General features: G+C 74.3%; 58 protein-coding genes, 1 tRNA gene and 1 pseudogene (2 of these 60 cut by a window edge). 33 read left to right on the forward strand and 27 right to left on the reverse strand.

Annotated features, from left to right (window positions below; translation table 11 throughout):
- Both ACFZCF_RS20685 and ACFZCF_RS20690 read left to right on the forward strand, forming a co-directional pair.
- A protein-coding gene (locus tag ACFZCF_RS20685; RefSeq protein ID WP_391287859.1) for an amino acid permease crosses the window boundary here: on the forward strand, positions 1–837 show its 3' portion. 615 nt of this gene lie to the left of the window's left edge; only the last 837 of its 1,452 coding nucleotides appear in the window; the start codon falls outside the window, past its left edge; the stop codon is at positions 835–837.
- 308 nt (positions 838–1,145) lie between these two features.
- Positions 1,146–1,562, forward strand: a complete 417-nt coding sequence (locus ACFZCF_RS20690) for a hypothetical protein (RefSeq protein ID WP_388445527.1) — start codon at positions 1,146–1,148, stop codon at positions 1,560–1,562.
- Positions 1,563–1,569: 7 nt separating this feature from the next.
- Here ACFZCF_RS20690 and ACFZCF_RS20695 read toward each other — a convergent pair whose 3' ends face one another.
- Complete coding sequence (locus ACFZCF_RS20695; protein ID WP_391287861.1) at positions 1,570–2,373, reverse strand: helix-turn-helix domain-containing protein; 804 nt, start codon at positions 2,371–2,373, stop codon at positions 1,570–1,572.
- 102 nt (positions 2,374–2,475) lie between these two features.
- Here ACFZCF_RS20695 and ACFZCF_RS20700 point away from each other — a divergent pair, with 102 nt between their 5' ends.
- Together ACFZCF_RS20700 and ACFZCF_RS20705 are read left to right on the forward strand one after the other, a co-directional pair.
- The gene (locus tag ACFZCF_RS20700; RefSeq protein ID WP_391287863.1) at positions 2,476–2,781 is read left to right on the forward strand and encodes a 4a-hydroxytetrahydrobiopterin dehydratase; all 306 of its coding nucleotides are present in this window, start codon (positions 2,476–2,478) and stop codon (positions 2,779–2,781) included.
- Positions 2,782–2,821: 40 nt separating this feature from the next.
- Positions 2,822–2,959, forward strand: a complete 138-nt coding sequence (locus ACFZCF_RS20705; RefSeq protein WP_391287864.1) for a hypothetical protein — start codon at positions 2,822–2,824, stop codon at positions 2,957–2,959.
- Here the strand turns inward: ACFZCF_RS20705 and ACFZCF_RS20710 are convergent.
- Positions 2,956–4,577: pseudogene (locus ACFZCF_RS20710) on the reverse strand (ABC-F family ATP-binding cassette domain-containing protein). The gene ACFZCF_RS20705 and the pseudogene ACFZCF_RS20710 sit on opposite strands and share 4 nt — an antisense overlap.
- 254 nt (positions 4,578–4,831) lie before the next feature.
- Between ACFZCF_RS20710 and ACFZCF_RS20715 the strand changes: the two are divergent.
- Positions 4,832–5,773, forward strand: a complete 942-nt coding sequence (locus ACFZCF_RS20715; RefSeq protein ID WP_391287866.1) for a methyltransferase — start codon at positions 4,832–4,834, stop codon at positions 5,771–5,773.
- 15 nt (positions 5,774–5,788) lie between these two features.
- On the opposite strand, the gene ACFZCF_RS20720 is transcribed toward ACFZCF_RS20715, so the two are convergent.
- From ACFZCF_RS20720 to ACFZCF_RS20735, 4 genes are all read right to left on the reverse strand, one after another.
- On the reverse strand, positions 5,789–6,280 hold the full coding sequence (locus tag ACFZCF_RS20720) for an RICIN domain-containing protein (RefSeq protein WP_388446315.1): 492 nt from the start codon (positions 6,278–6,280) through the stop codon (positions 5,789–5,791).
- Positions 6,277–7,071: an aldo/keto reductase gene (locus ACFZCF_RS20725; protein WP_391288240.1), complete on the reverse strand. Its 795-nt coding sequence runs from the start codon at positions 7,069–7,071 to the stop codon at positions 6,277–6,279. Before ACFZCF_RS20725 ends, ACFZCF_RS20720 begins: the two co-directional genes overlap by 4 nt.
- A gap of 182 nt (positions 7,072–7,253) precedes the next feature.
- The gene (locus tag ACFZCF_RS20730) at positions 7,254–9,095 is read right to left on the reverse strand and encodes an AMP-binding protein (protein ID WP_391287868.1); all 1,842 of its coding nucleotides are present in this window, start codon (positions 9,093–9,095) and stop codon (positions 7,254–7,256) included.
- Positions 9,096–9,405: 310 nt separating this feature from the next.
- Positions 9,406–10,299 (reverse strand): LysR substrate-binding domain-containing protein, encoded by an 894-nt coding sequence (locus ACFZCF_RS20735; protein ID WP_391287870.1) that lies wholly within the window; start codon positions 10,297–10,299, stop codon positions 9,406–9,408.
- A gap of 115 nt (positions 10,300–10,414) precedes the next feature.
- Between ACFZCF_RS20735 and ACFZCF_RS20740 the strand changes: the two genes are divergently transcribed.
- On the forward strand, positions 10,415–11,443 hold the full coding sequence (locus ACFZCF_RS20740; protein ID WP_391287872.1) for a bile acid:sodium symporter: 1,029 nt from the start codon (positions 10,415–10,417) through the stop codon (positions 11,441–11,443).
- On the opposite strand, the gene fdhD is transcribed toward ACFZCF_RS20740, so the two are convergent.
- Positions 11,433–12,260 carry a formate dehydrogenase accessory sulfurtransferase FdhD gene (gene fdhD, locus ACFZCF_RS20745; protein ID WP_391287874.1) on the reverse strand — a complete coding sequence of 276 codons (828 nt, stop codon included), beginning with the start codon at positions 12,258–12,260 and terminating at the stop codon, positions 11,433–11,435. The two genes, ACFZCF_RS20740 and fdhD, sit on opposite strands and share 11 nt — an antisense overlap.
- A gap of 219 nt (positions 12,261–12,479) precedes the next feature.
- Here fdhD and ACFZCF_RS20750 point away from each other — a divergent pair, with 219 nt between their 5' ends.
- The 5 genes from ACFZCF_RS20750 (at position 12,480) to ACFZCF_RS20770 (ending at position 16,034) form a co-directional block, all read left to right on the forward strand.
- Positions 12,480–13,424, forward strand: a complete 945-nt coding sequence (locus ACFZCF_RS20750) for a beta-ketoacyl-ACP synthase III (protein WP_388445554.1) — start codon at positions 12,480–12,482, stop codon at positions 13,422–13,424.
- A 123-nt stretch (positions 13,425–13,547) separates the two neighbouring features.
- Positions 13,548–14,123: a hypothetical protein gene (locus tag ACFZCF_RS20755; RefSeq protein WP_391287877.1), complete on the forward strand. Its 576-nt coding sequence runs from the start codon at positions 13,548–13,550 to the stop codon at positions 14,121–14,123.
- Positions 14,124–14,205: 82 nt separating this feature from the next.
- Positions 14,206–14,841 (forward strand): class F sortase, encoded by a 636-nt coding sequence (locus tag ACFZCF_RS20760; RefSeq protein ID WP_391287879.1) that lies wholly within the window; start codon positions 14,206–14,208, stop codon positions 14,839–14,841.
- Between the two features lie 303 nt (positions 14,842–15,144).
- A tRNA-Leu gene (locus ACFZCF_RS20765) sits at positions 15,145–15,232 on the forward strand.
- 91 nt (positions 15,233–15,323) lie between these two features.
- A complete protein-coding gene (locus ACFZCF_RS20770; protein WP_391287881.1) occupies positions 15,324–16,034 on the forward strand; it encodes a DUF4352 domain-containing protein in 711 nt (236 codons plus the stop codon).
- 10 nt (positions 16,035–16,044) lie between these two features.
- Here the strand turns inward: ACFZCF_RS20770 and ACFZCF_RS20775 are convergent, their stop codons facing one another.
- From ACFZCF_RS20775 to ACFZCF_RS20785, 3 genes are read right to left on the reverse strand one after another with little or no spacing between them, the layout of a single operon-like run.
- Entirely contained in the window at positions 16,045–16,755 is a 711-nt protein-coding gene (locus ACFZCF_RS20775) for a methyltransferase domain-containing protein (protein WP_391287883.1), read from the reverse strand.
- Between the two features lie 45 nt (positions 16,756–16,800).
- A complete protein-coding gene (locus ACFZCF_RS20780; RefSeq protein ID WP_388445570.1) occupies positions 16,801–17,235 on the reverse strand; it encodes a hypothetical protein in 435 nt (144 codons plus the stop codon).
- Positions 17,229–17,660: an ATP-binding protein gene (locus tag ACFZCF_RS20785; RefSeq protein ID WP_388446321.1), complete on the reverse strand. Its 432-nt coding sequence runs from the start codon at positions 17,658–17,660 to the stop codon at positions 17,229–17,231. The genes ACFZCF_RS20780 and ACFZCF_RS20785 overlap by 7 nt, the downstream gene beginning before the upstream one ends.
- A 263-nt stretch (positions 17,661–17,923) precedes the next feature.
- Between ACFZCF_RS20785 and ACFZCF_RS20790 the strand changes: the two genes are divergently transcribed.
- The 3 genes from ACFZCF_RS20790 (at position 17,924) to ACFZCF_RS20800 (ending at position 19,925) form a co-directional block, all read left to right on the forward strand.
- Positions 17,924–18,799, forward strand: a complete 876-nt coding sequence (locus ACFZCF_RS20790; protein WP_388445573.1) for a helix-turn-helix domain-containing protein — start codon at positions 17,924–17,926, stop codon at positions 18,797–18,799.
- Positions 18,800–19,036 (forward strand): DUF397 domain-containing protein, encoded by a 237-nt coding sequence (locus tag ACFZCF_RS20795; RefSeq protein ID WP_030495614.1) that lies wholly within the window; start codon positions 18,800–18,802, stop codon positions 19,034–19,036.
- Positions 19,037–19,112: 76 nt separating this feature from the next.
- Complete coding sequence (locus ACFZCF_RS20800) at positions 19,113–19,925, forward strand: SAM-dependent methyltransferase (protein ID WP_388445577.1); 813 nt, start codon at positions 19,113–19,115, stop codon at positions 19,923–19,925.
- A gap of 49 nt (positions 19,926–19,974) precedes the next feature.
- Here ACFZCF_RS20800 and ACFZCF_RS20805 read toward each other — a convergent pair whose 3' ends face one another.
- On the reverse strand, positions 19,975–21,318 hold the full coding sequence (locus tag ACFZCF_RS20805; RefSeq protein ID WP_388445580.1) for a 6-phospho-beta-glucosidase: 1,344 nt from the start codon (positions 21,316–21,318) through the stop codon (positions 19,975–19,977).
- Positions 21,319–21,379: 61 nt separating this feature from the next.
- On the opposite strand from ACFZCF_RS20805, the gene ACFZCF_RS20810 reads away from it, so the two are divergent.
- Positions 21,380–21,826: a YchJ family protein gene (locus tag ACFZCF_RS20810; protein ID WP_388445583.1), complete on the forward strand. Its 447-nt coding sequence runs from the start codon at positions 21,380–21,382 to the stop codon at positions 21,824–21,826.
- 21 nt (positions 21,827–21,847) lie between these two features.
- Here ACFZCF_RS20810 and ACFZCF_RS20815 read toward each other — a convergent pair whose 3' ends face one another.
- The 3 genes from ACFZCF_RS20815 to ACFZCF_RS20825 all read right to left on the reverse strand — a co-directional run bounded on the left by ACFZCF_RS20815 (position 21,848) and on the right by ACFZCF_RS20825 (position 25,724).
- Positions 21,848–23,953 carry a DHA2 family efflux MFS transporter permease subunit gene (locus tag ACFZCF_RS20815; protein ID WP_391287886.1) on the reverse strand — a complete coding sequence of 702 codons (2,106 nt, stop codon included), beginning with the start codon at positions 23,951–23,953 and terminating at the stop codon, positions 21,848–21,850.
- Between the two features lie 74 nt (positions 23,954–24,027).
- Positions 24,028–24,276 (reverse strand): hypothetical protein, encoded by a 249-nt coding sequence (locus ACFZCF_RS20820; protein WP_346768364.1) that lies wholly within the window; start codon positions 24,274–24,276, stop codon positions 24,028–24,030.
- Between the two features lie 389 nt (positions 24,277–24,665).
- Positions 24,666–25,724: an ATP-dependent DNA ligase gene (locus tag ACFZCF_RS20825; protein ID WP_388445589.1), complete on the reverse strand. Its 1,059-nt coding sequence runs from the start codon at positions 25,722–25,724 to the stop codon at positions 24,666–24,668.
- Positions 25,725–25,777: 53 nt separating this feature from the next.
- Between ACFZCF_RS20825 and ligD the strand changes: the two genes are divergently transcribed.
- Both ligD and ACFZCF_RS20835 read left to right on the forward strand, forming a co-directional pair.
- The gene (ligD, locus tag ACFZCF_RS20830) at positions 25,778–26,830 is read left to right on the forward strand and encodes a non-homologous end-joining DNA ligase (RefSeq protein ID WP_391287888.1); all 1,053 of its coding nucleotides are present in this window, start codon (positions 25,778–25,780) and stop codon (positions 26,828–26,830) included.
- Positions 26,831–26,875: 45 nt separating this feature from the next.
- Positions 26,876–27,148: a WhiB family transcriptional regulator gene (locus tag ACFZCF_RS20835; protein ID WP_388445595.1), complete on the forward strand. Its 273-nt coding sequence runs from the start codon at positions 26,876–26,878 to the stop codon at positions 27,146–27,148.
- Between the two features lie 25 nt (positions 27,149–27,173).
- On the opposite strand, the gene ACFZCF_RS20840 is transcribed toward ACFZCF_RS20835, so the two are convergent.
- The 3 genes from ACFZCF_RS20840 to ACFZCF_RS20850 form a co-directional block, all read right to left on the reverse strand.
- Positions 27,174–28,148 (reverse strand): acyl-ACP desaturase, encoded by a 975-nt coding sequence (locus ACFZCF_RS20840; protein ID WP_388445598.1) that lies wholly within the window; start codon positions 28,146–28,148, stop codon positions 27,174–27,176.
- A 203-nt stretch (positions 28,149–28,351) separates the two neighbouring features.
- The gene (locus ACFZCF_RS20845; protein WP_388445601.1) at positions 28,352–28,582 is read right to left on the reverse strand and encodes a hypothetical protein; all 231 of its coding nucleotides are present in this window, start codon (positions 28,580–28,582) and stop codon (positions 28,352–28,354) included.
- Positions 28,583–28,593: 11 nt separating this feature from the next.
- Positions 28,594–29,439, reverse strand: a complete 846-nt coding sequence (locus ACFZCF_RS20850) for a Scr1 family TA system antitoxin-like transcriptional regulator (protein ID WP_391287890.1) — start codon at positions 29,437–29,439, stop codon at positions 28,594–28,596.
- Positions 29,440–29,629: 190 nt separating this feature from the next.
- Between ACFZCF_RS20850 and ACFZCF_RS20855 the strand changes: the two genes are divergently transcribed.
- The gene (locus tag ACFZCF_RS20855) at positions 29,630–30,112 is read left to right on the forward strand and encodes an ATP-binding protein (protein WP_391287892.1); all 483 of its coding nucleotides are present in this window, start codon (positions 29,630–29,632) and stop codon (positions 30,110–30,112) included.
- 70 nt (positions 30,113–30,182) lie between these two features.
- Here the strand turns inward: ACFZCF_RS20855 and ACFZCF_RS20860 are convergent, their stop codons facing one another.
- Positions 30,183–31,829 carry an ABC-F family ATP-binding cassette domain-containing protein gene (locus tag ACFZCF_RS20860; RefSeq protein WP_388445610.1) on the reverse strand — a complete coding sequence of 549 codons (1,647 nt, stop codon included), beginning with the start codon at positions 31,827–31,829 and terminating at the stop codon, positions 30,183–30,185.
- Positions 31,830–32,085: 256 nt separating this feature from the next.
- On the reverse strand, positions 32,086–32,502 hold the full coding sequence (locus ACFZCF_RS20865) for an SsgA family sporulation/cell division regulator (protein ID WP_388445613.1): 417 nt from the start codon (positions 32,500–32,502) through the stop codon (positions 32,086–32,088).
- A gap of 505 nt (positions 32,503–33,007) precedes the next feature.
- Between ACFZCF_RS20865 and ACFZCF_RS20870 the strand changes: the two genes are divergently transcribed.
- Positions 33,008–34,084, forward strand: a complete 1,077-nt coding sequence (locus ACFZCF_RS20870; RefSeq protein ID WP_391288243.1) for a WD40/YVTN/BNR-like repeat-containing protein — start codon at positions 33,008–33,010, stop codon at positions 34,082–34,084.
- 9 nt (positions 34,085–34,093) lie between these two features.
- On the opposite strand, the gene ACFZCF_RS20875 is transcribed toward ACFZCF_RS20870, so the two are convergent.
- Positions 34,094–34,393, reverse strand: coding sequence for a YciI family protein (locus ACFZCF_RS20875; protein WP_388445616.1), 300 nt, complete (start codon positions 34,391–34,393; stop codon positions 34,094–34,096).
- A gap of 129 nt (positions 34,394–34,522) precedes the next feature.
- Between ACFZCF_RS20875 and ACFZCF_RS20880 the strand changes: the two genes are divergently transcribed.
- The 4 genes from ACFZCF_RS20880 (at position 34,523) to ACFZCF_RS20895 (ending at position 36,322) form a co-directional block, all read left to right on the forward strand.
- Positions 34,523–35,218, forward strand: a complete 696-nt coding sequence (locus tag ACFZCF_RS20880) for an endonuclease V (protein WP_388445619.1) — start codon at positions 34,523–34,525, stop codon at positions 35,216–35,218.
- Positions 35,219–35,273: 55 nt separating this feature from the next.
- Positions 35,274–35,414, forward strand: a complete 141-nt coding sequence (gene mmpA, locus ACFZCF_RS20885) for a morphogenic membrane protein MmpA (RefSeq protein WP_388445622.1) — start codon at positions 35,274–35,276, stop codon at positions 35,412–35,414.
- On the forward strand, positions 35,411–35,791 hold the full coding sequence (locus ACFZCF_RS20890) for a VOC family protein (protein WP_388445625.1): 381 nt from the start codon (positions 35,411–35,413) through the stop codon (positions 35,789–35,791). Before mmpA ends, ACFZCF_RS20890 begins: the two co-directional genes overlap by 4 nt.
- A gap of 99 nt (positions 35,792–35,890) precedes the next feature.
- A complete protein-coding gene (locus tag ACFZCF_RS20895) occupies positions 35,891–36,322 on the forward strand; it encodes a RidA family protein (protein WP_388445628.1) in 432 nt (143 codons plus the stop codon).
- Between the two features lie 40 nt (positions 36,323–36,362).
- Here the strand turns inward: ACFZCF_RS20895 and ACFZCF_RS20900 are convergent, their stop codons facing one another.
- A complete protein-coding gene (locus ACFZCF_RS20900; RefSeq protein WP_391287897.1) occupies positions 36,363–37,580 on the reverse strand; it encodes a saccharopine dehydrogenase NADP-binding domain-containing protein in 1,218 nt (405 codons plus the stop codon).
- A gap of 164 nt (positions 37,581–37,744) precedes the next feature.
- Here ACFZCF_RS20900 and ACFZCF_RS20905 point away from each other — a divergent pair, with 164 nt between their 5' ends.
- The 4 genes from ACFZCF_RS20905 to ACFZCF_RS20920 all read left to right on the forward strand — a co-directional run bounded on the left by ACFZCF_RS20905 (position 37,745) and on the right by ACFZCF_RS20920 (position 43,535).
- A complete protein-coding gene (locus ACFZCF_RS20905) occupies positions 37,745–38,893 on the forward strand; it encodes a CaiB/BaiF CoA transferase family protein (protein WP_388445634.1) in 1,149 nt (382 codons plus the stop codon).
- A complete protein-coding gene (locus tag ACFZCF_RS20910; RefSeq protein WP_388445636.1) occupies positions 38,890–40,041 on the forward strand; it encodes an acyl-CoA dehydrogenase family protein in 1,152 nt (383 codons plus the stop codon). The genes ACFZCF_RS20905 and ACFZCF_RS20910 overlap by 4 nt, the downstream gene beginning before the upstream one ends.
- A 65-nt stretch (positions 40,042–40,106) precedes the next feature.
- On the forward strand, positions 40,107–41,321 hold the full coding sequence (locus ACFZCF_RS20915; RefSeq protein WP_388445639.1) for an acetyl-CoA C-acetyltransferase: 1,215 nt from the start codon (positions 40,107–40,109) through the stop codon (positions 41,319–41,321).
- Between the two features lie 39 nt (positions 41,322–41,360).
- Positions 41,361–43,535, forward strand: a complete 2,175-nt coding sequence (locus tag ACFZCF_RS20920) for a 3-hydroxyacyl-CoA dehydrogenase NAD-binding domain-containing protein (protein ID WP_388445642.1) — start codon at positions 41,361–41,363, stop codon at positions 43,533–43,535.
- On the opposite strand, the gene ACFZCF_RS20925 is transcribed toward ACFZCF_RS20920, so the two are convergent.
- Genes ACFZCF_RS20925 through ACFZCF_RS20935 form a run of 3 tightly spaced genes read right to left on the reverse strand, consistent with a single transcriptional unit; the run spans position 43,522 to position 45,052 of the window.
- A complete protein-coding gene (locus ACFZCF_RS20925) occupies positions 43,522–44,259 on the reverse strand; it encodes a MerR family transcriptional regulator (protein ID WP_388445647.1) in 738 nt (245 codons plus the stop codon). The genes ACFZCF_RS20920 and ACFZCF_RS20925 overlap by 14 nt on opposite strands.
- A gap of 41 nt (positions 44,260–44,300) precedes the next feature.
- A complete protein-coding gene (locus ACFZCF_RS20930) occupies positions 44,301–44,843 on the reverse strand; it encodes a Clp protease N-terminal domain-containing protein (RefSeq protein ID WP_391287901.1) in 543 nt (180 codons plus the stop codon).
- Positions 44,843–45,052: a helix-turn-helix domain-containing protein gene (locus tag ACFZCF_RS20935; RefSeq protein ID WP_043228359.1), complete on the reverse strand. Its 210-nt coding sequence runs from the start codon at positions 45,050–45,052 to the stop codon at positions 44,843–44,845. The genes ACFZCF_RS20930 and ACFZCF_RS20935 overlap by 1 nt, the downstream gene beginning before the upstream one ends.
- Positions 45,053–45,209: 157 nt before the next feature.
- On the opposite strand from ACFZCF_RS20935, the gene ACFZCF_RS20940 reads away from it, so the two are divergent.
- Positions 45,210–45,731 (forward strand): hypothetical protein, encoded by a 522-nt coding sequence (locus ACFZCF_RS20940; protein WP_391287902.1) that lies wholly within the window; start codon positions 45,210–45,212, stop codon positions 45,729–45,731.
- Positions 45,732–45,740: 9 nt separating this feature from the next.
- On the opposite strand, the gene sph is transcribed toward ACFZCF_RS20940, so the two are convergent.
- A complete protein-coding gene (sph, locus tag ACFZCF_RS20945; protein WP_391287904.1) occupies positions 45,741–46,727 on the reverse strand; it encodes a sphingomyelin phosphodiesterase in 987 nt (328 codons plus the stop codon).
- A 172-nt stretch (positions 46,728–46,899) separates the two neighbouring features.
- Between sph and ACFZCF_RS20950 the strand changes: the two genes are divergently transcribed.
- Both ACFZCF_RS20950 and ACFZCF_RS20955 read left to right on the forward strand, forming a co-directional pair.
- Positions 46,900–47,391: a hypothetical protein gene (locus tag ACFZCF_RS20950; RefSeq protein WP_169089842.1), complete on the forward strand. Its 492-nt coding sequence runs from the start codon at positions 46,900–46,902 to the stop codon at positions 47,389–47,391.
- 497 nt (positions 47,392–47,888) lie between these two features.
- Positions 47,889–48,725 carry an oxygenase MpaB family protein gene (locus ACFZCF_RS20955; RefSeq protein WP_388445661.1) on the forward strand — a complete coding sequence of 279 codons (837 nt, stop codon included), beginning with the start codon at positions 47,889–47,891 and terminating at the stop codon, positions 48,723–48,725.
- A gap of 32 nt (positions 48,726–48,757) precedes the next feature.
- Here the strand turns inward: ACFZCF_RS20955 and ACFZCF_RS20960 are convergent, their stop codons facing one another.
- The gene (locus ACFZCF_RS20960) at positions 48,758–50,260 is read right to left on the reverse strand and encodes a M1 family aminopeptidase (protein ID WP_391287906.1); all 1,503 of its coding nucleotides are present in this window, start codon (positions 50,258–50,260) and stop codon (positions 48,758–48,760) included.
- Positions 50,261–50,472: 212 nt separating this feature from the next.
- On the opposite strand from ACFZCF_RS20960, the gene ACFZCF_RS20965 reads away from it, so the two are divergent.
- Both ACFZCF_RS20965 and ACFZCF_RS20970 read left to right on the forward strand, forming a co-directional pair.
- The gene (locus ACFZCF_RS20965; RefSeq protein ID WP_391287908.1) at positions 50,473–51,801 is read left to right on the forward strand and encodes a M14 family zinc carboxypeptidase; all 1,329 of its coding nucleotides are present in this window, start codon (positions 50,473–50,475) and stop codon (positions 51,799–51,801) included.
- A gap of 116 nt (positions 51,802–51,917) precedes the next feature.
- Positions 51,918–52,223, forward strand: coding sequence for a hypothetical protein (locus ACFZCF_RS20970; RefSeq protein WP_382807692.1), 306 nt, complete (start codon positions 51,918–51,920; stop codon positions 52,221–52,223).
- A 49-nt stretch (positions 52,224–52,272) separates the two neighbouring features.
- Here the strand turns inward: ACFZCF_RS20970 and ACFZCF_RS20975 are convergent, their stop codons facing one another.
- Positions 52,273–53,262, reverse strand: a complete 990-nt coding sequence (locus tag ACFZCF_RS20975; RefSeq protein WP_391287909.1) for an FAD-dependent oxidoreductase — start codon at positions 53,260–53,262, stop codon at positions 52,273–52,275.
- 52 nt (positions 53,263–53,314) lie between these two features.
- On the opposite strand from ACFZCF_RS20975, the gene ACFZCF_RS20980 reads away from it, so the two are divergent.
- A protein-coding gene (locus ACFZCF_RS20980; RefSeq protein ID WP_388445674.1) for an ABC-F family ATP-binding cassette domain-containing protein crosses the window boundary here: on the forward strand, positions 53,315–53,754 show its 5' end (the start). The gene runs 1,198 nt beyond the window's last position; 440 of the gene's 1,638 nt are visible here — the first part of the coding sequence; its start codon is at positions 53,315–53,317; the stop codon falls past the right edge of the window.

A 53,754-nucleotide genomic window follows, 5' to 3' on the forward strand; every position in this document is an offset into this window, starting at 1 on the left:
AGCGCCAACCTCGGCCCCTTCCGGGCCGGTGACGACAGCGCGCTCGGCGCGGTCTCCGCCTCCGCGGCGATCCTGCTCTTCAGCTACCTCGGCGTCGAGTCCGCCACCGTCAGCGCCGGCGAGGTCCGCGACCCGCGCCGCAACGTCGGCCGCGCCACCGTCCTCGGCACCCTCGCCGCCGCCGCGCTCTACCTGCTCACCATGGTCTCCGTCTTCGGCACCGTCCCGCACGACGCGCTCGTCTCCTCCAGCGCCCCCTTCGCCGACTCCGTCAACCTGATGTTCGGCGGCACCTGGGGCGGCGCCGCCGTCGCCTGCATGGCCCTGGTCTCCATGGTCGGCGCCCTCAACGGCTGGACCCTGCTCAGTGCCCAGACCCCGTACGCCGCCGCCCGCGACGGCCTCTTCCCGCGGGTCTTCACCGTGAAGCGGCGCGGGGTGCCGACCGTCGGCGTCCTCGTCACCGTCGTCCTCGCCTCCCTCCTGACCGTGTACAACTACACGGCCGGCCCGAGCGGCGTCTTCGAGATGCTGGTCCTCGTCACCACCTTCACCGCGACCGTGCCCTACCTGCTCTCCGCCGCCGCCCAGATCCACTTCCTGCTCTCGGGCCGCGCCGACCGTGTCCACCGGCCCCGGCTGATCCGCGACCTGGTCCTCGCCCTCGCCGCCTTCGGCTTCTCCCTCTGGCTCGTCGCCGGCTCCGGCTACGCCGCCGTCTACCAGGGCGTCCTCTTCCTCTTCGCCGGCGTCCTCGTCCACGCCTGGATGGCGGGCCGCCGCCGGGCGGCGGCCGCCGGTGCGGCCGAGGCGGTGAATCCGGCCCCCGAGGCGTAGCCCAGGAGGGCGGATCTCCCGCCCGCCCGGAACGCACCCGGCCCGCACCCGCGTCCGCACCGGGACCGCCCCGCCCGCTGACCCCCGACGGTCCGGGGCGCGACCGGATCCCGGGGCGGCGGGGGACCGTTCCGACGTGGCGCCCCCGCCGCCCCCGGAGGGCTCCGGTCGCCCGGCATGACCTCTCGGGTAATCGACCCGCACCGGCCCCCGGCGGCAAGCTCGGAAGCACCGGAACCCGGGCGGCGCACTCCGCCCGGGCGCCGGGTCCACGCGTCCGAACGACCCCCTCTGGAGGGTGATCCGCCATGTCCCAGACCCTGCTCGCCGGTCTCGCCCGCACCACCCGGCCGACCACCGCGCTCCGCCGCTTCCTCGCCCTCGACGCCGTCGTCACCGGCGCCAACGGCCTCGCCTACGCCGTCGCCTCCGGCCCGCTCGGCGAACTCCTCGGCGTGGACGCCGGCCTGCTCCTCGGACTCGGCCTCTTCCTCACCGCGTTCGCCGCCGGCGTCGCCTGGCTCGCGAGCCGCCCGCAGCCCCCGGCCGCCGCCGTGAAGCTCGTCGTCGACGCCAACCTGCTCTGGGCCGCCCTCAGCCTCGTCGCCCTCGTCGCGTGGCTGGAGCCCACCACCGCCGGACTCGTCTGGACCCCGATGCAGGCCGGCACCGTCGCCGGCTTCGCCCTCCTCCAGTGGGCCGCGCTGCGCGCCGCCACCGACTGAAGAGCCGTCAGAAGTCCAGGGACTTCAGGTACTCGACCGTCGCCGGGTCCGCCGGGAGCAGCGTCTCGATGGCCAGCTCGGCGACGGTCACGTCCATCGGCGTGTTGAAGGTCGAGATGGACGACACGAACGACAGCACCCGCCCGTCGTGCTCGATCCGCAGCGGCAGCGCGAAGTACGGGTACGGTTCCGGGTCCGGCACGTCCTCCGGCCGCGGCTCCGGCAGCGGATACGCCCTCACCTCCTCGTACACCGCGCGCAGCGCGTCCGAGCGGGCGAAGGCGATCTGACGCTCCATCTGGGCCAGCAGATGGGCCCGCCACTCCCGCAGGTTGTGGATCCGGGGCGCCAGCCCCTCCGGGTGCAGGGTGATCCGCATGACGTTCATCGGAGGCGTCAGCAGATGCTCCGGCAGCCCGCCGAGCATCAGCCCGATCGCCCGGTTGGCCGCCACCACCGTGTACGCCCCGTCCACCACGAGCGCCGGATACGGCTCGTACCCCTGGAGCAGCCGCGCGATCCCGTCCCGCAGCGTCTCCAGCTCCGGCGCGTCCAGCGGCGACTCCGCGTACCGCGGCGCGTAACCCGCCGCGAGGAGCAGTGCGTTGCGGTCCCGCACCGGCACGTCCAGGTGCTCCGCGAGCCGCAGGATCATCGCCTCGCTCGGCCGTGAACGGCCCGTCTCGACGAAGGAGATGTGCCGGGCCGAGGAGTCCGCGCGCAGCGCCAGCTCCAGCTGGCTGAGCCGCCTCCGCTCGCGCCAGCCGCGCAGCAGCGGCCCGACGCCCGTGTCGCTCACCACTGTCGTCATGCCCAGACGGTATCCCAGAGGGGCGACCCGGGTACGTACGCCTGGGAAGCGCCCGCACCACGAACCCCGCCCCGCGCACCACCGACCGGAGGGAGCACCCCTGTGCCCACGCAGCCGCTGTCGCAGAAGGAGATCGAGGACCGCCTGCGGGAGCTGCCCGGCTGGTCCGTCGAGGACACCCGCCTGGTCCGCTCCTACCGGCTCCCCGATCACTTCGCGGCCACCGCCCTCGTCGTCCACGTCGCCCAGGTCCAGCAGGAGCTGAACCACCACGCGGAGCTGACGCTCGGCTACGACACGGTCGCCGTCGCCGTCCACACCCACTCGGCGGGCGGCGCCCTCACGGAGAAGGACTTCGCGCTCGCCGAGCGCGTCGCGGCCATCGCCCCCGGCCACCAGGCCGACTGACGCGGCGTCAGCCGCCCGGCCGGACCGTAGGATCGCCGTCATGGCGGACTCCCTGACGACCGCCCTGGCGGCGCTCCCGGACCGGACCCGCCCCCGCCCGGCCCCGGAGTACCGCCTGACCTCCTACGTCGCGCCCGCCCGGTACCGCGACCGGCGCGCCGAGGAGGACACGGTCTAGACCGCCACCCGGCCCCCGGCCAGCTCCAGCAGGCGGCCGCCGAAGCGGTCCCGGAACTCGCGGTCGTGCGAGACCGCGACGACCGTGCCGGGAAGGCGGCCACCGCCTCCTCCAGCTCCTCCACCAGCGCGGGCGCCAGATGGTTGGTGGGCTCGTCCAGGATCAGCAGGTCCGCGGGGCGGGAGACGAGAAGCGCCAGTTCGAGGCGCCGACGCTGACCCGCGGAGAGCGCGGCCACGGGGACGGCGAGGTCCTCCTCGCGCAGCAGCCCGAGGGCCAGCAGTTCCGGGGCGTGCTCCTCGGGCGGCCCGGGCCTGCCCTCCGCCCAGACCGCGAGGGCGGTCCGGCGGGTGGGGGAGTGCGGCAGCTCCTGCGCGAGGTACCCGACCCGGCCGGTGCGGCGCACCACCCCCTCCTCCGGGGCGAGTTCGCCGGCGAGCAGCCGCAACAGGGTGGTCTTCCCGGCCCCGTTGGGTCCGGAGACCAGGACCCGCTCGCCGGCCCCGATCCGCACCCCGTCCACGGCGAGCCGCTCGCCCACCCGGACCCCTTCGCACTCCACCAGCACGTCGGCGAGCGCCCCGTCCCCGGTGAACCGCCCGCCGAAACGCAGCGGTTCGGGCGGCGCGGCCACCGGCTCCCGCAGCAGTTCCTCCAGGCGGCGGCGGGCCGTCCGCACCTGCCCGGAGAGCTTGTTCTCGCTGGAGCGGCGGTGCTTGCCGAAGCCCTGGCGCGGGTCCTTCCCGGAGACCGCCAGCCGCTGCCCGGCCGCCGCCACCAACTCCTCCGTGCGGGCCACCTCCTCCCGCCACTCCTGGTGCTCCTGCGCCAGCCGGCGCCGCTCGGCCGCCTTCGCGGTCCGGTATCCGGCCCAGCCGTCCCCGTACCGCAGCACGGTCCGCCGGTCCCGGTCGACCTCCAGGACGGTGGTGGCGAAACCGGTGAGGAAGGAGCGGTCGTGGGTGACGACCAGCGCGGTGCCCCGGTGCGCGGCGAGCCGCCCGCGCAGCCAGTCGACGGCGTCGAGGTCGAGGTGGTTCGTCGGCTCGTCGAGCAGCAGCAGCTCGGCGCCGGAGGAGAGCACACAGGCAAGGGCCAGCCGGGCCTGTTCACCGCCGGACAGCCCCGCCAGCCGCCGGTCGGCGGTGACGTGGCCGAGGCCGAGGGCCTGGAGCGAGGCGGCGACCTCGGCGTCGGCGCGGTAGCCGCCGCGCTCCTCGAAACGTTCGAGGAGTTCCCCGTACGCGGCGAGCTCCTCGGCGCCCGCCTCCCCGAGCCGCTCCTCGGCGGCCCGCAACGCCGCCTCCATCGAGCGGAGTTCGCGCAGGGCGAGGTCGACGACGTCCCGGACGGTGTCGTCGGGGCCGACGGGGTACGTCTCCGGCAGGGTCTGGGCGAGCCGGGCGACGGACCCCGGGAAGTGGACGAGGACCTCGCCCTCGTCGGGGGCCAGACCGCCGTCGAGGAGCCGGAGCAGGGTGGACTTGCCGGAGCCGTTCTCGCCGACGACGACCGCCTTCTCGCCGGGGCGGACGGTGAACGAGACCTGGTCGAGCACACGCCGGTCGCCGAAGGCGACGCCGACGTGGCGGAGGGTGAGTTGAGCGCGCTCGCGCATGGGTGTTCCTCTGGGTTCGTGGAATCAGGGCACACGAAACCGGCCCCGGGCCGCGACGGCGGCCGTGCCGGCACCCGGGATCAGACGAAGAAGTAGGAGGAGAACGCACCCATGCGACGAGGCTAACAGCCGCTCCCGTCCCGTCGCCGCCCCTTTTTCCCGGGCCGCCCGCCGTCGTCCGCCGGAGCGCGACACGTTTGCCGTAACGGCAAGTTTTCTCGCACTTCCGGGCGTCCCGGCGCACCCTGGTGCCCATGACCCAGCATCGTGAGAACCACACCTCGCACGGCGACCACGGCAGCCACGGCGACCACTCCCACACCCCTGCGCACGCCCACTCCCACGGGCACGACACCGGACTCGACTGGGGCCGGCTCGCGCCGCTCCTGGAGGCGCAGGCCGAGGTGGCGGGCGGCGCCTACCGCGAGGCGGCCGCCTGGCTCGGCACCCTCGTCCCGCCGAGCGGCGTCCGCCGGCTCCTCGACGTCGGCAGCGGCCCCGGCGTCATCACCACCGTGCTCGCGGAGGCGTTCCCGTACGCGGAGGCCGTCGCCGTCGACGGCACCCCGGAGCTCCTGGAGCGGGCCCGCGCCCGCGCGGAGGCGCAGGGCCTCGGCGCGCGCGTCAGCACCCTGCGGGCCGAGCTCCCGGAGGAGACCGGCAGCCTCGGCGAGGCGGACCTGCTGTGGGCGGGGAACTCCCTGCACCACATCGGCGACCAGCGCGCCGCCCTCGCCGACTTCGCGAAGCTGATCCGGCCGGGCGGCCTGATCGCCCTCGTCGAGGGCGGGCTCACCCCTCGCCACCTGCCCCGCGACATCGGCATCGGCCGCCCCGGCCTGGAGGCCCGCTTCGACGCCGAGCACGCCGACTGGTTCGCCCGGATGCGCGCCGAGCTTCCCGGCTCGACGCGCGAACCGGACGACTGGCGCGCCCTGTTCGCCGCCGCGGGCCTCACCCCGGCCGGCACCCGCACCTTCCTGGTGGACGTGCCCGCGCCCGTCCCGCAGGTCGTGCGCGAGCTCGCCGTCCACCACTTCGGGCGGCTCCGCGAGGGCTTCGGCGAGCACCTGGGCGCCGAGGACCGGGCGACCCTCGACCGGCTCCTCGACCCGGCCGACGAGCAGTCCCTGCACCACCGCACGGACCTGTTCCACCTGACGGCGCACACGGTCCACACCGCCCGCAAGGGCTGAGCGCCCGCCGCCCGTTCAGGAGGACACCGGCTCCAACCGCCACCACTGGAACGGCGAGTCGGTGTCCTCCCCCTGGCGTATGTCGGCGCCCTCGGCCGTCGAGCCGTCGGCCACTTCGAGGAGCAGTCCGCTGATGAAGCTCACCAGCGTGACCGTCCCCGGCGACTCCACGTCCCGCTCGATGATCCACTCCTGGGCGCCGAAGTTGTTCGCCCGCCACTGCTGGATGAGCGCACCCGGCTCCGTGGAGGCGTTCACGACGTCGAGCCGCTTCCCGCTGGCCGCGTTGACCAGGTGGTAGAGCCCGCCGCCGTTCGGCACCGCGGACACCTGCCACCGCTGCCCCGGCGCGTCCGTCTCGGCGCCCTGCTGAACCTTCGCACCGCCGCGCCGCGAACCCGCGTACACCTCCAGGACCAGGCCGCTGCCCACGTTCCGCAGCCGGTACAGCCCGTCCTGGACGGGGGCGGTGCCCCCGTCGACCCTCCCCTGCACCACGGGCCTCAGGCGCCCGCGTTGAACTCGGCCGGGTTCGGCCCGAGGCGTCGGCCCTCGTCCAGCGCGGCGATCGCCGCCAGGTCCTCCGCGTCCAGCTCGAAGTCGAAGACGTCGATGTTCTCCCGGATCCGGGACGGGGTCACCGACTTCGGGATGACCACGTTGCCCGTCTGGAGGTGCCAGCGGAGCACCACCTGCGCGGGCGTCCGCTCGTGCTTGCGGGCGACGGCGACGATCGCGGGCACCTCCAGCAGGCCGCGGCCCGAGCCCAGCGGCGACCACGCCTCCGTCGCGATGCCCAGCTCCGCGTGGAGCGCGCGGGACTCGGCCTGCGCCAGCTGCGGGTGCAGCTCGATCTGGTTCACCGCCGGCACCACACCGGTCTCGGCCGTCAGCCGCTCCAGGTGCTCGGGCAGGAAGTTGGAGACGCCGATCGCCTTGGCGCGGCCCTCGCCGAGGATCTTCTCCAGGGCCCGGTAGCTGTCGACGTACGCGTCCTTCGCCGGCGTCGGCCAGTGGATCAGGTACAGGTCGACCTCGTCGAGGCCGAGCCGCTCCAGGGAGGCGTCGAAGGCCCGCAGGGCGGAGTCGTACCCCTGGTCGCCGTTCCACAGCTTGGTGGTGACGAAGAGCTCCTCGCGAGGGAGGCCGGAGGCGGCCAGGGCCTTGCCGGTGCCCCGCTCGTTCTCGTAGATCGCCGCCGTGTCGATGGACCGGTAGCCGGCTTCGAGGGCGGTGGCCACCGCCTTCTCCGCCTCGTCGTCCGGGACCTGCCAGACGCCGAAGCCGAGCTGCGGCATCGCCACGCCGTTGTTCAGGGTGACCGAGGGGACCTTGCTGTCCGTGCTCACGTGGGAGGGATCCTTACGTCGTCGTGCTCGTCTCGTGCGCGGGCGGGCGCGCGAGCGACCGCCCCTCGACTCCAACGATCACGCGCCCGGCATCATTCCGGCCACCGCGCCACGGCCGTACGGCTGTTCCGTCAGCCGTACAGCGCCTCGACCTCCGCCGCGTACGCCCGCTCGATCGCCTTCCGCTTCAGCTTCAGCGACGGGGTGAGCAGCCCGTGCTCCTCGCTGAAGGGCTGGGCGAGGATGCGGAAGGTGCGGATCGACTCGGCCTGCGACACCAGCGTGTTGGCGGCCACCACCCCGCGCCGGATCTCCGTCTCCAGGTCCGGGTCGCGGACCAGCTCGGCGGGGGAGAGCGGCGCCCGGCCCTGGACGGCCAGCCAGTGCTCCACCGCCTCCCGGTCGAGGGTGACGAGGGCCGCGATGTACGGGCGGTCGTTGCCGACCACCAGGCACTGGGCGATCAGCGGGTGCGCCCGCACCCGCTCCTCCAGACCGGACGGCGCCACGCTCTTGCCGCCGGAGGTCACCAGGATGTCCTTCTTCCGCCCGGTGATCGTCAGATAGCCCTCGGCGTCCAGCGCCCCCAGGTCACCGGTGGCGAGCCAGCCGTCGTTCAGGACGGCCGAGGTGGCGGCCGGGTCGCCGAGGTAGCCGGCGAAGACCTGGCCGCCGTGGATCCACACCTCGCCGTCCTCCGCGATGTGCACCGTCGTGCCCGGCACCGGCCGGCCCACCGTGCCGTACCGGACCCGGCCCGGCGGGTTCGCGGTGGCCGCCGCCGTCGTCTCCGTCAGGCCGTACCCCTCGAAGACGGTCACGCCCGCGCCCGCGAAGAAGAGCCCGGTCCGCCGGTCCATGGCCGAACCGCCCGACATCGCGTACCGGATCCGTCCGCCGAACGTCTCGCGGACCCTGCCGTACACCGTCTTGTCGAAGAACTGGTGCTGCATCCGCAGCGCCGCCGACGGGCCGGGGCCCAGACCGAAGGCCTTCTGCTCCAGCGCCTCGGCGTACTTCACGGCCACCTCCACCGCCTTGTCGAAGACGCCGGCCCGGCCGTCCGCCTCCGCCCTGCGGCGCGCCGCGTCGAAGATCTTCTCGAAGACGTACGGCACGGCGAGGACGAAGCTCGGCCGGAAGGACGCCAGGTCGGGCAGGAGCGCCGCGGCGGTCATCGACGGCTGGTGTCCCAGCTTCACCCCGCCGCGCACGGCCGCGACCTCCACCATCCGCCCGAAGACGTGGGCGAGCGGCAGGAAGAGCAGCGTGGAGGCCTGGTCGCCGGGGCGCGAGCGGAAGACCGGCTCCCAGCCGGCGAGCAGGGCGTCGGTCTCCACCATGAAGTGGCCGTGGTGGAGCACGCAGCCCTTGGGGCGGCCGGTGGTGCCCGAGGTGTAGATGACCGTCGCCACCGACTCGGGGGTCACCGCCCGCCGGTGCCGGTGCACGACGTCCTCGTCGATGGCCGCCCCGGCGGCGGTCAGCTCGGCCACCGCGCCGGGACCGGCGTCCTCGCCGGGGTCGAGCTGCCAGAGCCGCTGGAGCCGGGGCAGCCGGTCCACCACCGACCCGATGGTCATGGCGTGGTCCTCGTGCTCGACCACGCAGGCGGTGACCTCGGCGTCGTACAGCATCCAGTGGACCTGGTCGGCGGAGGAGGTCGGGTAGACCGGGACGGGCTGGGCGCCGAGCGTCCACAGGGCGAAGTCGAAGAGCGTCCACTCGTAGCGGGTACGGGACATGATCGCGACCCGGTCGCCGAACCGCACCCCGTGCGCGACGAGCCCCTTCGCCAGGGCGAGCACCTCGTCCCGGAAGCGGGCGCAGCTGACGTCCTCCCACTCCCCGTCCGGCGTCCGGCGTCCGAAGGCGATCGCGTCGGGGGTGGTGTCGGCGCGGGTGAAGACGGCGTCCGCGAGCCCGCCGGCGAGCGGGGCCGCCTCGACGGGCGGCACGGTGAACTCACGCACGGACCTGCTCCTCCCTCGGCGGCTCGGTGGCTGAAAGGGGCCGCCGCGTCGGCTGCGGCGCCGTGACCGTACCCCACCCGGACGGCCCGCGGCAGGACCTTCACCAAGCCGCGACATTCACCGTTCGTACAGGTCAGGACGGGTGGGTCGGCAAGTGCCCGATGCGGGACCCCGGTTGCGTACCGTCCGGTAGGTCCGGCCGTCCCGCACTCTCCACGGAATCGCTACGCCCCCGCACGCCCCCGCGACCGGCCGGTATCCGACGAAGCGGACGCCCCGCTGCCCCGGCCAGGGGGCCTGACGCGGGCGGTCACACGGCGGGCGGGCGCCGCCCGTCGGGGCGCCGGAGGCCGTCGCCGCCCTCCAGGATCGCCTCCGCCAGCGCGTCCGCGGCCTCCTGCGTCGCCCCGCCGCGCCGCCCGTGCCGCAGCACGAAGTCCACCCCGCCCAACTCCGGCAGCCCCGCCCGGGCCGGTACGGGGGCCAGCCCCGGCGGCACCAGACCGCGCGTGTGGGCCATCACGCCGAGCCCCGCGCGGGCCGCCGCCACGTTGGCGCTCAGACTCGAACTCGTACACGCGATCCGCCAGGCCCGGCCCTCCGCCTCCAGCGCGGCCAGCGCCCGCGCGCGGGTGATGCCGGGCGGCGGGTAGACGATCAGCGGCACCGGCCGCTCCGGGTCGAGCCGCAGCCCCGGCGCCCCGACCCACACCAGGACGTCGCTCCACACCAGGACCCCGCCGTCGCCGTCCGCGCCCGCGCCGCGCTTGGCCAGGACCAGGTCGAGCCGGCCCGCCGCGAGCCGCGCCTCCAGGGTCCCCGAGAGCTCCACGGTCAGCTCCAGGTCCACCTCGGGGTGCGCCCGCCGGAAGGACTCCAGGATCTCCGGCAACCGGGTCGCCACGAAGTCCTCCGACGCCCCGAAACGGAGCCGCCCGCGCAGCCGCGTGCCCGCGAAGAAGGCCGCCGCCCGCTCGTGCGCCCGCAGGATCGCCCGGGCGAACCCCAGCATCGCCTCCCCGTCCCCGGTCAGCTCGACGCTGTGCGTGTCCCGCGTGAACAGCGGCCGCCCGACCGCCTCCTCCAGGCGGCGCACGTGCTGGCTGACGGTCGACTGCCGCACCCCGAGCCGCCGGGCGGCCCCGGTGAAGGAGAGCGTCTGCGCCACGGCGAGGAAGGTGCGCAGCTGGGCGGGCTCGTACACGGGACGAGGCTATCGCGATCCGTGATGACAGTCAGTGCACCGTACGGGATTCCCGATGACCCCGCCGTGGACCAGGATGGACACCGAACCACCCGCTGAGAACCACCGTGGAGCCATGACCCGCCGTCGCGCCTTCCCGCCCCCCTGGCTGCCGGTCGACGGCTACCTCCTCACGCTGCTCGGCACCGTCGGCCTCGCCGTCCTGCTGCCCGCGTCGGGGACGGGCGCCACCGTCGCCGAGACCGCCGCCACGGCCGTCGTCGCCGTCCTCTTCTTCCTCTACGGGGCCCGGCTCTCCACCCGCGAGACCCTCGACGGCCTCCGCCACTGGCGGCTCCACCTCACGGTCCTCGGCTGCACCTTCCTCGTCTTCCCGCTGCTCGGCCTCGCCGCGCGCGCCCTCGTGCCCACCGTCCTCACCCCCGAGCTGTACACCGGCTTCCTCTTCCTCTGCCTGGTGCCGTCGACGATCCAGTCCTCGATCGCCTTCACGTCGATCGCCCGCGGCAACGTCCCCGCCGCGATCTGCGCGGGCTCCTTCTCCTCGCTCGCCGGGATCGCGCTGACCCCGCTGCTCGCCGCGGCGCTGCTCGGCGGTGGCACGGGGGGCCTCTCGGCCGACTCCGTCCTCCGGATCGCCCTCCAGCTCCTGGCACCCTTCCTCCTCGGCCAGCTCCTCCGGCCGCGCCTCGGCGGCTTCCTGCTCCGCCACGAGCGGGTGCTGGGACGCGTGGACCGGGGCTCGATCCTGCTGGTCGTCTACACGGCCTTCAGCCAGGGCGTGGTCGCGGGCGCCTGGCACCTGGTGACCCCCGGCCGGCTCGCCCTCCTCCTCGCGGCGCAGGCCGTCCTGCTGGCGGTGATGCTGACGCTGACCTGGTACGGGGCGGGCCGCCTCGGCTTCGACCGGGCCGACCGGATCGCGATCCAGTTCGCCGGTTCCAAGAAGAGCCTCGCCGCGGGGCTGCCCATGGCGAGCGTCCTCTTCGGCCCGCACGCCTCGCTCGCCGTCCTGCCCCTCATGCTCTACCACCAGCTCCAGCTCATGGCCTGCGCCCCGCTGGCCCGACACCGGGCCCACGCCCCGGCCCCGGGCCCCCGCCCCGCCGCGGGCGGCGCCCGGCGCGGGGGCGTCAGAGGATGACGCGGTCGGGGTGGGTGTAGAGGTTCATGTCCGGGCCGCGGAGGAAGCCGACGAGCGTCAGGCCCGCCTCCGCCGCCAGATCGACCGCCAGGGACGACGGCGCGGAGACCGCCGCCAGCACCGGGATCCCCGCCATCACCGCCTTCTGCGCGAGTTCGAAGGACGCCCGGCCGGAGACCAGCAGGACCGCGCGGTCCAGCGGCAGCAGGTCCTCCCGCAGCGCGCGCCCGACGAGCTTGTCGACCGCGTTGTGCCGGCCCACGTCCTCCCGGACGTCGAGCAGCTCGCCGTCCTCCGTGAAGAGCGCCGCCGCGTGCAGCCCGCCCGTGGTGTCGAAGACCTTCTGCGCCGCCCGCAGCCGGTCCGGCAGCGCGGACAGGAGCGCGGGGGAGACCCGTACCGGCGGGTTGTCGGCGATCGGGAAGCGGGCCGTCGTCCGCACCGCGTCCAGGCTCGCCTTGCCGCACAGCCCGCACGACGAGGTCGTGTAGACGTTCCGCTCCAGGGTGATGTCGGGGACGGGGACCCCGGGCGCCAGCCCCACGTCCACCACGTTGTACGAGTTGGTGCCGTCCTCCTTCGCCCCCGCGCAGTACACGATGGACCGCACGTCCGCGGCGGAGGCCAGCACGCCCTCGCTCACCAGGAACCCCGCCGCGAGCGCGAAGTCGTCGCCCGGCGTCCGCATGGTGATCGCGAGCGGCTTGCCGTTCAGCCGGATCTCCAGCGGCTCCTCCGCCACCAGCGTGTCCGGCCGCGTGCTCACCGCGCCGCCCCGGATGCGTGTGACCCGCCGTCGCTCGGTGACCCGTCCCATCGCCGCCGCCTTCGATTCTTCCGGTGTTCCTGCCCCTGACCGTGCCATTCTGCGCCACCCCCGTCCGACCCGCCGGATCCGGTGCGCCGCCTGACCCCTTGTCACGGTCGGCCAAGCGACCCGGGGGAATCTTGGTGGTTTACGTCACCTGTTACCCATGAGTCGCTGGCAAGACTGGGTGGTTCCTGCCGCTGAACGAACCATCGAGGGGGTCCCGGGATGACGGGCACTCGCATCTCCGCGCTCGGGCACTACCAGCCCGCCAAGGTGTTGACCAACCACGACCTGGCCGAGCTGGTCGACACGAGCGACGAGTGGATCCTCAGCAGGGTCGGCATCCGCACGCGGCACGTCGCCGGGCCCGAGGAGCCGGTCGACGAGCTCGCCGCGCACGCCGCGGGCAAGGCGCTCGCCGCCGCGGGACTCGCCCCCGGCGACATCGACTACGTCATCGTGGCCACCTCCACCGCGATCGACCGCTCGCCCAACACGGCCGCCCGGGTCGCCGCACGCCTCGGCATGGCCTCGCCCGCCACCCTCGACCTGAACGTGGTCTGCGCCGGCTTCACCCACGCGCTCGCCACCGCCGACCACGCGGTCCGCGCCGGCGCCGCCCGCCGCGCCCTGGTCATCGGCGCCGACAAGATGACCGGCGTCACCGACTGGTCCGACCGCACCACCTGCGTCCTCACCGGCGACGGCGCCGGCGCCGTCATCGTGGAGGCGACGGAGACGGACACCGGCGCCATCGGTCCGGTCCTGTGGGGCTCGGTCCCGGAGATGGGCAACGCGGTCCGCATCGAGGGCACCCCGCCGCGCTTCGCCCAGGAGGGCCAGAGCGTCTACCGCTGGGCCACGCAGAAGCTCCCGGCCCTCGCCCGCGAGGTCTGCACCCGGTCGGGGATCGCCCCGGAGGACCTCGCCGGCGTCGTCCTGCACCAGGCGAACCTCCGGATCATCGAGCCCCTCGCCGCCAAGATCGGCGCGGTCAACGCGGTCGTCGCCCGGGACGTCGTCGACTCCGGCAACACCTCCGCCGCCTCCGTGCCGCTCGCCCTCGCCAAGCTCGTCGAGCGCGGCGAGCTCCCGTCCGGCGCCCCCGTCCTCCTCTTCGGCTTCGGCGGCAACCTCTCCTACGCCGGCCAGGTCGTCCGGCTGCCCTGAACGACCCCGTCCCGCCCCGTTCGGCGGAGCGCGAGGGGGAGCCCGGTGGCGGCGCCACCGGGGCGCGCCTAGCTTCGATCGCGGTGGGGGTGCCCGTGCCCCCGCCGCGAACCGGAGGACCGCATGCGCGCGATACGTACCGCTTCCGCCGCCCTGCTGGCCGCCGCGGCCCTGGCGCTGCCCGCCGCCCCGCCGGCCGCCGCCGACGACGGGACCGGAACCGACGCCGGGGCCGACCTCGACCCCGGTGCCGGCGGTGGTGCGGACATCACCTCCTTCGGCTTCTCCGTCACGCCCCGCACCGTCGCCCCCGGCGGCACGGTCACCCTGACCGCGGACGGCTGCGAGGTGCCCTCCGTGACGGTCACGTCCGGCGTCTTCGACACGGTGACCCTCACCGAGGGCCGCCCCGGCAGGGCGACCGTCGACCTCGACGCCAAGGCCGGCGCCCAGTACGAGATCGCCTTCGACTGCAAGGGCGAGCGCGGCACCACCACCCTGACCGTGGCCCACGCGCCCGCCCCGCCGCCCGAGCCGGTCACCCCGGCGCACCCGACGCCCCCGCACAAGGGCGTGAAGGCGGGCTTCGGCGGCGCCACCGGTTCCGACGCGCTGGGCGCCGCCGAACTCGCCGCCGGCGCCGTCCTCATCGCCGCCGCGGCCGGCTCCGCCCTCGTCCTCGCCCGCCGGCGCCCCTGAGACGGCCCCTCCGTCCCGGTGTGACGAGGTCCGGGACGGAGGGGCGACCAGCACACCCGTCCGAGGAGAGGAGCCCGCCGCGGTGGACAGCGCGTACGGCCGGCGCGGCGCCTGGGGCCTCGTCGCGATCCTCCTCCTCGTCGGCGTCCACCTCGTCCGCGGCGGCGCCCAGCAGCTCACCGCCCCCGGCCCGCCCCGCCCCCGCGCGGCGGACGCCCCGGCCTCCGCCACACCCCCGCCCCCTCCCCGCGCCGGCCTCCCGGCCTCGGCCCCGCTCGCCGTCACGATCCCCGCGATCGGCGTCGACGCCCCCCTCACCCGCGTCGGCGTGGACGCGGCCGGCTGGCTGGAGGCCCCGCCGCCGGACCACCCCGACCGGGCCGGCTGGTACGCGGGCTCCGTCACCCCCGGCGAACCCGGCACCGCCGTGGTCACCGGGCACGTCGACACCCCCGCCGGCCCCGCGGTCTTCCACGCCCTCGGCGCCCTCACCCGGGGCCGCACCGTGGAGGTCCACCGCGCCGACGGCCGCACGGCCGTCTTCACCGTCCACGCCGTGGAACTCCTCCCGAAGGACGACTTCCCGGCCGACCGCGTCTACGCCGCCACCCGCGCCCCCGAACTCCGCCTGATCACCTGCGGAGGGCCCTACAGCCGCGCCACCGGCTACGCCGGCAACGTCGTCGTCTCCGCCCGCCTCACCGGTCTGCGCGCATGACCTGACGTATTCCGGACACGGACTGGCCTGGACCAAGCCCTCGGAGCCATCGTGGTCCTCGGAGCGGGCGTCGGGGGGCGCCCGGCTCCCGGCCGCCAAGGCGGCATCCTCCAGGGGATGGGCGGTCCCCGTGCGTCCGGTCGCGACCCGAGGTCCACCGGCGCACGGGACCCCCCCCACCGGCCTCCCCCCACCGTCCGCCCCCGCGACTGACCACGGAAAACGCCGGTGAAAGCCCCCGCGAACCCCTGGTAGAGTTATCCATGTCGCCGCGGGGAACACCCACGGAACGACACACACCCTGTCCGGGTGGCGGAATGGCAGACGCGCTAGCTTGAGGTGCTAGTGCCCTTTATCGGGCGTGGGGGTTCAAGTCCCCCCTCGGACACCACACGGAAGCGCCGGTCGATCTCATCGACCGGCGCTTTCCGCATGCCGCGCCTACTCTGAGGAAAACCCCTCGGGGACGGCGGAGGCGTGCCATGAGCGACGCGAACGGTTCCGGTCCCGGTCGGCGCTCCCCGGGCGGCGGCCCTCCCGACGGCCCCCCGCCCGGCCCGCTGAGCGGACCCGCCCCCACGCCGCCGCGCCGCCGCACCTGGCTGCTCGGCCTGGCCGGAGCGCTGGTCCTCGCCGTCGGCGTCGCCGGTCTCCTCGTCGGCACGGGCGCGTTCGAGGACGACGGGGGAGGGGGCGGCGCGGCTCCGGCGTCACCGTCGGCACGGACCGCCTCCGCCACGGCCCCGCCCTCGCAGTCCCCGGCCCGGGAGGCCACCACGCCGCCGCCGGAGAGCGCGGGTCTCCTGTCGTTCGGCCGGACCCACCGGTTCGCGGGCGGGGTCGAGGTGACGGTGTCGCCGCCCGAGCGGTTCGCCCCCGCGCAGTCGTCGGCCGGGCACAAGGACGGGAACATCGCCGTGAAGGTCGACGTGACCGTCCGCAACGGCTCGGACGAGCGGCTCGAACTCGTGACGGTGGTGGTGCGGGGCCGGGACGGCGACGGCCGGGAGACCGCTCAGGTCTTCGACCCGGAGCAGGTGGTCATGCCCCTGGACGGAGACCTCCTCCCGGGACGCAGGACCGTCGCCGCGTACGGGTTCGACCTCCCGCCCGGCGCGGGGAACAGCCTGGAGGTGGGGGTGAGCGTCGGCTCCGACGGCGACGCCGTCCACTGGGACGGCGAGCTTCCCTGAGCCCCCGCCGTCACCCCTTCCGCGCCACCACAAGCCGGCAGTTCGGGCTGCCGTCCGGGCGGGTGCCGAAGGCGGGCAGGGGCTGGTGGGTGACCTGGAAGCCGGTCTCCTCCAGGTGGGCGCGGACGTCCGGGAGCCGGAAGGTGCGGTAGTACATGACGAACGGCGGGCGCCACACCGCGTTGCGGACCCGCATCGCCGTGTCGAAGGCCCAGAGGGCCCAGTAGGCCCGGGAGCCGACCGGGGGCGGGGCCGGGAGGGGGAAGGCGAGGGTGCCGCCTGGGCGGAGGGCGGCGTGGACGCCGGCGAAGAGGGTGCGCTGCTCGTCCGGGAGGAAGTGGCCGAAGGCGCCGAAGCTGACCGCCAGGTCGAAGGCGGCGGTGAAGGGCAGGGCCAGGGCGTCGGCGCGCACCAGGGTCGCGGTGGGGTGCCGACGGCGCGCCTCGGCCAGCATGTTCGTGCTGAAGTCGACGCCCGTGACGCGCCCCGCGCAGACCGAGCGCAGGACGGGGAGGCCGGCGCCGGTGCCGCAGCAGAGGTCCAGGCCCGTGTCGAAGGGGCCGAGTTCCTCCAGGGCGCGGGCCACCGCCGTGAGGATCCGGTCCGGGGTGCGGAAGGGCGTCGCCTCGAACTTCGGCGCCAGCAGGTCGTAGCCGTGCTCGACGGAGGAGAGGGCCTGGACGGTCAGTTCGCGGAGGGTCGGGCCCTGCGGGGTGAACATGGTGCCGACTCTATGCGGCGGCGGGCCGGCGGGGGGCCCGGGGCGTCACAGGGCGGTGTGCACCTGGGGGGCCGGCCAGGCCGGGGCGATGCCGGTGAGCTGGCAGGTCAGCAGGTAGAGCGGGATCGGCGGGGTGTACGGCGAGGTGCCGTCCGGGTGGTGGATGAGGCGCGGTCCGCGGTCGGGGATCTCGGCGCCCCGGGCGTAGCAGGCGGGCAGGGGCCAGGAGAGGTCGAGGTCGGAGCCGGCCGGTACCAGCCACCACCACCAGTCGCTGTCGGCGTACACGCAGCCCTTGGCGGGGAGCCGGGAGAGGATCTTGAAGCCGAAGCGGGCGGGGACGCCTACGGCGTCGCAGCCGAGTCCGGTGCTCAGGCCGGTGGGCACGGCGAGGCGGGTGGCGGGGACGGCGGGGCGGAGGCCGTTCTCCGGGGAGCGGCGGGCGCGGGGGGCGAGGAGGCCGGCCATAGACTTCAGCATGGGTCCCCCAGGGAGTGCGGGAGTTCCGCCCAGACGATCTGGGCCGTGCCGTGGCCGGTGCGCTCGGCGCCCCAGGACTCGCAGAGCGCGTCGACGATGAGGAGTCCGCGGCCGCGTTCGTCCGCGCCGCAGTCGCGTATCCGGGGGCCGGCGGGGCCGCCCTCGTCGCGCACGGCGATGCGGACGCTTTCGGTGTTCTGGCGGAGTTCGCAGACGATGCGGCTGCTGGCGGTGTGCAGCACCGCGTTGGTGACCAGCTCGGAGACGACCAGGGCGGCCGTGTCGCGTATCTCGGCGCCGCGGCCCCAGAGCAGCAGCCGTTCCTCGGTGAGGTGGCGGGCGCGGCTCACGGACTCGGTGCGGGCGGGCAGCTCGAAGGCGAAGCGGTGGGCGGGATCGTGGCGGGTCTTGGGGCGCTGGGCCATGACTCTGGGGCTCATGAGACCTGAGGGCTGCGCGTTACCAGAAGCCACGACCGGTTCCTCACAACAGTGGGCAGGGCTGCCGTACGTCGCTGTCGCCGGGGCCGAGGAGGCGCCGGCGGCAGTCCGTACTGGTTCACCGGAACACTGTCCTCCTGACTCGGACACTTGGCAAGTGGCACTCTGAAAAATGCAGAGTGCCTTGTTCTCTCTGGCCGAGCTTCGTGGCACACTCGTCGAAAACAGCGCGTCGGGGAGGTCTGGGAGTGAGCGAGCCGCGGTCCGCCCCCACGGTGGGACAGGTCGTACTCGGTCGGCGTCTGCAGGACCTGCGCGAGCGCGCCGGTCTCAAGCGGGAGGAGGCCGCCAAGGTCCTCCACGTCGCCCCGGCCACCATCCGCCGCATGGAGACCGCGGAGGTCGCGCTGAAGATCCCGTACGTCCAGCTGCTGCTGGCCGCGTACGGCATCGACGGCCCCGAGGCGGAGGCCTTCGTCGCCCTCGCCGAGGAGGCCAACCTCCCCGGCTGGTGGCAGCGGTTCCACGACGTGCTGCCCGGCTGGTTCTCCATGTACGTCAGCCTGGAGGGGGCCGCGAGCCTCATCCGCGCCTATGAGCCCCAGTTCGTCCCCGGTCTGCTCCAGACCGAGGGGTACGCCCGCGCCATTCTGCGCAGCGGAGCGGTCGGCGGCGGCGGAGACGCCGCGCGCGAGGAGGACATCGATCGGCATGTAGCCCTGCGGATGGAGCGCCAGTCCCTGCTGACCAGGGAGGACGCCCCGAAGTTCTGGGTGATCATGGACGAGACGGTGTTCCGCCGGCCGGTCGGCGACGGGCCCGAGGTGATGCGCGACCAGCTCGACCGGCTGCTCGAAGCGTCCGAGCTGCCGAACGTCACCCTGCAGATCGCGGAGTTCGCGTCCGGCCACCACCCCGGCACGTACGGTCCCTTCGTCCTCTTCCGCTTCGCCATGCCCGAACTCCCGGACATGGTCTACAGCGAGTACCTGACCGGCGCGGTCTACCTCGACGCGCGCCCCGAGGTGGCGTCCCACCTGGAGGTCATGGACCGTATGGCGGCGCAGGCCGCGACTGCACAACGCACGAAGGAGATCCTCCGGGATCTCCGCAAGGAGCTGTGAATGGATCGCATATACAACGGCATGCCCGCCGCGGAGCTCGGTGCCGAGGGATGGCACAAGCCCTGGAGCGGCGGGAACGGGGGCAACTGCGTGGAGGCCATGAAGCTGGCCGACGGCAGGGTCGCCGTGCGACAGTCCGCAGACCCTGAAGGCCCCGCCCTCATCTACACCCACGGAGAGATCGCCGCGTTCATCGCGGGGGCCAAATCCGGCCAGGCTGACTTCCTGCTCACCTGACCCTTCCGCCACGCCCCTACCGTCACGTAACTCTTGGGGCAGCGCCACCCGTTCGTCCCCACGAGGAGAGCCGACGATGACCCAGGACCCCGCATCCCGCGAGATTCGGATCGACACCAGCAAGCCGCACCCCGCGCGGATGTACGACTGGTTCCTGGGCGGCAAGGACAACTACCCCGTCGACGAGGAGATGGCCCGCCAGCTCCTCACCGTCGACGCCCGCGGCCGGGACATGGCCCGGGTCAACCGCGCCTTCATGCACCGCGCCATCCGCTGGCTCAGCGCCCACGGCGTGCGCCAGTACCTGGACGTCGGCACCGGGATCCCCACCGAGCCCAACCTGCACCAGATCGCGCAAAGGGCCGCGGCGGAGTCCCGGATCGTCTACTGCGACAACGACCCCATCGTGCTCGCGCACGCGGCCGCCCTGCTGCGCTCGACCCCGCAGGGGGCCACCGAGTACATCCAGGCGGACGCCCGGGACCCGGAGACCATCCTCGAAAGGGCCGGAAAGGTCCTTGACTTCGACAAGCCGATCGCACTGTCGATGCTGGCGCTGCTCCACTTCCTCGGCGACGAGGACGGTGCCCAGGACATCGTCGCCAAGCTCGTCGACCAGCTCGCCCCCGGCTCCTACCTGGTCCTCTCGCATGTCACCGGGGACTTCGACCCCGAGGGCGCGGCGAAGGCCGTCGGCATGTACAAGGCCCGCGGCCTGACCCTGCGCCCCCGGTCCCGCGACGAGCTCGCCGCCTTCTTCGACGGCCTGGAGTTCGTCGAGCCCGGAGTGTCGCTCACCGCCGAGTGGCACCCCGAGCTGGGCGAGCCGGTGCCGGTCCAGGGCGACGACCCGATCCCCGGCTGGGCCGCGGTGGCCCGCAAGCCCTGACCCGTACGACCGCGCCGGGTCCCGGAAGGACTCCCCGGGTCCCGCGCGGTCACGCCCGCAGGTACGCCAGCCCCGGGTGCGCCGCCGCGTACCCGTCGAGCAGCCGGCGGGCCACACCCACCGAGTCCACCAGCGGGTGCAGCGCGAAGGCCTTCACCGCGGTCGCCCGCGAGCCGCTCTCCGCCGCCGCGAGCACCTCCCGCTCCACCGCCTTCACCGCCGTCACCAGACCCATGGCGTGGTACGGGAGCGGGTCCACCGCCACCGGACGGGCGCCGTTCGCGTCCACCGCGCACGGCACCTCGACCACCGCGTCCGCGTCGAGCCCCGGCAGCGTGGTGCCGTTGCGCACGTTCAGGATCAGGGTGGCCCGCTCGCCGCGCGCGATCGCCCGCATCAGCGCGAGCGCCACCCTCTCGTAGCCGCCCGGCTCCAGGTCCTCCGCCGCCCGGTCCCCGGCCCCGGCCGCCTCCCGGTTGTGCGCCATGTAGGTCGCCTCCCGGTCGGCCAGCGTGCGGCGCCAGGCGTCCAGGGCCCGCACCTCCGGCCGGACGGCCTCCGCGTAGAACCCGGCCTGCTGGTCCAGGAGATACGCGCCCCGGGTCTTCTCCGCGCCCCGGTACGACGCGACCGCCTCCCGGTTGAAGTAGTAGTAGTGCAGGTACTCGTTGGGCACCGCGCCGAGCGAGCGCAGCCACTCGGCGCCGAAGAGCCGCCCCTCCTCGAAGGAGCCGAGCAGCGCCTCGTCCGCGAGGAGCCGGGGCAGCTCGTCCCGCCCGTCGACCCGCAGCCCGCGCAGCCAGCCCAGGTGGTTGAGGCCCGCGTAGTCGATCCACACCCGGTCCGGGTCCGCGCCGAGGACCCGCGCCACCCGGCGGCCGAGCCCCACGGGGGAGTCGCAGATGCCGACGACCCGGTCGCCCAGGACCCGGGACATCGCCTCGGTCACCATCCCCGCCGGGTTGGTGAAGTTGATGACCCAGGCCTCCGGGGCGAGCGCGGCGACCCGCCGGGCGACGGCGACCGCGACCGGCACGGTCCGCAGGCCGTACGCGATCCCGCCCGCGCCCACCGTCTCCTGGCCGAGCACCCCCTCGGCCAGCGCCACCCGCTCGTCGGCCGCCCGGCCCTCCAGACCGCCGACCCGGATCGCGGAGAAGACGAAGTCCGCCCCGCGCAGCGCCTCGTCGAGGTCGGTGGTGGCCGTCACGGCCGGCGCGTCCGGCACCCCCTCGGCCTGCTCGGCGAGCACCCGCGCGATGGCCCTCAGCCGGTTCCCGTCGAGATCGTGCAGGGTGACGTGGGTGATCCGCCCCTCGGCGCGGTCGCCGAGCAGCGCGCCGTACACCAGCGGCACCCGGAAACCGCCGCCTCCGAGAATGGTCAGTCGCATGGGCCGTACGCTACTCGGCCGGGCCCGCGGGACCGCCCCGCTCCTGGGGGAGAATGACCGCATGTCCCGACGCAAGACCGGCCCCCGCCGTACGCCCCCGCCCGCCCCGGCGGTCACCCCCGACACGCCCTGCCCCTGCGGCCTCGACGCCGCGTACGGCGCCTGCTGCGGACGCTTCCACGCCGGTACGGGAGCCACCGCGCCCACCGCCGAACTGCTGATGCGCTCCCGCTACAGCGCCTTCGTCGTCGGCGACGCGGCCTATCTGCTGCGCACCTGGGCCCCCGGGACCCGTCCCGGCACCCTCGACCTCGACCCCGGCATGCGGTGGACCGGCCTGGAGATCCTCGACACCACCGACGGCACCGCCTTCCACCAGCGCGGCACGGTCACCTTCACCGCCCGGTACGTGCACGGCGGCGAGCCCGGAGCCCTCACCGAGCGCAGCCGCTTCACCCGCCACGACGGCGCCTGGGTCTACGTCGACGGCGACTTCCCGGAGCACTGACCGGCCGTTCTCCGCGTGGTGTCACCGTCCTGAGGCGACCGCCGCGACGCGGCCGTCCGCGCGGCCGGCCGGGATGCCGGTGGAGAGGTCCTCCGCGACGGCCTTCTTCGCGATGGCGTCGACCGCCGCGCGGAGTTCGGGCCCGCTGGGCCGGCCGCGCTCCCGTTCCAGCCGGGCGGCGAGCCAGTCGCCCCAGGCGCGGGTGATGACCTCGGCCTCGCGTGCGCCGGCCGGCGTGTGCGAGAGGAGGTTGCCGTCCCGGGTGAGGAAGCCCTCGTCGACCATCCGGTCGAAGGCGGGGAGGAGGACCTCCGGTGGCAGGCGGCGGCTCGCCGCGATCAGACCGAGGCTCGCGTGCCCCACGGTCCGGGTGTACAGCTCCACCTGCATCACCGCCCAGGCGCCGGCGGTGTCCAGGCGGGTGTCGGAGTCGGCGACGATCCGGCGGGCGGTGTCCATGTCCATCCGGCGCAGCAGCCGTCCCACGGAGACTTCGAGGAGCTTCGCCGAGTCGCCGCTGACCGTGGGGGAGGCGAAGCCCTCGCCCATGTCGGGGGCGGCCTCCCGGACCGAGTCGCGGAGCGTGACCTGCTTGAGGAAGAGGGCGACGACGAAGCCGACGACGGCCACCGGCACCGTCCACAGGAAGACCGTGTGCAGGGTGTCGGCGTAGGCCTGGACGATCGGCGCGGCGACCCCGTCCGGCAGTCCGTGCAGCCCCTGCGGGCTCTGCGCGGCGCCCGGCACCGACGCAGGGTCGAGGCCGGCCGCCCCGGCGAGCGCGGACGCCTCGGCGACCCCGTCGGTGAGGCGGGGCTTGAGGGCGTTGGTGTAGATCGTGCCGAAGACGGCGGTGCCGAAGGAGCTGCCCAGGGTGCGGAAGAAGGTGACGCCCGAGGTGGCGGTGCCGAGGTCGGCGTAGTCGACGGTGTTCTGCACGGCGATCGTCAGGACCTGCATGCACAGGCCGATGCCGACGCCGAGCACGAACATGTACAGCGACTCCAGCCAGGTGCCGGTGTTCTGGTCCATCAGCGACATGAGGAACAGTCCGGCGCCCATCACCGCGCACCCGATGACGGGGAAGATCCGGTAGTGCCCGGTCTTGCTGACGACGTTGCCGCTGTAGACCGAGGCGATCAGCAGGCCGACGACCATCGGCAGGGTCCGGATGCCGGAGACCGTCGCCGAGTCGCCGTCCACGTACTGGAGGTAGGTCGGCAGGAAGGTCATCGCGCCGAGCATCGCGAAGCCGACGACGAAGCTCAGGACCGAGCAGACGGTGAAGACCGGGTTGCGGAACAGCCGCATGGGCAGCATGGGTTCGGCGGCCCGCAGCTCCACCAGGCAGAACAGGGCGAGGGCGATCAGGCCGCCGGCGAAGAGGCCGATGATGACGCCGGAGCCCCACGCGTACTCGTTGCCGCCCCAACTGGTCGCCAGGATCAGGGCGCTGGAGCCGATCGCGACCAGCGCGATGCCCAGGTAGTCGATGACCGGCCGGCTCGCCGAGCGCACGGAGGGGATGGTCCGGGCGGCGGCGATGACGACGAGGATCGCGATCGGGACGTTGACGTAGAACGCCCAGCGCCAGCTGGCGTGGTCGGTGAACAGGCCGCCGAGCAGCGGCCCGACGACCGTGGAGACGCCGAACACCGCGCCGATCGCGCCCTGGTACTTGCCGCGCTCGCGCAGCGGGATGACATCGGCGATCAGCGCCATCGAGGTGACCATCAGGCCGCCGGCGCCGATGCCCTGGAGGCCGCGCCAGACGATCAGCAGCGTCATGTCGGGGGCGAGGCCGCAGAGGAACGAGCCGGTGATGAAGACGACCGCGGAGATCTGGAAGATCAGCTTGCGGCCGAAGAGGTCGCCGAACTTGCCGACCAGGACCGTCGCCACGGTCTCCGCGAGGAGGTAGGAGGTGACCACCCACGACATGTGGGCGGCGCCCCCGAGGTCCGCGACGATCGTGGGCAGGGCGGTGCCCACGATGGTCTGGTCGAGTGCCGCGAGCAGCACGCCGAGCATGATCGTGCCGAAGACGATGTTGCGGCGGCGGCCGTCGAGCACGGGCGGTGCGGGCGCGGCCGGGGCGGCGGGTGCTGCGTCGCTGGTCGTGGTCACCTTCGCAGCGTCACATCGCGCCGCCTCGGCTGCTCGTGGGGTGCGCCCGGACGGGCGACACCCTCAGGCGGTCCTCAGGGCCGTACCGGCAGCGTCGGGTGGTGCTTGGCCAGGATCTTGTTGGCCCGGGCGAGCGCGGCGAGGGCGTGCTCGCGGTCGGCCAGGTCCTCCGCGCAGAGCGGGCCGCGGAAGCGGTAGACCTCGCGCGCCGCGCAGTCCGCCTCGATCTCCGCCTGGAGGACGTGCGCGGGCAGACAGGCGCCGATGAGGGCGGCCACGCGGTCGGGGATCGGGACGGGGACCAGGGGGGAGGGCGAGGCGATCACGGATCAGTCCTAGCGGTTCGTGGGGGCGGACGGGAAGGGCTCTCACCTCCATACGTACCGGATGGCGGGAGCGGTTCCGGTACGCCGCCGGTGCCGGGGTGCGCCGGGGGCGCCCGTCCCGCCCGGGGTGCGCGGGCGCACCGGGCGGGGACCCGGTGACGCCGGTGATCGATCGTTCCGGCGTTCCCGCAGGTACGGGGCGCGTCGCCGGAGGCTCCTTGCGCACGGACCCTGCGGAAAGCGCGTGCGAAGGGGCGGCGCAGGGCCCCTGGGCGGGGCAGGCAAGACCCGCGACGGCACTATCGGTGTGAAGGAAATCACGTGGCGCGCAGACGCCAGGAACGGGAAGATCGTCGGCTCGCCCGGTCGATCCGCCTGCCGGAGCGTCAGCCCAGTACGTCCGACAGGTCGTACGAGACGGGTTCGTCGAGCTGCGCGTAGCCGCAGGACTCGGGGGTGCGGTCCGGGCGCCACCGCTTGAACTGCGCGGTGTGCCGGAAGCGGTCGCCCTCCATGTGGTCGTAGCCGACCTCGCAGACCCGCTCCGGCCGCAGGGCCACCCACGACAGGTCCTTCTTGCCGGACCAGCGGCTCGGCGCGCCCGGCAGCCGGGCCCCCTCGTGCGCGGCCTCCTCGGCCCAGGCGGCCCACGGGTGCCCGTCGGGCGGGTCCATCCGCAGCGGCTCCAGCTCCTGGACGAGCTCGGCCCGGCGCTTCGCGGTGAAGGCGGCGCAGACGCCGACGTGCTGGAGGGCGCCCCGGTCGTCGTGGAGGCCGAGGAGGAGCGAGCCGACGACGGGGCCGCTCTTGTGGAAGCGGTAGCCGGCCACGACGACGTCGGCGGTCCGCTCGTGCTTGATCTTGTACATCAGCCGGGCGTCGGGCCGGTAGGGCAGGTCGAGCGGTTTGGCGATCACCCCGTCGAGCCCGGCCCCCTCGTACTGCTCGAACCAGTGCGCGGCCAGCTCCGGGTCCCGGGTGGCGGGGGCGAGGTGGAGCGGGGCGGTGGCGCCGGCGAGCACCCGCTCCAGGGTCGCGCGGCGCTCGGCGAGCGGGGTGCCGAGGAGCGCCTCGTCGCCGAGGGCGAGCAGGTCGAAGGCGACGAAGCGGGCGGGGGTGGTCGCGGCGAGCATCCGGACCCGGGAGTCCGCGGGGTGGATCCGTTCGGAGAGCCGGTCGAAGTCGAGCCGCCCGTCGTGCTCGACGACGATCTCGCCGTCCACGACGCAGCGCTCGGGCAGCCGCTCCGGCAGTGCCTCGACGAGTTCGGGGAAGTAGCGGGTGAGGGGCTTGCCGGTACGGCTGCCGATGACGAGCTCGGGGCCGTCGCGGTGGACGATGGCCCGGAAGCCGTCCCACTTGGCCTCGTACTGCATCCCGGGCGGGATCTTCTTCACGGACTTGGCGAGCATCGGCTTCACGGGCGGCATCACCGGCAGATCCATGGATCAGATTGTCCGGTATGCGGCAGATGTCTGCGAGCCCTAGGGTGGCGCTCATGGCAGGCAAGACGGCAGCGGTGGAGGTGGAGGCGGGCGGGCGCACCGTTCGCGTCTCCAACCCGGACAAGGTCTACTTCCCGGAGCCCGGCTACACCAAGCTGGACCTGGTGCACTACTACCTCGCGGTCGGCGAGGGCATCACGCGCGCCCTGCGGGACCGGCCCACCACCCTGGAGCGCTACCCCGACGGGGTGACGGGGGAGTCCTTCTTCCAGAAGCGGGCGCCGAAGTACCTGCCCGACTGGATCCCCACCGCGCACATCACCTTCCCCAGCGGCCGCTCCGCCGACGAACTGTGCCCGACCGAGCCGGCCGCCGTGCTGTGGGCGGCCAACCTCGGGGCCGTCACCTTCCACCCCTGGCCGGTGCGGCGCGGCGACACCGACCGCCCCGACGAGCTCCGCCTCGACCTCGACCCGCAGCCGGGCACCGACTACGCCGACGCCGTCCGCGCCGCCCACGAGCTGCGCGCCGTCCTCGACGAGTACGGACTCCGCGGCTGGCCCAAGACCTCGGGCGGGCGCGGCCTGCACGTCTTCGTCCCCATCCGCCCCGACTGGACCTTCGTCCAGGTGCGGCGGGCCGCCATCGCCGTGGGGCGGGAGCTGGAGCGGCGGATGCCGGACCGGGTCACCATGAAGTGGTGGAAGGAGGAGCGCGGCGAGCGGATCTTCGTCGACTACAACCAGACCGCCCGCGACCGCACGATCGCCTCCGCCTACTCGGTCCGCCCGAAGCCGCACGCCCCCGTCTCCGCACCGCTGCGCTGGGAGGAGGTCGACGACGCGGTGCCGGAGGACTTCGACATCCGCACCATGCAGGGCCGGTACGCCGAGCTGGGCGACGTGCACGCCGACATGGACGACGAGCGCTTCGACCTGGAGCCGCTGCTCGAACTGGCCCGGCGCGACGAGGCCGAGCACGACCTGGGGGACCTGCCCTATCCGCCGGAGTACCCGAAGATGCCCGGCGAGCCGAAGCGGGTCCAGCCGAGCCGGGCGAGGAAGCCGGACGGGAGCGGTTCCGAAGCGCCCGACGCGCCGCATTGATCGGACGTTGACGGTGTGTTTAGCGGCCGGCGTCAGGGTGGAGCCATGCAGACCGACACCGCAGTCCTGACCCTCCCGGCCACCCGCCCCGCCGCCGACCTCGCCTGGCGCGAGGACGCGCTGTGCGCCCAGGCCGGGCCCGAGTTCTTCTTCCCCGCCCCCGGCTCCTCGACCCGCGAGGCCAAGCAGCTCTGCGGAGCCTGCGAGGGGCGCGTGGCCTGCCTGGAGTACGCCCTCGCGCACGACGAGCGGTTCGGCGTGTGGGGCGGGCTCTCCGAGAAGGAGCGGCTCAGGCTGCGCCGCACGCAGCGCTCCTGAACCGCTCCCGGGGGCGCGGCGGCGCTCAGCCCGCGGCGCGGGCGGCCATCCGGGCCTTGCGGGCGGCCAGCTTCTCGTCGAACTTCGCGGCCTCCGCGTCGAGCCCGTTCATGTAGAGGCCCAGCTCCTCCTGGGCGCGCAGCCCCTCGGGGCCGAGGCCGTCGATGTCCAGCACCTTCAGGTGGCGGATCACCGGCTCCAGGACGTCGTCGTGGTGGATGCGCATGTTGTAGATCTCGCCGATCGCCATCTGCGCGGCGGCCCGCTCGAAGCCCGGGATGCCGTGGCCGGGCATCCGGAAGCCGACCACCACGTCCCGCACCGCCTGCATGGCGAGGTCGGGGGCGATCTCCAGCGCGGCCTTCAGGAGGTTGCGGTAGAAGACCATGTGGAGGTTCTCGTCCAGCGCGATGCGGGCGAGCATCCGGTCGCAGACGGGGTCGCCGGACTGGTGGCCGGTGTTGCGGTGCGAGATGCGGGTGGCGAGCTCCTGGAAGGAGACGTACGCCACCGAGTGCAGCATCGAGTGGCGGTTGTCCGACTCGAAGCCCTCGCTCATGTGCGCCATCCGGAACTGCTCCAGCTTGTCCGGGTCGACGGCGCGGGAGGCGAGGAGGTAGTCGCGCATGACGATGCCGTGCCGGCCCTCCTCCGCGGTCCAGCGGTGCACCCAGGTGCCCCAGGCGCCGTCGCGGCCGAAGAGGCTGGCGATCTCGTGGTGGTAGCTGGGGAGGTTGTCCTCGGTCAGGAGGTTGACCACGAGGGCGGTCTTCCCTATCTCCGTGACCTTCGACTGGGACGGGTCCCAGGCCTCGCCGTCCTCGAAGAGGCCGGGGAAGTTCCGGCCGTCCGACCACGGCACGTACTCGTGCGGCATCCAGTCCTTGGCGACCTTGAGGTGCCGGTTGAGCTCCTGCTCCACGACCTCTTCCAGCGCGTACAGCAAGCGGGCGTCGGTCCACCCCGTCGAGCTGCCGAGGGAGGGAGAGGTGAGCGTCACGGGTACTCCTGGGGGACGGAGAGGGCAAACGGAACTACCTACGGCTTCGTAGGTTACGAGACCGTAGGTTAAGGCTCCGTAAGGGGCCGTCCAAGCCCCCCTCGGACGTTGTCCGGTTACGTTCCGTTATGTGCGCAGCTCGGGCCGGGTGAAGAGACGCAGGTCACCTCGGGGCGGTCACCCGGGAACAACTGATCGGCTACTCAGAGCAGATGATCGGCGGCCCCGGACTTCACCGCCGAGATCAGCGCGCGCAGCGCCTCCACCGAGTCGCTGACGTACTCGCCCGGGGCGAGGGTCGAGCCGATGTAGGCACGGCCGGCGTCGTCGAGGCCGAAGCGGAAGCAGTTCGCCCCCTCGCTGCAGAAGGCGTCCCCCCAGGCGATCCGGGCGGCGGCCGGGGAGGCGGCGGGGGCGGTGTCGGTGACGTTCACGGCGGGGTCCTTCACAGGTCCTGGGCTATCGAGCGGACGAATGCGCGGGAGTCGGCGGCGGACAGGGAGAGTCCGCGCAGCCGCTCCAGCAGCCCCTGGTACCGGCGCAGCCTCATGTCGGCGTCGAGCAGCAGCGGGCCGTGCGAGGAGTCGAGCTGCACGGTGTCGAGCTGCGGCACCGGCGCGGACACATAGGTGAACGACTGTCCGGCCCCGGGGAAACCCCCGGCCGCGAAGGGGATGACCCGCACGGTCACGGTGGCCCTCTCGGACTGCTCCAGGATGTGCTCCAGCTGCGCGCGGGCCACCTTCGGGCCGCCGAACCGCATGCGCAGCGCCGCCTCGTGGATCACCGCCTCGTACGGCACCGGCCGGTCCAGGACCTCCTGGCGGCGCAGGCGCAGGGCGAGCCGGGCCTCCAGGTCGGGCTCCGGCAGCGGCGGGACGGCGGTGTCGAAGACCGCCCGCGCCTGCTCCTCGGTCTGCAGCAGGCCCGGTACGTGGGTGGTCACGGCCGTCGCCAACGCGGCCGCGTGGTGCTCCAGTTCGGCGATGTCGAGCAGGGCGGGCGGCAGGAGTCCGCGGTGCTCCTCCCACCAACCGCGGTCCCGCTCCCGCGCCATGGCGGCGAGCAGGTCGACCAGGCCCGCGTCGGGGCAGCCGTAGTTGAACGCCAGGGTCCGCACCCGCTCGGGGCTGAGGCCGAAGCGGCCGGACTCGATGTGGGGGATGCGGGTGCGGTCGACGCCCAGGAGGGCGGCGGCCTGCTGGGCCGACATCCCCGACTGTTCGCGCAGCTTGCGCAGTTCGGCCCCGAGCCGCTGCTGGCGCGCGGTGGGGCTGGTCCTGGGTGGCACGTCGTTCTCCCTCGTCCTGCGGTGCGGCCCCCTGCCGCCCCCGGTCGCGCGGCGCCGCACGTCCTCCGGCCGGAAACGGCGCCACCGCCCGCAAGTAGTAGCACCGTGCTCCGCTTCTGCGCTACGGTCGGTAGCGCAAGTCTCACACGGTGCGACCATGGCCGTGTGCGGAGCCCCCCGTACAGGAAATGTGAGCCATCCGATGAAGGGCGCCCTGCGTTGCCTTCCGGCCGCCGCCGCCACCGCGGCGGCCGTGCCCATACCCCCCGCCACGGAGAACCTCAGCTACTCGCTGCTGCTCCCCGGTGGCGCCTACTGCGCGGGCCTCGCCCGCCAGGCCGTCGACGGCCTCCTCACCCGCCACGGCCTCGCCGACCTCCGCGACACCGCCCGCCTCGCCGTCTCCGAGCTCGTCGGCGCCGCCTACCGGTTCACCCCCGACCGGGAGATGGCGCTGCGGGTCCGCTGGCAGTACGACGCCCTGCGGATCGTCCTCTACGACCAGCATCCGGCCCACCCGCGGCCGGACGAGGCCGAACGCTGCCGCGAACGCCGCAGCCGCAGCATGTGGCTGCTGGCCGCGGCGGTCGGCGAACAGGGCGGCGACTGGGGCCTGGCACCCGCCCTCACCGCGGAGGGCGGGACCAAGTCGTGGGCCTTACTGCACCGTTGACCTCACCGCATCGGTGACGTCACCACCCGGGTGACCCCACCGCACCGCTGACCGCAGCGCAGCGTCGACCTCACCGCGCCGTCGACGCCGACAGCGCCCGAAGCTCCTCCGCCGACGTCGGCCGCAGACGGCCGTCGAGGAGCACCCGGCGCGTGAGCCCCAGCGACTCCAGGAACGCCAGGTCGTGACTGGCCACGACCAGAGCCCCCTCGTACGCGTGGAGGGCGGCCGTCAGCTTCCGCACCGACGCCAGGTCCAGATTGTTCGTCGGCTCGTCGAGCAGCAGCAGCTGCGGAGCCGGCTCCGCGAGCAGCAGCGCCGCCAGCGTGGCCCTGAACCGCTCGCCGCCCGACAGGGTGCCGACGCGCTGATCCGCCCGGGAGCCCCGGAACAGGAACCGCGCGAGCCGCGCCCTGATCGCGTTCCCCGACGCCGCCGGCGCGAACCGGGCGACGTTCTCCACGATGCTCAGCCCGTCGTCGAGGACATCGAGCCGCTGCGGCAGGAAACGGATCGGCACCAGCCGCTCCACCTCGCCCGACACCGGCTCCAGCTCACCCGCGACCGTCCGCAGCAGCGTCGTCTTCCCGGCACCGTTGCGGCCCACGAGCGCGACCCGCTCCGGTCCCCTGAGCTCGAAACCGCCCTCGACCCGGGCGCCGTACCGCAGTTCCAGCTCCGTCAGCCGCAGCACCTCGCGCCCCGGCGGCACCTGGGTGTGCGGCAGCTCGACGCGGATCTCGTCCTCGTCCCGCACCGCCTCCACCGCCACGTCGAGCCGCTCGCGCGCCTCGGCCAGCCGGTCCGCGTGCAGAGCGCGGTGCTTGCCCGCCGACACCTGGGCCTGGCCCCGCCGGGTGTGCGCCACCACCTTCGGCACGGCCTTGTTCTCGAAGCTCTTCTGCGCGTACCGCCTGCGGCGCGCCAGCTTCATCCCCGCCTCGGACAGTTCCCGCCGTTGCCGCTGCACGTCCGCCTCGGCGACCCGCACCATGCGCTCCGCCGCCTCCTGTTCGGCGGCGAGCGCCTCCTCGTACGCCGAGTAGGGGCCGCCGTACCAGCTCACCGTGCCGTCGTGGAGGTCGGCGATCCGGTCGACCCGCTCCAGGAGCTCCCGGTCGTGGCTCACCACCACCATCACCCCGGACCAGCCCTCCACCGCCTCGTACAGGCGCGAACGGGCCTGCAGGTCAAGGTTGTTGGTTGGTTCGTCGAGCAGCAGCACGTCCGGCCGGGCGAGCAGCAGCGCGGCGAGCCGCAGCAGCACGGACTCTCCGCCGGACACCTCGCCGACGGTGCGGTCCAGGCCGATCGCGCCGAGCCCGAGCTGGTCCAGGGTGGCGCGGGCCCGCTCCTCCACGTCCCAGTCGTCGCCGATCACGGCGAAGTGCTCCTCCGCGGCGTCCCCGGCCTCGACGGCGTGCAGCGCCGCCCGCTTCCGGTCGATGCCGAGGATCGCGTCCACCCGCCGGCCGGTGTCCAGGACCAGGTTCTGCGGCAGGTGGCCGATCTCCCCGGACGCGGTGACGGAACCGCCGGTGGGGACGAGCCGCCCGGAGAGCAGCCCGAGCAGGGTGGACTTCCCCGAACCGTTGGCGCCCACCAGTCCGGTGCGGCCGGGTCCGACCGTCAACCTGAGGTCGTCGAAGACCTCGGTGCCGTCGGGCCAGGAGAAGGAGAGCGAGGTGGCGGAGAGGAAGACAGGCTGAGATGACATGAAGGCCTCCGGTGCGTGCCGCGAGCACGGGTGTGAGCGTGGGCGTGGTGCGACGCGTGAGACACCGGGGCGCGGGCAGCGTGGGGAACGGCTCGTCCACCGAGGTCGAGAACGGCGCGCGGGGCACGGGGCCGGGCGCGGCACGGTGTCTCGGGACCTCAGATGAACAACGTTCCTTCTCCGATCGGGAGGCGATGCGACCCGTCGACCGTAGAAGCCGGTCGGAGGAGGAGGCAACCGGATTACCGGAGCCGGACTACGGCAGCCCGCCCAGGAGCTCGGCCAGGTCCCGGTCCCAGTCCAGGTACTGGTGCTCGCGTCCGGCCGGCACCAGGTGCTGCGAGCGCTCGAGGAAGCGGCGCAGCTCGGAGGTGCGCACATGGACCATGGCCACGCCCTCCGGGGCGTGGAACTCGACCACCGTGCGGTCGTAGCCGTACGGGCGCAGCCGCACGTCGCCGTCGCCGGCGGGCCGCTCGACCCCCTGGGCCAGCAGGTCCCGGGCGAAGGCCCACGACACCTCGACGCCCTCCAGGGTCGCCGGCGGCGGGAAGGCCATGCTGACCGCGTACGGGTCCTCCTGGTCGTAGCGGAGGGTGGCGGGGACGGTCTCCATCCGGGGAGCGGAAGCGACCAGACGGGCCTGGACGGGCTGCTCGATCACGGCGGACACGGCGGACTCCTCTCGCGCGGCTTGTGATCCTGTGCGTCTCCCCGACACCAGGGCACCTGACACCCATGAAGACGACAGGAACCGGCCGAACGTGCACCGGTGACCCACGTGAGGTACGTCACCGGGGGAGGCGGGAGGGGGGGAGACGGGGGAGCGTGCCGGGCGACGGGCGGGCTCAGCGGTGCCCGGCCACTTCGCCGTCCGACTCCGCGCGCGGCCCCGACCGGTCGCCGTACGGCGGGCTCGCCGAGACCCCGTCCCGTGGCCGTACGGCGCTCGCCGAGGCCCCGTCCGCTCGCCGTACGGCCGGCTCGCCGAGGCCCGCGGCCGCGGGGCGTCACCCGAGTCTCGTGCCGTGTCCTCGGCCCCCGGCCCGGCCCGGGAACGTCCGGCGGGCCCCGCGCCCCGGCGCCGGCCGGGAGGCACTCTGGACGGGCCCGGGCCGCCGCCGCTAGCTTCCGGCGCCATGACACCTGTGCGAAAGATGCGAACGGCGCGACGCACGATGACGGCGGGACTGGTGGGGGCGGCGCTGGCGCTCGCCCTCGCCGCCCCCGCGCGGGCCGGGGAGACCCCAGCGGCCCCCGCGACCGCCGTGTCCGGGGCGGGCTGGCAGCTCACCCCGACCGGCACCGACGCCCGCTTCCGGGGCCTGGCCGCGGTGGACCGCCGCACCGCCTGGGCCGCCGGCTCCCGGGGCACCGTCCTGCGCACCACCGACGCCGGCCGTGGCTGGCGCGACGTCTCGCCGCCCGCCGCCGAGGGCCTGGAGCTCCGTGACGTCGAGGCCCTCGACGTCCGCCGGGCCGTCGTCCTCGCCATCGGCGAGGGCGAGGCCTCCCGGCTGCTGCGGACCGAGGACGGCGGCGCCACCTGGACCGAGGCCTTCCGCAACGCCGACCCGCGCGCCTTCTACGACTGCGTGACCTTCCTCGACCGCCGCCACGGCCTCGCACTGAGCGACCCCGTCGACGGCAGGTTCCGCGTCCTCGCCACCCGCGACGGCGGCCGCAGCTGGGAGGTCCTGCCGGACGCCGGGATGCCCGCCGCGCTGCCCGGCGAGGCGGGCTTCGCCGCGAGCGGGCAGTGCCTGGTCACCGCCCCCGGCGGCGGGAAGGACGTCTGGTTCGCGACCGGCGGCGGCGCCACCGCCCGGATCTTCCACTCCGCCGACCGGGGCCGCACCTGGACCGTCACCGACAGCACGGTCCCGGCCGGAGACCCGGCCCGGGGCGTCTTCGCGCTCGCCTTCCGGGACCGCGGTCACGGGATCGCCGTCGGCGGCGACTACCGGGCGGGACAGCCCTCGCCGCGGGCCGCCGCCGTCACCGCCGACGGCGGACGCACCTGGACCCCGGCCGGGACGCCGCCGCCCGCGTACCGCTCCGGCGTCGCCTGGCTGCCGCACTCCCGCACGGCCGCCCTGGCCGTCGGTCCCACCGGCACCGACCTCACCCGGGACGGCGGCCGGACCTGGCGGACCGTCGACACCGGCTCGTACGACACCGTGGACTGCGCCCCGGACGGCGGCTGCTGGGCCTCCGGCGAGAAGGGCCGGATCGCCCGGCTCGCCCGCGGCTGAGGGACGGGGTCAGGCCGGCGGCCGCTCGCGGTAGTCGGCCAGGCCCTCGACCGTCTTCGACGCGTAGAACTCGGTGATCCGGTAGGCGCATACGCCCTCGGCGCTGAAGGGGTCGGCCGCCGCGATCCGCTCGATCGCGGCCCGGTCGACCCCGGCCGCGAGGATCACCCCGCCGTCGCGCGGGTTCTTCCGCCCGGAGGCGAGGAACACCCCGGCGGCGTACTGCTCGTCCAGCCAGGCGATGTGCGCGTCCATGAGGGCGTCCGCCCGCTCGACGGGCGCGGTGTAGGTCAATTCCAGTACGAACATGCGCGCAAGGCTACCGGCGGTGCCCGGCCGGGCCGTTCGCTCCCCGAGGGCCGCCCGGACACGTACGGGCGCGTCGATCGAGGTCACGGCGGGCACCGTGCCCGGGGCCGTCGCCGTAGGGTGGCCCGCATGGGGATCATCGGGGTTCCGGCGGGGTGGCCCGCCGACGAGGCGGCGGCGCTGGACGTCCAGCGCGCGCTGCGCGGACGGCTCGTGCTCGACGAGGAGGGGCCGGCCGTGGGGGAGGGGCACGTCACCGGGCTCGACGTGGCCTACGACGACGAGCGGGACCTGGTGGCCGCGGCCGCCGTGGTTCTGGACGCCGGAACGCTGGAGGTGGTCGAGCGGGCCACCGCCGTCGCCCGGGTCTCCTTTCCTTACGTACCGGGGCTGTTGGCCTTCCGCGAGATCCCCGCCGTGCTCGCCGCCCTGGAGGCGCTCGGCGCCGACCCGGGGCTGCTGGTGTGCGACGGGTACGGGCTCGCCCATCCGCGCCGCTTCGGCCTCGCCGCCCACCTCGGGGTGCTCACCGGACGCGCCTCGATCGGCGTCGCCAAGAACCCCTTCACCTTCTCGTACGGGCAACCGGGGCCCGAGCGCGGCGACTTCGCGCCGCTGCTCGCCGAGGAGGAGGAAGTGGGCAGGGCGTTGCGCACCCGGCGCGGGGTCAAGCCCGTCTTCGTCTCCGTCGGCCACCGGATCTCCCTCGACAACGCCTGCGCGCACACCCTCGCGCTCTCCCCGCGCTACCGGCTCCCCGAGACCACCCGGCACGCCGACGCGCTCTGCCGGCGCGCGCTCGCGGAGGCACGGGCGGCTGAGTAGCGGCTGAGTACCCGTACGGATGCCCGCTGTCAGACCCCCACGGCACAGTGGCCCCATGACAACCCCCGTCACCACGGGCGCCGGCCGTCGCTCCGGCGGCCGCGCGCTGCCCGCCGCCCTCGCCGTCGCGGCGCTCTCCGCCCTCGCCTGGACCTGCGCCATCCTGTACGTGCTCGCCGACTGGACCCTCGGATGAACGGGCGGCTGCGGTGCGTCGTGCTCGACTGCCCCGACGCCTTCGGACTCGCCGGGTTCTACCGGGAGTTGCTCGGCGGCGAGGTCGAGTCGCCCGACCCGGCGCTCGCGGTCGGCGCCGGCTCCGCGGTGCTGCGCGACGCGCACGGACCGGTCCTCGCGTTCCAGGACGTCGCCGACCACCGGCCGCCCGTCTGGGGCGCCCCCGAGCAGCAGTTCCTGCTCGACATCCGGGTCCCGGACCCGGCCGCGGCCCACGAGAAGGTCCTCGCGCTCGGAGCCGTGCTCCTCGGTGACGCGGGCGAGGCCGCGGGCGCGCCGCTGTGGCGGGTCTACGCCGATCCGGCCGGGCATCCCTTCCGGCTCATGGGGGCCTGAGGCGGCTCGTCGGCCTCTGTCCGACGGCTCGTGGGCGGGCCCCGGAAGGCCGTCTCCCGGCGGCGCTTCGAGCGGGCGCGGGATGGGCAGGATGCGCGGATGGACCTGCACGCCACCTCACGACGACTCGTCTCCTCCGGCTCCCCGCTCGAACCGGAGATCGGCTTCTCCCGCGCGGTACGGCTCGGCCCGTACGTCTCCGTCGCCGGTACGGCCCCGATCGCGCCGGACGGCACCACCACCGCGCCCGGAGACGTCTACGCCCAGACCGTCCGCTGCCTCGACATCGCCGAGGCCGCCCTGCGCGAGGCGGGCGCCGGGCTCGCGGACGTCGTCCGCACCCGCGTCATGCTCACCGACGCCACCGCCTGGCGCGAGGCGGCCCGGGCCCACGGGGAGCGCTTCGCCGGCGTCCGTCCCGCCTGCACCTTCGTGGAGGTGTCCCGCTTCATCGACCCGGCGTGGCTGGTCGAGATCGAGATCGACGCGGTGGTGGCCGAGACCGGCGCCGCCGACATGATCGGCTGGTGAGGCGCGCCCGGGCGGCCACGTCCGGCGGCGCCCGCCGCCGTCACTCCGCGTGCGCCACCCGGAAGCGCAGTCCCGCCGCCCGCAGCCGGTCGGTCAGGGCGTCGCCCATCGCCACCGCCGTCGTGACCTGGCCCGCCGTCTCCGGCAGCGGGTCCAGGGCGAGGCAGAGGGCGGCCTCGGCGAGCATCTTCGCCGTCTCGTCGTAACCGGGATCGCCGCCCGACACCTCCGTGAAGACCCGCCGTCCGCCGCCCTCGCCGACGAACCGGACCGTGAACCAGCTGCGGGCGCGCCGCTCGGCCGAGGGCCCGGAGCCGGCGGCGTAACGGTCCATCAGCCACCGTCGCAGCGGGGGGACCTGGGCCGTCGCGAGGGTCGCGGCGAGCGCCGCCGTGCCGCCGAGGGCCATCGGCAGCGTCCTCACCGAGGCGTAGTGGCGGTAGCGGAAGTCCGGGCCGTACCGTTCGAGCGCGGCGGCCGAGCGGGCCACGATCCGGGGGTCCAGGGTGGGCAGCGGCAGCGCCCAAGTGCCGGTCTCGGTGCTGAACCGGGGGCCGCCCAGCGGCGCGCGGGCCCGTCGGCCCACCGACCGGGGCGCGTGCAGGCGGCGCTCGCGGGCCGCTCGCAGCGTCTGCGGGCCGCGCCCGAAGGCGGTCAGCGCGGAGGCGAAGGTGCCGCCGGAGAAGACGGCGCCGGCCCGGACGAAGCCGTCGATGCGCAGCGGCACGCCCTCGGGCAGCTGCCGGACGGTGAAGAGCACGCCGAGGTCGTGCGGGACGGAGTCGAAGCCGCAGGCGTGCACGATCCGGGCGCCGGTCTCCCGGGCGCGGGCGTCGTGGCGGACGTACACGCGGTCGACGAACTCGGGCTCGCCGGTCAGGTCGAGGTAGTCGGTGCCGGCCTCGGCGCAGGCGGCGACCAGGCCCTCGCCGTACCAGACGTACGGGCCGACGGTGGAGGCCACCACCCGCGCCGACCCGGCCAGCGCCCGCAGCGAGGCGGGGTCGCCGGAGTCGGCGGTCAGCAGCGGCAGTGCGGCGAGGTGCGGGCGTCCGGCGGCCAGCCGGCCCCGCAGCGCCGCCAGCTTCGCGGGCGAGCGGCCGGCCAGGGCCCAGCGACAGCCGTCGGGGGCGTGCTCGGCCAGGTACTCCGCGGTGAGCTCGCCCACGAACCCGGTCGCCCCGTAGAGCACCACGTCGTACGGCCGCTCCGCCGTCGCCCGCCCGGACTCCCGTCCCGCGCCCGCCCCTGTGTCCATCGAGCCCCACTCCGTCCCTCGGCGATGTCGTCGGCGGAGGATAGCGGACCCGGCCGCCCCGCCGAATTTCCAAGCGCTTGCTCGGCCGGGGGGCTTGTGCCGAGTGGAACACGTTCCTAGCATCTCCGGTGTTACATCATTGGTGTCACACCTCTGGGGGCTCGATGAAGACCACGCGGACCGAGCGCACCGGCCCGCTCGCCGGTGTCCGGATCGTGGAGCTCGCCGGCATCGGCCCCGGCCCCTTCGCCGCCATGCTCCTCGCCGACCTCGGCGCCGACGTCGTCCGCGTCGACCGCCCCGGCGGCGCGGGCCTCGGCGTCGACCCCGCCAAGGACCTCACCAACCGCAACAAGCGCTCGGTCCTCGTCGACCTCAAGGCCCCGGACGGCCCCGCGACCGTGCTCGACCTCGTCGAGCGCGCCGACGTCCTCATCGAGGGGTACCGGCCGGGCGTCGCCGAGCGCCTCGGCGTCGGCCCGGAGGAGTGCCTCGCCCGCAACCCCCGGCTCGTCTACGGCCGGATGACCGGCTGGGGCCAGGACGGCCCGCTCGCGCCCACCGCCGGACACGACATCGGCTACATCGCGGTCACCGGCGCCCTCGGCCTCGTCGGCCCCGACCCGGACGGCCCGCCGAGCATCCCGGCCAACCTCCTCGGCGACTACGCGGGCGGTTCGCTCTACCTCGTCGTCGGCGTCCTCGCCGCCCTCCAGCACGCGCGGGCGCACGGGGAGGGCCAGGTCGTCGACGCCGCCATCGTGGACGGCACCGCCCACCTCACCACCATGATCCACGCCATGCTCCTGGCCGGCGGCTGGCAGGACCGGCGCGGGGTGAACCTCCTCGACGGCGGCTGCCCCTTCTACGGGGTGTACGCCACCTCCGACGGCGGCCACATGGCCGTCGGCGCCCTGGAGGAGCGCTTCTACGACGAGTTCGCCCGGCTCCTCGACCTGCCGGAGGCCACGGCCCTCCGGCGCGACCTCGCCCGCTGGCCCGAGCTGCGCGAGGCCGTCGCGGCCCGCTTCCGGAGCCGTACCCGCGCCGAGTGGACCGAGGTCTTCGAGGGCACCGACGCCTGCGTCGCCCCCGTCCTCTCGCTCCGCGAGGCCCCCGGCCACCCGCACCTCGCGGCCCGCGCCACCTTCGCCGAGCACGGCGGACTCGTCCAGCCGGCGCCCGCGCCCCGCTTCTCCGCCACCCCCGGCACCCTCCGTACCGGCCCCGCCCTGCCCGGCGCCGACACCGCCGAGGTCGCCCGCGACTGGGCCGTCCCCGCCCTGCACACCCAGGAGTCGAAGACCGCATGAAGCGCACGCTCTACACCGAGGACCACGAAGCCTTCCGAGCGGTCGTCCGCACCTTCCTGGAGAAGGAGGTGCTCCCCCACTACGAGCAGTGGGAGAAGGACGGCATCGTCTCCCGCGAGGCCTGGCGCGCCGCCGGCCGCCAGGGCCTCCTCGGCCTGGCCGTCGAGGAGGAGTACGGCGGCGGGGGGAACCCCGACTTCCGGTACGCCTCCGTCCTCGCAGAGGAGTTCACCAGGGCGGCCGCCCCCGGCCTCGCCATCGGCCTCCACAACGACATCATCGGCCCCTACCTCACCAAGCTCGCCACCGACGAGCAGAAGCGGCGCTGGCTGCCCGGCTTCTGCTCCGGCGAGATCGTCACCGCCATCGCGATGACCGAGCCCGGCGCCGGCTCCGACCTCCAGGGCATCCGCACCACCGCCGTGGACCACGGCGACCACTGGATCCTCAACGGCTCCAAGACCTTCATCTCCAACGGCATCCTCGCCGACCTGGTGATCGTCGTCGCGAAGACCACCCCCGAGGGCGGCGCGCACGGCCTCTCCCTCCTCGTCGTCGAACGCGGCATGGAGGGCTTCGAGCGCGGACGCAACCTCGACAAGATCGGCCAGAAGTCCCAGGACACCGCCGAGCTCTTCTTCGAGGACGTCCGCGTCCCCAAGGAGAACCTCCTCGGGGAGCTCGACGGGGCCTTCGTCCACCTCATGACCAACCTGGCGCAGGAGCGCCTGGCCATCGCCGTCGCGGGCATCGCCGGCGCCGAGCACCTCCTGGAGCTCACCACCCGGTACGTCAAGGAGCGCGAGGCCTTCGGCAGGCCGCTCGCCAAGCTCCAGCACGTGCGGTTCGAGATCGCGGAGATGGCCACCGAGTGCGCCGTGACCCGGGCGTTCGTGGACCGGTGCATCGCCGAGCACGCCGATCGGACCGGCCTCGGCCTCGATCCCGTCAACGCCTCCATGGCCAAGTGGTGGGCGACCGAACTCCAGAAGCGGGTCGCCGACCGCTGCCTGCAACTGCACGGCGGATACGGCTACATGAGCGAATTCCCGGTGGCCCGCGCCTTCACCGACGGCCGCATCCAGACCATCTACGGCGGCACGACGGAGATCATGAAGGAGATCATCGGCCGCTCCCTCCTCGGCTGACCTCCGACCCCGGCCGGCCTCCGACCCCCCCGCTTGTCGAAAACCCTCATCGCGAAAGGCTTCCCGTGAGCACCGAAGCGTACGTGTACGACGCGATCCGCACCCCGCGCGGACGCGGCAAGGCCAACGGCTCCCTGCACGGCACCAAGCCCATCGACCTCGTCACCGGCCTGATCCGCGAGATCCAGCGCCGCAACCCGAGCCTGGACCCGGCCGCCATCGACGACATCGTCCTCGGCGTCGTCGGCCCGGTCGGCGACCAGGGCTCCGACATCGCCCGCATCGCCGGCATCGCCGCCGGTCTCCCCGACACCGTCGCCGGCGTCCAGGAGAACCGCTTCTGCGCCTCCGGCCTCGAAGCGGTCAACATGGCCGCGATGAAGGTCCGCTCCGGCTGGGAGGACCTGGTCCTCGCCGGCGGCGTCGAGTCGATGTCCCGGGTGCCGATGGCCTCCGACGGCGGCGCCTGGTTCGCCGACCCCATGACCAACCTGGAGACGAACTTCGTCCCCCAGGGCATCGGCGCCGACCTCATCGCCACCATCGAGGGCTTCACCCGGCGCGACGTCGACGAGTACGCCGCCCTCTCCCAGGAGCGCGCCGCCACGGCCTGGAAGGAGGGCCGCTTCGCCCGCTCCGTGGTGCCGGTCGTCGACCGGGCCGGGCTCACCGTCCTCGACCACGACGAGTTCATGCGCCCCGGCACCACCGCCGACTCCCTCGCCAAGCTGAAGCCGTCCTTCAAGGACATCGGCGAGCTCGGCGGCTTCGACGCGGTCGCGCTGCAGAAGTACCACTGGGTCGAGGAGATCGACCACGTCCACCACGCGGGCAACTCCTCCGGCATCGTCGACGGCGCCTCCCTCCTCGCCGTCGGCTCCAAGGAGGTCGGCGAGCGGTACGGGCTCACGCCGCGCGCCCGGATCGTCGCGGCGGCCGTCTCCGGCTCCGAGCCCACCATCATGCTCACCGGCCCCGCCCCGGCCGCCCGCAAGGCGCTCGCCAAGGCCGGCCTCACCATCGACGACATCGACCTCATCGAGATCAACGAGGCCTTCGCCGCGGTCGTCCTGCGCTTCGTCAAGGACATGGGCGTCTCCCTGGACAAGGTCAACGTCAACGGCGGCGCCATCGCGCTCGGCCACCCGCTCGGCGCCACCGGCGGCATCATCCTCGGCACCCTCGTCGACGAGCTGGAGCGCCAGGACAAGCGCTACGGCCTCGCCACCCTCTGCGTCGGCGGCGGCATGGGCATCGCCACCATCGTCGAGCGCGTCTGACCTCCCCGTCCGCACCCCACTACCGGAGAAGCATCAGTCATGAGCGAGAGCACCACCATCCGCTGGGAGCAGGACCACACGGGGATCGTCACCCTCGTCCTCGACGACCCGAACCAGTCCGCCAACACCATGAACCAGGCGTTCCGCACGTCGATCATGGCCGTCGCCGACCGCCTGGAGGCCGAGAAGGACTCCATCCGCGGCGTCATCTACACCTCCGCGAAGAAGACCTTCTTCGCCGGCGGCGACCTCAAGGACATGATCCAGGCGGGCCCCGAGCACGCCCGGTCCATCTTCGACGCCGCGATGGACATGAAGCGCGCCCTGCGCCGCATCGAGACCCTCGGCAAGCCCGTCGTCGCCGCCCTCAACGGCGCGGCCCTCGGCGGCGGTTACGAGATCGCGCTCGCCTCCCACCACCGGATCGCGCTCGACGCGCCCGGCTCCAAGATCGGCCTGCCCGAGGTCACCCTCGGCCTGCTGCCCGGCGGTGGCGGCGTCACCCGCACCGTCCGCCTCATGGGCATCACCGACGCCCTCCTGAAGGTGCTCCTCCAGGGCACCCAGTACAACCCGAAGCGCGCCCTCGACAACGGCCTCGTGCACGAACTGGCCGCCACCCCCGAGGAGATGATGGCCAAGGCCATCGCCTTCATCGACACCCACCCGGAATCCGCCCAGCCCTGGGACGTCCCCGGCCACAAGATCCCCGGCGGCACCCCGTCGAACCCCAGGTTCGCGGCCAACCTGCCGGCCTTCCCCGCCAACCTGCGCAAGCAGCTGAACGGCGCCCCCTACCCGGCCCCGCGCAGCATCATGGCCGCGGCGGTCGAGGGCTCCCAGGTCGACTTCGAGACCGCGCAGGTCATCGAGTCCCGGTACTTCACCGAGCTGGTCACCGGCCAGACCGCGAAGAACATGATCCAGGCTTTCTTCTTCGACCTCCAGGCCGTCAACTCCGGCGCCAGCCGCCCCAAGGGCGTCGAGAAGCGCCAGGTCCGCAAGGTCGCCGTGCTCGGCGCCGGCATGATGGGCGCCGGCATCGCCTACTCCTGCGCCCGCGCCGGCATCGAGGTCGTCCTCAAGGACGTCACCGACGAGGCCGCCGCGAAGGGCAAGGCGTACTCGGAGAAGCTCTGCGCCAAGGCCGTCTCCCGGGGCCGCACCACCCAGGAGAAGGCCGACGCCCTGCTCGCCCGGATCACCCCGACCGCCGACCCGCAGGACCTGGCCGGCTGCGACGCGGTCATCGAGGCCGTCTTCGAGGACACCGCGCTCAAGCACAAGGTCTTCCAGGAGATCCAGCACGTCGTCGACGCCGACGCCCTGCTCTGCTCCAACACCTCGACCCTCCCGATCACCGTCCTCGCCGAAGGCGTCGAGCGGCAGTCCGACTTCATCGGCCTGCACTTCTTCTCCCCGGTCGACAAGATGCCGCTGGTCGAGATCATCAAGGGCGAGCGCACCGGCGACGAGGCCCTGGCCCGCGCCTTCGACCTGGTCCGCCAGATCAACAAGACGCCGATCGTCGTCAACGACTCGCGCGGCTTCTTCACCTCGCGCGTCATCGGCCACTTCATCAACGAGGGCGTGGCGATGGTCGGCGAGGGCATCGAGCCCGCCTCCGTCGAGCAGGCCGCCGCCCAGGCCGGCTACCCGGCGAAGGTCCTCTCCCTCATGGACGAGCTGACCCTCACCCTCCCGCGCAAGATCCGCAACGAGACGAAGAAGGCGATCGAGGAGGCCGGCGGCACCTGGGTCACCCACCCGGGCGAGGTCGTCATCGACCGCATGGTCGACGAGTTCGGCCGCCCCGGCCGCAGCGGCGGCGCCGGCTTCTACGACTACGCGGAGGACGGCAAGCGGGGCAGGCTCTGGCCGGGCCTGCGCGAGCACTTCACCAAGCCCGGGTACGAGATCCCCTTCCGCGACATGCAGGAGCGGATGCTCTTCTCCGAGGCACTGGACACCGTGCGCCTGCTGGAGGAGGGCGTCCTGACCTCGGTCGCCGACGCCAACATCGGCTCCATCATGGGCATCGGCTTCCCGGCCTGGACCGGCGGCATCCTCCAGTACATCAACGGCTACGAGGGCGGGGTCGCCGGCTTCGTCGCCCGCGCCCGCGAGCTGGCGGAGACGTACGGCGAGCGCTTCGCCCCGCCGGCCCTCCTGGTGGAGAAGGCCGAGCGCGGCGAGACGTTCACGGACTCCTGAACGCGGAGCGCAACTCCTCGCTGAGGGACCGCTGAAAGGCGGTGACGAGGGCCTGGACCACGATCGGCTGCATGTGCGCGGACAGCGACTTCATGGCGGTCAGGTGGTCCGGGTCCTCCCCGCTCTCCCGGTACGGGTTCCACACCTCCTCCTGAAAGAGCCGCGCCAGCTCCTGCGCGGCCGACCGGGCGTGGTCGAGCAGCACGGTCCGCGAGGCGAGGATCGTGTCGTGCTCGATCGGCACGTCGAGCATCTCGACCCCGAGCCGCAGCAGCGACCCGTCGAGCCGGAACACCTCGGGGTCGCCGGTCGCCTCCAGGACCCCCATGGCGGCGAGCCGTTCGACGTCCCGGTCGGCCAGCTCCCGTCCGGCGCGCCGCTCCAGCTCCCGCCGGGTGATCGTCTCCGCGGACTCCGGCGCCCAGGACGCCACCAGGGCCCGGTGCACCGCGAGGTCCTGCGCGCTCAGGTCGGGCGGCAGCTGCTCCAGGTACCGCTCGATCGCGGCCAACGTCATCCCCTGCCGCTGCAGCTCCTCGATCAGCGCGAGCCGGGCCAGGTGCTCGGCCCCGTACCGCCCGACCCTGCGGGGGCCGATCACCGGCGGCGGCAGCAGCCCCCGCGTCCCGTAGAACCGCACGGTCCGCACCGTCACCCCGGCCCGGGCCGCCAGCTCGTCGACGGTGTACCCCGGGGGCAGTCCCTCGCCGCTCTCGTCCTCCATGGTGCAACAGTATTGCTGTCTCACCAGGACTGTAAAAGCCCTCAGAGCGCGGACGGCGCCGCGAGGGCGGCGTCGACCGCCGCGTACGTGACCCCGTGGTCGGCCAGCGTCTCGGCGACGACCCCGCCGGCCGTGGTGAGCGCCAGGAGCAGGTGCTCGTCGCCGATCTCCCGGTCCTTGCGCGCCAGCGCCACCCGCAGCGAGTTCTCCAGGACGGACTTCGCCTCGCGGGAGAAGGGCCTGCGCCCCGAGAGCCTGCGGCGGCCGGAGAGGGCTCCGGCCCCGTGGGCGGCCTCGACGCGGGCGACGATCGCGTCGACGTCGATGCCGAGTCCGGCCAGCGCCTCGGAGTCCGCCCGCGAAAGCCCGGCCCGCCGGCGCGCGTCGGCGAGCGCGGCGACCAGCGCGGGCCGGCGCTCCGCCGGACAGATCCGCCCGAGCACCCCCGCCGCCCGCGTCCCCTCCCGGTCCAGCAGCGCGAGCAGCAGGTGCTCGGCGGTCACCGCCTCGGCCCCGCTCCGCTCCGCGTGCTCGGCCGCCCCCTTCACCACGCCCCGGGCCGCCTTCGTGAACCGCTCGAACATCACTGCCTCCCGTACTTCTTGTGAACGGCCTGCCGGCTGACCCCCAGCTCGGTGGCGATCTCCTGCCAGGACCACCCCTGGTGGCGCGCGCTGCGCACCTGGACGGCCTCCAGCTGTTCCAACAGCCGCCGCAGGGCGGACACGGCCCGCAGCCCCACCCGGGGGTCACGGTCACCGGCCCGCGCGGCGAGATCGGTCGCATCGGTCATGCCGTCAATGTAGGTTGACACCCGCCGCTCGTCAACCCTGGTTGACAGCGCTTCCGGGTGTGAGGGGCGTGCGGTGGGGGGCGGGCCCGCAGGGCGGGTCCGCGGGGGTTAGAGTCGGCGGCCGGTCCGCGTCGGCGGGCGGGAACAGGGGGGTGGGATGTACGCGCAACTCAGGGAGACGGCCGCGGAATTGGCCGGGGTCCTGTGGCGGGAGCACACGGTGTACCGGGAGCGGGGCGGGGGCGTCGTCATCCGCGGCGAGCACGTGCGCCGGTGGATCAGCCTCGCCCCGACGGGCGGCAAGGACCGGGCGCTGCTGCGGGCGGGGCGGATCCTCGACGGGGGGACCACGGCCCCGGCCCGTACCGAGGTCGTCGTCGACCTGACGGCGCCGGTCGCCGAGCTGGCGACCGTCTGCCGGCGGATGCTCGCCGAGGTCGCCGCCGCGGCCGACGCGGGTCCGGGCGGGGGCGCGGACCCGGGACCCTCGCGCGCCGGGCGGCCGGGCAAGGGCCGGAAGGGCCGCAAGGCGCCGAAGGCCCCCCGGGCGGCGAAGGCGCGCGCGGCGCGGACGGGAAGGAGCCGGCACACGGGCGCCGGCTCCTGGGTGGTCCTGGTCCTGGTCGGCGTCGCCGTGGCCGCCTGGGCGTACACCCTCCTCGGCGGCCCCGGCCACTGACCAGCGGCCCTAGAAGCCGGTCACCGGGTAGTGGTCCGACAGGTTGGTGTACGTGTACGTCGTGCCCCAGCTGGAGACCGACCACGGCGCGGACGACTCCAGGACCACGTGGTTCGTCCAGTTCGCCGGGCGGGCGTTGCCGGCCCGGTACAGGACGTGGTCGAGGTCCTCGCGCGGGTCGTCCGGGTAGCGCTCCGCCGCGATCGAGTTCAGCTCGGTGTCGAAGGAGTACGGGTGGCCGGTGCGGGCGTCCGCCCCGGCGAGGCCCGCGTCGGCGAGCATCGTCGCGTACTCGGGCGTGTGCGAGTCGACGTTCATGTCGCCCGCGACGATCACCTGCTCGCCCGCCGGGATGTTCTTCGCGTCGAGGAAGGCGTCCATGGCCTTGAACTGGCGGCTGCGCATCTGCGCCGCCTCGCCCGCCGAGCAGCCGGGGTCGGTGGACTGGGCGTGGGTGCCGACGACGTGCACGCGGCTGCCGTTCACGTCGAGGACCGCGTAGGCGAAGCCCTTGTTCGAGTACCAGTCGGCGCCGCACGCGTCCTTGTACACGTACTGCTCCTTGCGGACGATCGGCCACTTGCTGAGGATCGTCACCCCGCCGTCCTCCGGGGTGGTCGCCGAGTAGGCCCCGCCGGTGGCGTCCCAGCCGGTCTTCGACCGGCCCACGACGGGCGTCTGGTGCGGGTAGGCCGCGGCGGCGTTCGCCTTGAGCGCGTCGGAGGCGGAGTTGTCGAAGGCCTCCTGGAGCACCACGACGTCCTGGCCCTGGAAGAAGGGGGCCGCGGGGATCGCGCGCGCCCGGTGGTCCTGCCCCCAGTTCGGGTACAGGGTCTTGCTGAAGAGGAAGGCGTTGTACGTGAGCACCTTCAGGCGGGGCGCCGCGGCGGCCTCGGGGGCGGCCGAGGCGGCGGGGGCGGTCGCCGCCAGGGTGGCGGCGGCGAGCGCGAGGGACACGGCGGCGCCGGGGATGCGGCGGAACGCGCTGAGGGTCACGTGAACTCCCGTGGGATGGTGGGGGGTTGGACTCGGCGCGGGCCATACAACCAGTCGTAGTTACCTTCCGGTAGCCTCCAGGTGCCGGGAATCTTGCCCGCGTCGTACGAGCGCGCCAACGATCACGGGGGTGTACGATCCGCCGGTTTCGGGACCAGGTAGGATGCGCGCCATGACGACCCTCGCCTCCAACGCCAAGATCTTCGACATGGACCTCGGCCCGCTCAACCCGGTCTGGGCCGAGCTCATCCTCGGCTTCGCCGTGTTCTTCCTGACCTTCTTCTTCCTGGCGAAGGTGATCCTCCCGAAGATCAAGCGCACGATCGAGCAGCGCGAGGACGCCATCGACGGCGGCACCGAGCGCGCCGACGACCTGCGTTCCGAGGCCGCGGACATCCGCGCCCAGTACGAGGCCGAGCTGGCGGAGGCCCGCCACGAGGCCGCCCGCATCCGCTCCAAGGCCGTCGAGGAGGGCTCCGCGGCCATCGCGGCCGCCCGCGCCGAGGGCCAGGCCGAGCGCGACGCGATCCTCGCCGCCGGCACCGCGAAGATCGCCGCCGAGCGCGAGGCCGCCGAGCGCGAGCTCAACGCCGACGTCGACGCCTGGGCGCACGCCCTCGCCGGCCGCATCGTCGGCGAGCCGGTCGGCGCCGACCGCGCCTGACCGCGCCCGCACCGCACACCACCACGCCGGGGCCGTTCCCGGGGCCGCCAAGCCCCCGGGAACGGCCCCGGCGTCGTACGCCCCGAAGGTGCACCCTGAAGGGGCGACCACCGAGGCGAGAGGCAGGGCCCCGCATGACCCCCGACGACGAGACGCCCGGCAGCCCGGCGACGGCCTCCCGGCCCGGCCCGGCGCGGACGGACGTGTCCGAGGCAGACCCGGCGGGGTCCGGCGTGTCCGCGCCGGGCCCGGCGCGGTCCGGTGCGTCGGCGCCTGACCCGGCTCGCTCCGGCGCGTCCGCGCCCGCCCCCGCCGCGACCGGCGTGTCGGCGACCGATGTGCCCGAGACCGACCCCTCGGCCGCTCCCGCCGGCCCCGGAGCCGTACCCGGAGCGGGCCCTGGGGCGGAGCCCGGGGCCGTGCCCGGAGCGGGGCCCCGAGCCGTGCCCGCGTCGCGGCCCGCGGCTCGTGCGGCGCGTCCGCAGGGTGGGGAGCCCGTGCCGCCGCCGGTCGGCGGTGTGCTCTGGTCCGTCGCGGGGGACGTGCGGGCGCTGCTCATGCTGCCCGCCGCGCTCGCCATGCAGGTCGCGCATCCGGCGATCGGGGCGGGCGTCGACGAGCACTCCGTGTTCCGGACCGACCCGTGGGGGCGGGGCGAGCGGTCGCTGCGGTCCGTGCAGCTCTGGGTGTACGGGGGCGAGGAGGCCGCCGCCGAGGGGCGGCGGCTGCGCGCGCTGCACCGGGACATCCGGGGCACCGACGCCCACGGACGCCGCTACCACGCCCTCACGCCCGCCTACTACGCCTGGGTGCACGCCACCGGCTACCCCGTCTACCGGCACGGCCTCGCCCTGCTCCACCGCCCGCTCACCGAGGCCCAGGACCGCCGGCTCTACGCCGAGTGGCTCCAGGTGGGCCGGATCCTGGGCATCCACGACCGGGACATGCCGCAGACCGTCGAGGAGTTCTGGCCCGCCTACCGCAAGGTCCTCGCCGAGGAGCTGGAGGCCACCGCCGTCGTCCGCGAGCTCCTCGACCCGGACGCCCCGGTCCCCGCCCCCGACCGGGGCCCGCTCCCGCTGCGGCTCGTCGTCCGCCCGCTCTGGCCGCTGCTCCGCCGCCCCTTCCAGCGGATCCGCGCCTTCCTCACCGTGGGCCTGATGCCGCCGGACGCCCGCGCGGCGATCGGCCTGGAGTGGACCCCGGAGCAGGAACGGAGGCTGCGCCGCGTCGCCCGGGTCGTCCGCGTGGTCGTCCCCGTGCTGCCGGAGCGGCTGCGCTATCTGCCGCTCGCCCGGCGCGCCAGGGCGGCCGCCCGCCGCGCCGCGCGCTGACGGACGGCCGCCCGTGCGGGGCCGGGTCCGGCCTACCGGTGGTCGTGCACCCCGTTCGTCGCCGCGATCTTCCGCCACGACTTCGGCTGGACCGGCGCCGCCGGAGTCCGGGCGAGGGAGGTGGCGGCGGCGGCCGCCGAGGGGCCGGCTGCGGGCTTGGCCGGCTCGTACAGCCAGGTGTCGAAGAGCTCCGCGAGCGGCTCGCCGGAGACCTCCTCGGCGTACCGGACGAAGTCGGCGACCCGCGCGTCACCGTGCGCGAACCGCTGCGGCCACCCCTTCAGGATCGTGAAGAAGTCCTCGTCGCCGATCTCGTTCCGCAGCGCCTGGAGCGCCAGCGCGCCCCGGTCGTACACGGCGATGTGGAACTGGTTCTCCGGCCCCGGGTCGCCCGGCTTCACCGTCCAGAAGGGATCCTCGGCGGTCCGCACGGCGTACACGTAGTCGGCCAGTTCCTGGGCCGTGCCCTCGCCCTCCTTCTCCGACCACAGCCACTGCGCGTAGCGGGCGAAGCCCTCGTTGATCCAGATGTCCTTCCAGTCGCGCACCGAGACGCTGTCGCCGTACCACTGGTGGGCGAGCTCGTGGACGACCACGGAGACGTTCGAGCCGTTCGCGAACTGCCGGGGGCTGTAGAACGGCCGGGTCTGCGTCTCCAGCGCGTAGCCGCTGGTCACATTGGGGACGTAGCCGCCGAGCGCGTTGAACGGGTACGGGCCGAAGGCCTCCTCCAGCCACTCCGCGACCTCGGCGGTCCGCTCGATCGAGGCCCGGGCCGCGCCCGCGTGGTCGCCGAGGTCCTTGCTGTAGGCGTTGAGGACCGGAAGCCCGTTCGCGGTCGTGTCCGTCGTGATGTCGAACTTCCCGACCGCGAGCGTGGCCAGATACGGCGCCTGCGGCTTGTTGGAACGCCAGTTGAAGCGGGTCCAGCCCAGCCGCGAGGACTGCGACTGGAGCACGCCGTTGCTGATCGCCTGGGTGCCGTCGGGCACCGAGACGGAAACGTCGAACGTCGCCTTGTCGCGCGGGTGGTCGTTGGAGGGGAACCACCAGGCGGCCGAGTCGGGCTCCTGCGCGGCGACCCCGCCGTCCGGGGTGCGGTGCCAGGCCGACCAGCCGCCGACCTTGAACTCGGACGGCTTGCCCGCGTACCGGACCACCACCGTGACCTGCCGGTTCTTCGGCAGCGACACCGCCGGCACGATCTCCAGCTCGTGCTCCCCGGTGGCCTTGAACGAGGCCCGCCGGCCGTCGACCCGCACCTCGCTCGCCTTCAGCCCCAGGTCGAGGTTGAACCGGGAGAGGTTCTGCTTCGTCGTCGCCAGGATCGTCGCCGTCCCCTCCAGGAGGTCGGTCGCCGGCTGGTACTTCAGGCGCAGGTCGTAGTGGGAGACGTCGTAGCCGCCGTTGCCGGCGGTGGGGTAGTAGGAGTCGCCGATGCCCGGCGCGCCCGGGACGTAGTCGGCCGCCGAAGCCGGGATCGCCAGCAGCAGCGAGGCCGCGAGGGCGCTCGGAACGATGATTCTGCGGTGCACGGAGGGCTCCCCCAAGTCGTGGGTGACGAAGACGCATGGGTGGGCGTCGGTCCTTGATCCGGACTTGTTCGGACTCTATGAAGCACGCGACGGAGGGTCACGTAAAGGGCGCCTTCCGTCACACGATCGCCATTCGGCCGACACGAAGCACCGTTCACCCGTTTCCCGCACGCGGTCTTCCGCACCCCGGGACCGGCGAGTACGGTCCGGCCATGCCGATGCCCACGCCCGTGCCGAAGCGTCCGCGTGCCGCCCGCCGCGCCCTGCTCCTCGCCGCCGGGGCGGCCCTCCTCGGACTCCCGCTCGTCGCCGTCCCGGCGAAGGCGGCGGTCCCGGACGCGCCGCCGGCCCCGCCCCGGACCGGCTTCGAGGCGAGCGGCGGCGCCCGCTGGACGACGGACGCGGAGGAGCGCGACTTCCTCGCCGCCGTCGACCGGCGCAGCCACCGGCTCGCGGTCACCACCATCGGCACCACCGAGCAGGGCCGGCCGCTGCGGCTCGCCGCCCTCGGCCCCGCCCGCGGCGCCACCACGGTGCTGCTCGTCTGCAGCCAGCACGGCGACGAGCCCGCCGGGCGCGAGGCCTGCCTCAGCACCGTCCGCGACCTGGCCCTCGCCCGCGACCCCGGGACGCTGCGGCTGCTCGCCCGTACCACCGTCCTCGTCGTGCCCAACGCCAACCCCGACGGCCGCGAGGCCGACACCCGGGGCAACGCCGCCGGCATCGACGTCAACCGCGACCACCTCGCGCTGCGCACCGCCGAGGCCCGCGCCCTCGCCGCCGTGATCCGCGACCGCCGGCCCGACCTGGTCCACGACCTCCACGAGTACGGCGCCACCCCCGGCTACTACGACAAGGACCTCCTCGCCCTCTGGCCGCGCAGCCTCGACACCGACGCCCGCGTCCACGCCGAGTCCCGCGTCCTCTCGGAGGAGTACGTCCGCCCCGGCGCCGCCCGCGCGGGCCGCACCCACGGCGTCTACGGCATCTGGACCGACCCCTTCACCGGCCGCCCCGTGAAGCAGGTCGCGGGCGACGGCCAGGAGCGCATCCTGCGCAACACCGCCGGGATCAAGCACATGGCCGCCCTCCTCGCCGAGACCCGCGAGGACCCGCTCGGGGAGGCGGAGGAGCGCGACCCGGCCCTCTCCCAGCGGCGCAGGGTCGCCACCCACCTCACCGCCCTGGGGGACGTCTTCGCGTACGTCTCCGAGCGCCGCGCCCCGCTCGCCGCCGCCACCTCCGCCGCCCGGCTCGCCGGTCTCGCCGACGCCGGGCCCGTCTACCTCGGCGGCGCCGACAACGATCCGCCCGAGCCCGCCGAGATCATCGCCGACCCGCCCTGCGGCTACCGCCTCGACGCCGCCCAGTACGCCGAGGCAGGCGACGAACTCGCCCTGCACGGCGTGGTGTCGAGCCGAACCCCGGACGGCGGCGCGTACGTCCCGCTGCGTCAGTCGCATCGGCTCCTGGTCCCGCTGCTCCTCGACGGCCGCGCCGCCCACCACCTCGTCAGTGGGCGTCCTGTGGAGGAGTGTTGACCTTTCCGTGGGAAAGGAGGGGCATGTCCGGTCGGTCCCGTTGGGGCGGGTAAAGTTACCGGCCGGTACTGACCATGCCTCATACGGGCTCTATCGGCCCCGACTTGGAGAACCACATGTCCCACGCGACGCGTGCGCGCCGCACCCTGCCCGCCCTGTTCGCCACGATGCTGCTGGCCGGGGGCCTGCTGCTCGGACAGACCGCCGCCGCCCCGTCGGCGGAGGCCGCCTCCGGCCGGACCTGCAACCCCGCCCAGCTGTACGACCAGGCCCGCGCCGAGCGCGACCGGGCCGCCCAGCTCAAGCGCCTCAAGGCCTACGAGGAGTCCCGCCGCGCCTACGCCCGCGCCGACGCCCTGCAGCGCCGCGCCAAGCAGTGCGAGCGCGCCGACGAGGTCGTGGCCCCGCCGTTCGGGAAGTGACCCGCGCGGGACGCGCCCGTCCCGCAGGCCCGTCGAAGGCCCCCGTCCGTCACGGACGGGGGCCTTCGGCCGCCCCGCCGGCTCGGCCGGTCACCAGGTCCGCCGCCCGCCGCGCGCAGCCCCACGCCACCGTGACCCCGGCGCCCCCGTGCCCGTAGTGGTGCACCAGGAGGCCGCCGCCAGGCAGTCGCACCCCCTCGACGCGCACCCCGCCGGCCCGGGCCGGACGCAGTCCCACCCGATGCCCGAGCACCCGCGCCCCGGCGATCTCCGGCCGGATCCGCGCGCACCGCGCCACGATCCCCGCCGCCGTCGCCCGGTCGGGCTCCCGCCCCTCCGCACCCTCCTCGGCGGTCCCGCCGAGGACCAGCCGCCCCGGCTGCGGGAAGAAGTACGTCGTCTCCGCCGCCCCCGCGTCCGCCGCCGTGAACCACTCCTCCACACCGGGGTTCTCCACCAGCACCAACTGCCCCCGCACCGGCCTCAGTCCGGCGTCGGGCACCAGCTCCCGCGCCGCGAGTCCCGTGCAGTTCACCACCACCGGCGCCGCCGCGGCCGGCTCCTCCCAGGCCGCGACCGCCCGCCGCTCGACCACCCCGCCCGCCGCCTCCAGCCGGCCCCGCAGCCACGCCAGGTGGACCGGCATGTCGATCAGCGGCAGCCGGGCCGCGAGCCCCGTCGCGTACGGCCCCGGGACCTCGTCCGGCGGCAGCTGCCGCAGCCCCGGCACCCGGGCGGCCCACGCCCCGAGGCCGTCCAGGCGCGTGTCCGCGTGCACCCCCGGCACCCACCGCACCCCGGTCTCCCGCGGCGCCCCGGCCAGCTCCCCGTACACCTCCAGCGACTCCAGTGCCCAGACCCCCGCCTCCTCCGCCGGCTCGATCCGGTACGGCCACCACAGGGCACCCGCCACCGCCGAGGTCGTCGCCTCCGCAGGATCCCGGGCCCAGACCCGTACCCGCAGCCCCCGCTCCGCCAGCACCACCGCCGTCGTCAGCCCGACGACCCCGCCGCCCACCACGATCACGTCGCCGCCCATGCCCGGACCGTACCCGGCCCGCCCCCGCCGCCCACGTAGGATGCGTGGTCTGATGACTGCCACCCTCGTCGCCAAGGACCTCGCCGCCGGCCACGGCGAACGCACCCTCTTCGCCGGGCTCGACCTCGTCGTCGCCCCCGGCGACGTCATCGGCCTCGTCGGCGCCAACGGCGCCGGCAAGTCCAGCCTGCTGCGACTCCTCGCCGGGCTCGACACCCCCGAGGAGGGCGAGGTCCGGCTCTCCCCGCCGACCGCGACCGTCGGCCACCTGCCGCAGGAGCCCGAGCGGCGCGCGGGCGAGACCGTACGGCAGTTCCTGGCCCGCCGCACCGGCGTCGCCGCCGCCCAGACCGCCATGGACGAGGCCACCCAGGGCCTCGTCGACGGCACCCCCGGCGCCGACGACGCGTACGCCACCACCCTGGAGCGCTGGCTCGACCTCGGCGGCGCCGACCTCGACGAGCGCGCCGAGGAGGTCGCCGCCTCCCTCGG

The sequence above is a fragment of the Streptomyces sp. NPDC007945 genome (genome assembly GCF_042958885.1).
Lineage (GTDB): Bacteria > Actinomycetota > Actinomycetes > Streptomycetales > Streptomycetaceae > Streptomyces.

Coding starts and splice junctions, on each gene's coding strand:
- ACFZCF_RS20690 (WP_388445527.1), top strand. CDS start 1,146: ATGTCCCAGACCCTGCTCGCCGGTCTCGCCCGCACCACCCGGCCGACC.
- ACFZCF_RS20695 (WP_391287861.1), bottom strand. CDS start 2,373: ATGACGACAGTGGTGAGCGACACGGGCGTCGGGCCGCTGCTGCGCGGC.
- ACFZCF_RS20705 (WP_391287864.1), top strand. CDS start 2,822: ATGGCGGACTCCCTGACGACCGCCCTGGCGGCGCTCCCGGACCGGACC.
- ACFZCF_RS20715 (WP_391287866.1), top strand. CDS start 4,832: ATGACCCAGCATCGTGAGAACCACACCTCGCACGGCGACCACGGCAGC.
- ACFZCF_RS20725 (WP_391288240.1), bottom strand. CDS start 7,071: ATGCCGCAGCTCGGCTTCGGCGTCTGGCAGGTCCCGGACGACGAGGCG.
- ACFZCF_RS20740 (WP_391287872.1), top strand. CDS start 10,415: ATGACCCGCCGTCGCGCCTTCCCGCCCCCCTGGCTGCCGGTCGACGGC.
- fdhD (WP_391287874.1), bottom strand. CDS start 12,260: ATGGGACGGGTCACCGAGCGACGGCGGGTCACACGCATCCGGGGCGGC.
- ACFZCF_RS20750 (WP_388445554.1), top strand. CDS start 12,480: ATGACGGGCACTCGCATCTCCGCGCTCGGGCACTACCAGCCCGCCAAG.
- ACFZCF_RS20755 (WP_391287877.1), top strand. CDS start 13,548: ATGCGCGCGATACGTACCGCTTCCGCCGCCCTGCTGGCCGCCGCGGCC.
- ACFZCF_RS20770 (WP_391287881.1), top strand. CDS start 15,324: ATGAGCGACGCGAACGGTTCCGGTCCCGGTCGGCGCTCCCCGGGCGGC.
- ACFZCF_RS20775 (WP_391287883.1), bottom strand. CDS start 16,755: ATGTTCACCCCGCAGGGCCCGACCCTCCGCGAACTGACCGTCCAGGCC.
- ACFZCF_RS20780 (WP_388445570.1), bottom strand. CDS start 17,235: ATGCTGAAGTCTATGGCCGGCCTCCTCGCCCCCCGCGCCCGCCGCTCC.
- ACFZCF_RS20785 (WP_388446321.1), bottom strand. CDS start 17,660: ATGGCCCAGCGCCCCAAGACCCGCCACGATCCCGCCCACCGCTTCGCC.
- ACFZCF_RS20795 (WP_030495614.1), top strand. CDS start 18,800: ATGGATCGCATATACAACGGCATGCCCGCCGCGGAGCTCGGTGCCGAG.
- ACFZCF_RS20800 (WP_388445577.1), top strand. CDS start 19,113: ATGACCCAGGACCCCGCATCCCGCGAGATTCGGATCGACACCAGCAAG.
- ACFZCF_RS20805 (WP_388445580.1), bottom strand. CDS start 21,318: ATGCGACTGACCATTCTCGGAGGCGGCGGTTTCCGGGTGCCGCTGGTG.
- ACFZCF_RS20810 (WP_388445583.1), top strand. CDS start 21,380: ATGTCCCGACGCAAGACCGGCCCCCGCCGTACGCCCCCGCCCGCCCCG.
- ACFZCF_RS20825 (WP_388445589.1), bottom strand. CDS start 25,724: ATGGATCTGCCGGTGATGCCGCCCGTGAAGCCGATGCTCGCCAAGTCC.
- ligD (WP_391287888.1), top strand. CDS start 25,778: ATGGCAGGCAAGACGGCAGCGGTGGAGGTGGAGGCGGGCGGGCGCACC.
- ACFZCF_RS20835 (WP_388445595.1), top strand. CDS start 26,876: ATGCAGACCGACACCGCAGTCCTGACCCTCCCGGCCACCCGCCCCGCC.
- ACFZCF_RS20860 (WP_388445610.1), bottom strand. CDS start 31,829: ATGTCATCTCAGCCTGTCTTCCTCTCCGCCACCTCGCTCTCCTTCTCC.
- ACFZCF_RS20870 (WP_391288243.1), top strand. CDS start 33,008: ATGACGGCGGGACTGGTGGGGGCGGCGCTGGCGCTCGCCCTCGCCGCC.
- ACFZCF_RS20875 (WP_388445616.1), bottom strand. CDS start 34,393: ATGTTCGTACTGGAATTGACCTACACCGCGCCCGTCGAGCGGGCGGAC.
- ACFZCF_RS20880 (WP_388445619.1), top strand. CDS start 34,523: ATGGGGATCATCGGGGTTCCGGCGGGGTGGCCCGCCGACGAGGCGGCG.
- mmpA (WP_388445622.1), top strand. CDS start 35,274: ATGACAACCCCCGTCACCACGGGCGCCGGCCGTCGCTCCGGCGGCCGC.
- ACFZCF_RS20890 (WP_388445625.1), top strand. CDS start 35,411: ATGAACGGGCGGCTGCGGTGCGTCGTGCTCGACTGCCCCGACGCCTTC.
- ACFZCF_RS20895 (WP_388445628.1), top strand. CDS start 35,891: ATGGACCTGCACGCCACCTCACGACGACTCGTCTCCTCCGGCTCCCCG.
- ACFZCF_RS20900 (WP_391287897.1), bottom strand. CDS start 37,580: ATGGACACAGGGGCGGGCGCGGGACGGGAGTCCGGGCGGGCGACGGCG.
- ACFZCF_RS20905 (WP_388445634.1), top strand. CDS start 37,745: ATGAAGACCACGCGGACCGAGCGCACCGGCCCGCTCGCCGGTGTCCGG.
- ACFZCF_RS20910 (WP_388445636.1), top strand. CDS start 38,890: ATGAAGCGCACGCTCTACACCGAGGACCACGAAGCCTTCCGAGCGGTC.
- ACFZCF_RS20920 (WP_388445642.1), top strand. CDS start 41,361: ATGAGCGAGAGCACCACCATCCGCTGGGAGCAGGACCACACGGGGATC.
- ACFZCF_RS20925 (WP_388445647.1), bottom strand. CDS start 44,259: ATGGAGGACGAGAGCGGCGAGGGACTGCCCCCGGGGTACACCGTCGAC.
- ACFZCF_RS20930 (WP_391287901.1), bottom strand. CDS start 44,843: ATGTTCGAGCGGTTCACGAAGGCGGCCCGGGGCGTGGTGAAGGGGGCG.
- ACFZCF_RS20935 (WP_043228359.1), bottom strand. CDS start 45,052: ATGACCGATGCGACCGATCTCGCCGCGCGGGCCGGTGACCGTGACCCC.
- ACFZCF_RS20940 (WP_391287902.1), top strand. CDS start 45,210: ATGTACGCGCAACTCAGGGAGACGGCCGCGGAATTGGCCGGGGTCCTG.
- ACFZCF_RS20950 (WP_169089842.1), top strand. CDS start 46,900: ATGACGACCCTCGCCTCCAACGCCAAGATCTTCGACATGGACCTCGGC.
- ACFZCF_RS20965 (WP_391287908.1), top strand. CDS start 50,473: ATGCCGATGCCCACGCCCGTGCCGAAGCGTCCGCGTGCCGCCCGCCGC.
- ACFZCF_RS20970 (WP_382807692.1), top strand. CDS start 51,918: ATGTCCCACGCGACGCGTGCGCGCCGCACCCTGCCCGCCCTGTTCGCC.
- ACFZCF_RS20975 (WP_391287909.1), bottom strand. CDS start 53,262: ATGGGCGGCGACGTGATCGTGGTGGGCGGCGGGGTCGTCGGGCTGACG.